We start from the raw sequence: 57,671 nt of genomic DNA on the forward strand, positions 1-57,671 counted from the left end.
GATTTGAAAAAAAGAACATATATTCAAAGTTTTGACTTTAACTTATCTCGGTACATGACAAAAAATCCTGTCATGCCCGCGCAGGCGGGCAACCATCCATCAAAATAAACCGATGACAAGGTCAAGCCACTGAAGATTGTTTTGCTCAATGAGATTAATTTTCCATTGACGGTTCCATTTCTTGATAAGTTTTCTCTGGTTATAGCTTCATAAACATCAACGTGAATTTCATAGTAATCCAAATGATGAACATAATACCTATGGGTGAATCTTTCAGCCAAGTCTTCCTTGTGTTACCAAAATTGCAGGTCAGCGAGCTATCTCAATTTACCTCAGTGTCGAATGCAAAATGGTTGCCCGCCTGCGCGGGCATGACAGTTTTTTTTTAGGAAGTCTAATGGGATTACAGAAGGGTTTCATAGAAAGATGAAGTTAATACCAAGAAGAGCTTATGACTTTCGTAACTTTGAAAATTACAGAACTTGTTTTAGGGGGGGGGCTGTGCTGTTAGGTCTGAGTTCCCCCGTAATTGGGAAAGACCCTGATTATATGATGTCATTTGAACCGTAAAACCAGTTGGTTAAAATGGCGTCCCCAAGGGGATTCGAACCCCTGTTACCGCCGTGAAAGGGCAGTGTCCTAGGCCTCTAGACGATGGGGACCTGGAACTTATATTATAACTTTACTACTAACAACTACACAACACCAAATAATGGCGTCCCCAAGGGGATTCGAACCCCTGTTACCGCCGTGAAAGGGCAGTGTCCTAGGCCTCTAGACGATGGGGACCCTGAACTATTTTACCATCAACATACCAAGATGTTGATGGTGGAGCTAGGCGGGATCGAACCGCCGACCTCTTGCATGCCATGCAAGCGCTCTCCCAGCTGAGCTATAGCCCCAAAATAAGGTTCGCAGTTTAAAGAGCTACCTCAAAACTGTCAAGCGTTTTTTAGTATTTCTGCATTTTTTAATAAGTACTGCAAATTTAAAACATTTATTTGTTCATTATAATGCATTCTTATCATAATGCATTCTTTTGAATTTAAAAGCGCAAAGAATCGATTAAGATTCATACAGTCAAAATTGAGCTGCTTTGAAACTGAGCTTTTTCTTCAATTTCTTGATGAATGAGTAACCGTTGCGCTAAATGATCCGGTGTAAAAATCTTGTTTCCCAAGTCAATTAGTTGCTCACTGCTAAATGCAACCTCAGTTTTGATTGTAGCTTTTTCATCCCGCATCAGATCCTGTCCAAAAAACTCGTTCCAGGAAACAGTATCTCCATAAACACAAAACATTGGCCCCCAGAAATCTATAATAAATTCAGGATCGGTATGAACTCTAATGTAGGTATGACTGCTGTCAGAATATAATGTTTCTAACGACAACTCCAAATCAAATTCCAAAGCCATAAAATAAGCGCCAACTATAGAAAAAATCTCACATGTTCCTGTTCCATAAAGGTACCCTGTCTTCAATAATGCCTCATAATATTGCTCTGGGGATGTTGTCATGGATTGTGGCGGAATCTCAAATATTGGATAATGCGACACGATCAGGGGGATTGCTTTTAACCCAGTATTTTCAGAATTGTCTTTGAAAAAATGATTACGCGTTGCCAATTCCTTTTGTTCGAAATACCTGGTTCGTGCTCTTATGGCAACCTCACTATTACACGCACCAAAAATAAGTACTTCATCAACTTTCAACTTAATCCGTTCAAACACCTCAGATATTAAATCAAGTTTTTCATTTTTGTTGGAACAAGTTTTTAGTAGTGTATTAAGAGAAGGCATAATATATCGAATCAAGTCACTGATTTCATTTATTATTGATGATGTATTGTAGCACGTCATGCCGCTTCAAATGCAACCAGTTTATTGGTGCAACTCGGAATAAAATGTTAAATATTTGCCTGTTTTTTTTGAATGATACATCGCTTTATCGGCATAAGCGATGAGTTTATCAAATCGTGTTGCTTCAGTCGGAAACAAACTGACGCCAATGCTCAGTTTAGGAATAAAAAGCTCATTCTTAATGATTATTCCACTCTCAAGTTCTTGCTGTACTCTCGTACAATATCCTTCTACATGATCATTTTTAGTAATATCGGATAAAATAACGACAAACTCATCACCACCAATACGAGCAACGGTATCATTACTTCGAGCGCATTTTTTTAAGATCTGAGCAACAAAAATTAAAACCGAATCACCAACCAAGTGGCCATGCTCATCATTGATCTCTTTAAAATAGTCCATATCAATAAATAGCAATGCCACTTGTTTATTTTTAAAACGTACTTCGGTGCTTCGGCGTTTGTAGTCATTTTGAATGGTATGAAATCGGTCTTCTAATAAAGTACGATTGCATAATTTGGTTAATGGATCATGCAGAGCAAGATTTATTTTCATTTCGTTTTCTTGAACAAGAAATGAAATATCAGAAAAGATACCTATATAAAAAATATGTTTTTTTGAATTCACTATCTTGGTAATCGTTAAAAGTTCAGGAACTACAGTACCCGACTTACGCCGATTCCAGATCTCCCCCTGCCAACGACCGTATTTGTTTAAAGCGCCCCACATATCCTGATAAAACTGTTTATCATGCCGGCCAGAGTGAAACATTCCGGGATTATTTCCTAGTACTTCATGAGCTTCATATCCCGTTATGGAGGTAAAGGCGCGATTAACATAAAGAATCTGCGAGCGTTCATTAGTTACAGTTATTCCATTAGTGATTTCTTCAAAAACTCCTTTTAGGCCTTCTTCACCCAACTCAATTAATTCAGGTAAGGAAGAATATTGATGTAATGAAGCAGTCACACAAAATCCTTAGAGTGGAATATTTAGATTAAGTATAACGTACTCCCTTTGAAACGAAATACAATTGAATAGAAAATTAACTTTGGCAGTAACTTTTTCCTTAAAGTAGCACTATCATTAAAAATAATAAAAGAAGGATTTTCTTAAAAAGGAGTTGGTCCGCATGACTGAAGAAATCACAACTCGCTCCTGGTGGAGTCGAATTAAGGATGCTTTTGTAGGAATTTTGCTTGGAATAGGGCTAATTATTGGCGCTATCGTGCTTATTTTCTGGAATGAGCGACATAGTTTACACACAGCCCAATCCCTTGAGCAAGCCCATAAAATCCTCATATCAGTACCTGCATCTCCGATTAATAATCAAAACAATTTGAAAGTAGTGTATTTAAGTGGTTTAGCAACAACACATGATCAATTGAAGGATACGTTACTGGATGTAACTGTTAATGCGATCAACCTCTATCGACAAGTAGAGATGTATCAATGGGAAGAAAAAACCGAAACTAAAACTGAATCCCAAATGGGTGGCTCAGAAAAACAAACGAAAACCTATTCATATAACAAAATATGGTCGAGTAATCTAATTAACAGCGCACAATTTAAAAACCCCCAAGGACATCAAAATCCTGAATCCATGCCCTTCCAATCGTTCAAGCAATATGCCAAATCAGTTACGTTGGGAGATTTCATCCTACCAGAAGAATTGATCCACCAAATTAATATAAATGAACCGGTTGATTTATCCAGGGTCAATAAAGAGTCCCTAAAATCACATTATAATAAACCTGTTCAGCTACTCAATAACGAATTGTATTTAGGGGAAAATCCTGATACCCCGCAACCAGGTGATATCCGCATTAATCTGACTGCTGCCTATCCACAAACGGTCAGTATTATAGCCCAACAAAACGGAACTACGCTCCAGGCTTATCAAGCTCCTGCGGGTGAATCAGTTTTTCTTCTTACAACAGGACAGCACTCATCCGATCAGATGATTGAAGAAGCCCAATCCCAAAATAAAATGATAGCCTGGATTTTGCGTCTGGTGAGTTTCATCATGTTAATCGCTGGCTGTTCCTTAATCCTCAATCCGCTGGTTGTTCTGGCGGACGTTCTGCCATTCATGGGCAGTATCATTGGCTTTGGTACCGGCTTGATCGCCTTTATCTGTGGATTGAGTCTTTGGGGCATTACAACCGCTATAGCCTGGTTTGCTACCAGGCCATTAGTTTCGGTTGGGTTAATTATTGCTTTGCTGGCGATAGGGTATCTGTTGATAAAAATAAGAAACAATAAAGTGCATCCACAGAACCTAAAGTAGGTCACCAATTATTTGATTTTTACTTGTTGTTCAGGTTGATCCTCTGGTTTTTCAGCATCCTTTACAGTGCTCTGATGTTTGGCTTTGAAATCCTGACTTTTCTCAGCAGTGCTTTGTACTGAACTGGCCAATGACTTTATCTCACTCGAAGCCGCACTCACAACGTTTGCTGAACGGGTTTTATTAAAGAAAAACCAATCACCTGTCGTAGCCAGATTGATGGTATTGGCAATCAAAAATAATCCGGTTACATGCAATATGGTGTTCGCAATGATTTTCATTGCTTTACGCATAGTGCCTCTATCAATATTCAGAGCTTTATCAGCAAACTCTTTTTCTGCGTTATTAACACCCACCAGAAACGATTTTTTATCGTCATCGGTTGGTTTGGGGTTACTCAAATAATCGAAGCTTTTAGTAAAGAGTTCCTTTCTATAATCCTGTGAATGATGGTGTATCAATTGAGATTTTTCGGAGCGCTGATACCCCTCCCCTCTAGTGACATGGGATAAATACTCAATGACATCATGAGTCTTATTAACAATTTGAGTGAATTTTTTTCCTGCGTCACTATCCTGACGCACTAAATTCATCTGTTCTCTTTTTTGATCATCAGTCAACGTATCGACTTTGTAAATAGCTACAACAGCACTTGCTTGATCATCTGATAATTGAGCACCATCGTCATTTAACAGCTGCTTAGCGAATTGCTGGATCATTTCCAAATACACAGGATCTTTGGGAACAGTTGCCAAATCAAGACCAAAAACCTTTTGAGAAAACTCTTTGGGTGTAAAATAATTATCAGCTCGGCGATAATACTCTTTCAAATCTTCAAGGCTATAATGTCTGGATACATTTGAATAGCCGGCTTTATGGAATTGATTGCTAATGTGTGTATCAACAATTGAACTTGAGAACCATTCCAAATGAGATTGATGGGGTACTATAAAAGTATCGGCTCGGGTAGTTGCAGGAAATTTTGCAACCATTTGTTGGAAAAACGCATTATGAACCACTCCATTTTCCAAATTATGGGAGGCCAAAAAAGTAGTAGCGGATCGAATATTCTTACACTTGGTCAAATCATGATGTTTAGAATAAAGAGAACCTGGCACAAATTCAGCAATTTGTCCTGGAACCGGCTGATTGGCAATAATGTCCATCGGTATATTCAGATCATCGAGTTTTTTTGCCGCAGCAAAGGTCGTGACAGCACCTCGACTAAATCCTTGTAAGCCAATATCGGTAATTTTCGGATTCCTATAGTGAGTTGGGCCTTCTATACGACAAATACCATCCCCAATCAAGGCATTCAATTTGTCGAGATCTATAGTTTGATTTTCTTTATCAAATGCTTGTCTTATTGAGTTCGAGACAATATCCAGATCAGGATTTAGAAACCCGTTACCAACATTCTCATGATCGCAACCTCGCATGTAGACGCGTATAACATTGGGATCAAATGGAGTAGAAGATTCTACGCCACTCGCGTAGCCATCGCCTGGATCACCAGTTCCAGCAAAACAAAAAACTATTTTAGTCATGATTCATCCTCTGCCCATCAGCGCATGAAATGCTCAATATAACTTCATTTTAGATCATATTTGGTCCCTCAAAATTAAGAAAAACTTAATCAATACGTTCTTTACGCAATATTTACACTGTTTAAAATTTAATTTTGCTCTGGTTTTCTTTGACTTAACTGACTGCTGATACACATTCAGCACATAAACTGTCCTTTGTTGGTATCACATACGACTAAGGTATTAACAAAAGTTACAGGAAGGATTACTATTCATAAAATGAGTTTGCATCAGGATTTCATCAGGTAAGTATGAATAATATTAAACGCGGTATCAGTAATTTGATTTTCATGGGAAGATGGTTGCAACTTCCCCTATATTTTGGCCTTATTCTTATATTAGCTGCTTATGTTTATCGGTTTATTGGCGAGCTATTTGAATTAATTATTCATCTAAATGGTTTTGATGACACTCAAATCATGCTGGGTGTCCTGGATTTGATAGATGTAGTAATGATAGCAAACCTCCTGATTATGGTGGTTATGGGAGGATATGAAACCTTTGTATCACATCTGCAACTCGATTCTCATCCTGATCAACCCGAATGGCTGGATCATCTGGATGCTGGAGCAATGAAAATTAAATTAGCCCTGTCTCTGATAGGTATATCATCCATTCATTTATTACGGACATTTATTGACCCGACCAAACTTGGTAATTTTTCAGTAATGTGGCAAGTGCTAATCCATATTACCTTAATCATTTCTGCTTTAGCTATTGCCTATACCAATCGATTGTTAAACCAATCAAAAGTAACCGAGTCTTAAGCGACTTAATCCAGCTCCTTGAGTTCACAAGATGTTTTGATTCACGCAAAAAATCAATGAAATCAAGGAGTAATAAAAAAGAATTATTCGATTAAATAAAACAATGACTGCCTTAAATTTATCCGATAGAATCAAAAGAATTAACCAGTCCAGGATTTGACTGCAATTCCACGTGGTCACTATAAAATATAAGGATAGCGAATATGACAGACACTCCGGTTAGTAATGATAAAAACGTTGATATAGAATTGGATTCTACTCTTAATGCCGCCCCTTCCAATAATGAAGCCGAAATCATTCATTCCTCTGATGACACGATACGCGATACCCAGGAATCCTATTCGAAAATAGAAGACATTTTTGAGCAATCATCTGCCATCATAGATGCTGAAAAAATAAACAAATCTCTAAAGGAATTGGAAAAAAATCATACCAATGTTGCCGAAATTAAAAACCTGATTAATTCAATAATCGATAATATGGCAAAAAATCAAAGCATGCTGACACGAGCAGCGCTTATCTGGGGAAAAGTACCTCTCTGGCAAAAAATTGGCTTGGGTACTGTTCTGATCGCTCCGACGCTGATTTTAGGTATTGCACTACAAATCTATATGCTTATCACTCTCAGCGCCTTGACCCTTATTGCGTTTGTACCAAGCAGTATTATTTTAGATAATCATTACCAGCGTGATGAACAAATTACCGATCTTTTGAAAGACAGCATGAAAGGTTTGGCTGACTCTTTGGTCAATGTCATCGAGACCATGGATCACCTGGGTCTTCAATTAGCCGGTGAAATAGGGAAATTGCAAAAGGAAAATGAACGACTAAGCCTGGCCATTACTAATTTATCAGCCAAGGTAGCAGATCTAACGAGTCAAGCGGAGAAACTCAAGGTAACAGAACAAGAACTAAGAGCCATACAACAGAGCCTGGAGCAAACCGATCAGGAGCTCAAGCTCAGCCTGGAGGAAAAAACCAGGAGGCATGAGGAAATTAAAACAGAATTAGCAGAAGTGGCTCAGGCTTTTGAAAAGAATCAACAGGAGTTAAGTCAAAAAACATTGGAGTTAAAACAAGTACAGCTTGAAATGGGGCAACAATTGCAAAATATTAATACAGTTGCTTTATCCTTACAAAGAGTCGTTGAAACTTATGCCGATCAATCAATAAAAAGCGAAGACGAAAGACTGCTCTTTCAATCCAAGTTAAATGAGTTTGTAACGAACAGAGAAAAAAGTTTTGAAGATGTAACGCAACGAATTGAGAACAGGAATCATGAATTACTTCTCGCCCAGGAACAATTTGCTCACATCCATCAACAATATCAAGATCTATTAAAAAGACAAGGGAATGAAATAAAACGTATAGAGCAAGCAATTCCAGCACAAAAATCTTCTCAACCAGCGTCATCAAAACCGAAACATGACGGGGCTGAAGAAACAGATATGAAACACGCTACTCATATTAGCAAATTTGGACTGCATGGAGGGCAGAGAAAGCATCGTCGCTCTCATCACCAACATAAAGAACCCGCTTCAGTAGCAGACACAGCAGTAGGAAATGGGAGATAGTGCCACCGTCATGGATCCCGCGGTCATAGCCGCGGGAATTCGGTTGAGAAGGGAGCTAATTATCAATACAATCAAAATAATCGATAAAGACTATTCCAGAAAGGTTGACTCACACAGTAATTTTGCTTTGCATGCTCATGATGAATCTGATGTTCTTTTTTGTAATGATTTAAAATCACAAATCGATCGCTATCCACATGATGGATCATATGATGAATGGTAATATACCAAAAATAGCCAAAAGCTATTCCTCCTACAAATGCACAGCCTAATTGATATCCTAATAAATACAAAAAGATTAAATGAAAAATTAATAACAAAATTGCAGTCACATAGGGAGGAGAAGAAACATAGGCTTGAGGAAATTTATGATGAATTAAATGCATCCTCTTAATGCTCTTAAGTCGTCCGTGGTATATGAATCGATGAAATCCATATTCAAGCACTCCCCCATATACAAAAAATCCGATAAAAAAACTTAAGAATACAAAGAAATCAAATTGCGAATACTCATATATGTAAAAAGCATCAGCGAACCCAACTAATGGCAACAGAAAAAAATCCCCGTAGTAGTTAAACAGATCCTGCTTGCTAACTTCCATTTGCTCACTGTTTAAATTATTCATTTGAGTGATAACCTATGCAGTTACCCTTTAGACGTCATTAACCAAAGTATAGGCTGAATTGAAACACAAATCATTCATTTGAAAAGTTTTTTATATCAATCCCGAATTCAGCATAGAGAGTTATCCAATTTTATTTAGAACATGTCGACTTGACTTCTCTTAATAAACAGATAGGGGTTTTTCATTCAAGAAGGGAATGCTAGACTGAATTTATCAAGACATGAACCAACTAAGAAACAAGAACACTTATATGAACAAAAGACTCAGTCCTTTAGGTTTATTATGGATATCCTTTACCAGTATTATCGGTTCCGGATGGTTGTTCGGTACCTTATACTCCGCACAGTTTGCTGGGCCTGCTGCGATTTTTGCTTGGCCAATTGCAGGTTTTTTACTGCTAATTCTTTCTTTATCCTATGCTGAAATTGGTACCATGTTCCCTCAGTCTGATGCGCTTGCAAGCCTTCCCCTTTATACTCACGGAAGATTAACCAGCGTCATGATAAGTGGTCTGGGATGGATTTCCCTTGCCATAATTCCTGTTATCGAAACACAAGGATTAGTCCAATATGCCAGCAATTACATACCTGGCCTGGTTATTCCCTTTGGCACTCATTACCACAATACACCCGTTGGATCCCTGATTAATATCGTGTTGTTACTGTGTTTCGTTTTCTTTAATTATTTTGGCCTTAACGTATTTGCCCGGATAAATGCAGGTTTTACATTCTGGAAACTATTCATCCCCTCTATTACTATAATAGCGTTGGTCTATACAAACTATCACGCTGAAAATTTTACTCAATATGGAGGGTTCATGCCCTATGGTTGGGAAGGTGTGATGGGAGCAATGTCAAGTGGTGGGGTTCTCTTCTCTCTTTTAGGGTTTCGTCAAATCATTATTATGATGGGAGAAATAGATCAACCTGGAAAGTACGTTCCCCTGGTTATTTTCGCATCCATCGTGCTAACCACCTTACTTTATACTGGTTTACAGTGGGCATTTATTGGCAGTTTGGATGGACAGTCCCTTACCCGGGGTTGGGCAAAGCTATCTTTTGCTGGCGATGCAGGACCTTTCGCAGCTTTGGTAACTCTTGCCGGATTAACATGGCTAAGTGTTTTACTCTATTTTGATGCATTTTTATCACCATTTTCAACCGGGCTAGTATACAGCACCACCGCAGCGCATATGTTAGCCAGTATGGGAACTACCGGGGCAGCGCCCTCGATTACTTCCAGAATCAATAAGTACCAGGTTCCCTGGGTCAGCCTGATTATCAATTTCCTCCTCGCAGCCGTCATGTCGTTTTTACTGCATGGCTGGCAGGAAATCTCTGCTTTTCTAGTAGCAGTACTCATGATTAGTTACGCTGTTGGTCCTATCAGTCTGGTTTGTTTACGTCAACAATTACCGTCTTACCCAAGGCCCTTTCGCCTTAGATTCAGTGGATTAATTGGAATAGCCGGTTTTTATATTTGTACTGTTGGAGTGTATTGGTCCGGTGTCGGCAGTATTCAAAAACTATTGGCACTAACTTGCCTTTGTTTGTTTTTTTATCTGTTTTATTCACGCGTCGTTAAAAAATCACCTCATGAACTGGATTTTCGACACGCAATCTGGCTTTTGCTTTATCTCGTGGGTTTGGGGCTGTTTTCACATTATGGAAATTACGGAGGCACGCATCAAATCCCCCTATATTGGGATTTATTATATCTTCTGATTTTTAGTATGGGTGTTCTTTTCCTTTGTTTTATATCAAGAAAGCCCAATACTCATACATCGATGATGATTACCCCAAAAAACCACCCAGAACGCGTTGACAGTTTGGATGTCGACTGCAAACCTCATCTGTAACTGAGTCTCGGCCTGGAGGCTTAGGATGCAGAATTGGAGCATTCACTCTTGGCCTCCAGAATTTCTTTCTGCAAATCCGCAATTTTATCGAGATATAAGGTTATCCTGGTCTCCTTATCTCGTTCACATAGCGCTTTTTCTTCAGGCATCAACCTAAGTAACAATTGAATGTACTCATCAGACACGGACTCTGTTTCAGGCGAATAAGTAGTATGCAACGTTCCTCTCATCACCAGATTGATCAATTGGGGATTGATATGGTTTTGTCCTGACAAAGAATGGTGTACTAATGCTGACCGTGCTTGCCGGGATGCAGACTGTTTCAGCTCCGTCAATGCACTTCTCATCATTTTAAGAAAAACAGTCAAACCAGTAATTGGATTCAGCGAACCGAGCGAGGTTTTAGCTATCAGTTCCAACGATTTTTGCCTGCACATACTCTCGAGAACATCATCCAGTTTATTAACGAAAGGAGGTAATTCTACTGTTGAGTTCAGACTATCCATTAAATGTGTTCCTGAAAGCAAGCTTTTATTTTTTCCTACAAGTGGAATAGTCTGGTAAATGGTTTCATCGACTAATGATGGTGTAAAACTACTATGGCAAGCCTGAGTTAAATTGAAATCTCTCCCCTCTTTGAGTACAGTCCGCCCTCTTCCATGCTGCAGACTGGTGTGACCAATTGTTGGGATGATACCTGTTCGATAATAGGCAATTATAGTATAAAAAAAGAGATCAACCCGACGATTAGCGTGTTCGATAATGCTGTCTCGTGACAAGACCAACAAGGCATTTCGATCATTCTGCCTTTTTTCCAATTCAAAACTGGAATAAGGCAATGCAAGTGCGGCACTGTAATTGTCACTGTAACTGGAGCGCACTCGTTTTCTGTGATAAAACAGTTTATGTTCTTCAGATTTTAACTGGCTAAAACCTTTGGAACCAGGATTTTTAGTGTGATGATTATTTGCATCAAGGGTATTATCGCTCTCTATTTTAATCGTTTCTTTCGTCTTGGGTATGATCGTGGAAGGATGATTTGTCGTTGAGCAATTTAGAGATTTTGCAGGAATAGTTGAAGAATTATCAGGGTTTGTCCTTTTTAAAGCCATTCGACCAATCGTAAATCGTCCCATCATTGCTCTCTCCTTGAATCGCCATTATGTCTCATAAGAGTACTATGAGCATAAGAGTCCTGTATCCTTAAAAAGACTCAATTGCTTCAATCAGGAATTAGCATAAAAGACTTACCAATTCTTGATTATTTTTGGCAAAATGTCTTACTTTATTACAGTACCTATTTATCTTAAAAACTTCAATCATTAATTTCTCTCTATGGTTAAAACTACTGCAGATTCAATCAATGATTGGAAGCAAAGAAAGACACGCTAACTCAAAATAAATCAATACTTGTCTCAGCATAGACTGGCTTTTGTTCTTTATGTAAGTACGAAGTTTAATCAAAATGACTATAGCGAAGATATTTTGAGCAATGCAGAATTGTGCTCAATGAATGTATGGATTCTCGCCCTTCCAATTAACGTATCGGATTACTTTAGAGTCTGGATGCAAATTGCGGTTCAACCTCGTCAATATCTGATGTTTCTTCAATATCTAAACCCTCTGAAGATTTTGCAGCTTCCTGAGTATGTTGATCCTTGACTTCTGAATGAGCTTCACTCTTAAGTCGAGCCAGCTCTGACTTGAGTGAACTGACTGTACTCGATTGATTATCAGCAGTAACTTCAGCTGTCAGTGACTCTAAAGTATCCAGATCGGCTTGCTCATTGAATTCTGAACTGTCATTTTCAGAATTAAGTTGAGCCAGCTCTGGCTCGTGTAAACTGACTGTACTCGATTGATTATCATCAGCAACTTCAGCCGTTAATGGATCTAAAGCATCCAGAGCGCCTTGCTCATTAAGTTCTGAACTGTCATTTTCAGAATTAAGTTGAGCCAGCTCTGAATGATACAAATCGACTTTATTCGATTTCTTTTCGCCAACAAATTGCCCGGCGATGCCCACTGTAGCTTTTGCCAGGTTATCTATAGCAGTAACTGCTTTAGTTATCAGGAGCGCTGTTTTCGATAAAACGCCTGAATTAACAGCTTGCCCTATAACCCCACTCACTCCAGCCATAAGCATACTGGTGCCCAATAAAAGAGTGGTGATTATTTCAGCCGGGGTTGGAGCAGCCCCAAATCGAATCATATTATAAATCATTGTGCCGACCTTTTTCAGGGCCAATGGTAGGCCAATTGCCATAGATATAGCGCTTGCCCCCAGAGCTATAGGGACCATCACCGGAGCCAAGGGTGGGATTAAAGAAAGCGCAGTTGCTCCAATTGCTATAAGTGATGCAGTTAAAGCGATTTTTGATCCAATACGCTCACAATTATTTACAAAATTGGAATAACTTCTCGATGGTTTATTAGCATATTTAAAATTAAAATCATTCGCTTGATAATAAAAATCCTTGGTTTTTGCCAAATTATCCAATAATTTCGCTTTACTCTCGTCCTGCAACGAAGACTCTTTGATGGTGCGTTTAAGCTCACTCAACTCATCATTAAATGCTTTTCTTCTTGTTAAAGCCTCCAGCTTGGATGACTCGGTCTGAATGCCTTCTTTTTGCACCAATTCTCTTAATCGTTCAATTTTAGGCGTAATAGAATCCTCCTCGTCGGAAGGAATTTCTACCGTTGATTGATTTAAAAAATGAAGACTGGCTGATTGAGAAAACAGAATTTGACCGAAAAGAATAATACTTTCAAGTTGTTGTTTTTTTAATTCTTTATTTTCAGGGCTTTCATCACTCGATTTAATTTCATCTTTAAGAATATCAATATACCCTTTATGCACTGGATCAAAATCAAAATGAGTTGATGGTGTAGAAATGCGCAAAGGCTCAGCCATGAATTCCGGACCAAACAGTAGATATTCAGTTTGAGCAAACTCATTATCCGGCATTAATTGCCTGAGTTGCTCTCTGACTATTTGTGAAATGGACTCATAATCGCCCCTGTATAAGGTAACTCTCATAGAATAGTTCAAAGGTTAAACATCCTTAACTAAAGCATAGCATATGCCTTATCAATATCTAGGATGCACTAAAACAGGAACCGGTGCGTTTATCGCTGTCAATCAAACGATTCAAAAGATCTTGAGGTAAATTCAGCCCATCTTCTCCAAGCATTTCATACAGAGAAGTTAATTCATCCTTGTCATAATCCTGTATCACCATTTGAAATAACTCTAACTGCCTTGGTTTACGGGATGTTCCACGGCTTCTATAAGGAATAAAAAATTCAGGATGCGCTTCTAATAAAAGTTGTACTTTATCCAGTTGTTTAATTTTCAGAGCATACAAAACAACATCCAAATCATGGTCTTCTATATAATCGTATAATTCGTTAAAGTGAGAGCCACTGGAACTCTTGATGGTATTCAATACTTTTTTAAAGTCTTTAGTTGAAAGAGTTTCAATAGCCTTATGTAAAAATGTTCTATCAGCTCGGTCATGCACACATAAATTTGCGTTATTTTTTATTAATGAAATCATTATTTTTAAATAATTATTTTTACTCGCGTGTTCCGAACTATATCCTGACAAGGCAAAAAACAATGGGCAATTACCCGAATGATTTTGCTGTTGATCAACATTTGCTCCATGGCGTATTAACCAGTCCACATTCTCTGACTGCCCCAAATAGCACGCCATCATTAAAGAAGTAAAGGTATCACTTTCTTTAAAATCGACAATTTGATGAGATGGATTCACTTTGAGTATGGGCAAATCGACTTCATATCGATTCATCTCTTGAAGACGTCTGAGTGACTGATTAGCCAATACGGCCGCAGCGATCTGGTTGATAGCAAACTGATCATCTTTTTTAAACTGGAATGCTTCACAATGATCAGGTGCAGTCCATAAATCATAACATGCCTTATTTTGCTCATAGAATTCACAAGCAGAAAGCCACCCATCACCCGGATTAAGAAAATAATAGATTTTGGATGCATTTTCATTGTAGGTATTATAATTTACTAATATTTGTTGCCCCTCACGAATGTCTTTTATTGCAACAACCTCAACTACTTTTACACCTTTACTCACGGTTTCCCTAAACTCAACGTTATCCTGACTATCAGAAAAATTAATATATCGAGTAAAATTGCCTTTCCTTGCTGCATCAATAATTCGACGTCCTATATTCATGGCATAGCTGTTATCTGCATCGGGATGCGTATTTAAATAACGTTCAAATTCAGCGGTACTTGCATACTCTTCACCCATGTAGAAGCCAATACGAGTACCTTTATCAATATCGGTAGTGGCAAAAAGACCTCGCCCCCCCATATCTTTAAGCAAATCAACAACCCTCACGGCAAAGGAATCTGACAAATCTACAGGAGAAGGAATATATTCATCCACATCCATGTTATCAATTCCCACAGTATTCATAATATGTTGTATTCTTGAGGATTTTATATCGGCCCTTGTACCTGATTTGATTTCGATAGCTTTTATTTTTTTAGGAGAAGAAAACAGCGTTACCCCCTCCAGTTGAGATGAGGCTTTTCTTTTCCCTGATTGTATCGCTTTAGTTTTTACCTCGTACTTGTCACTCTTTAAAGAAAGCTGGAAATCAGCAAATTTCTTAGGTTTTTTTTGAGTTCTTTTGGATAATTTTGGATTTGAGCGTGGCATAACTAAACCGTAATAAAAAAACGAAAAGTAGCAAAGTGTATCATGTAGATTATATTTTGTCCATATTGAATTCATACAACCCACACAGCATCCCAATATGGGCATAAAATGCAGGTCGGGATAAGACAAAGTCTCAGAGAAAAAAAACGGGACTACCTTCCTTGAACAGGATCAGCACTAGCTAAAAAAACACCAATTGTTAAATTCAATTCGCTCTAATGAATCAAATGTTTTAACATGCTACAAAATTTAAATTTGATACACAACATGAGTAATTGAACAACCATTAACAGATTTTTTTTATCTCTTAGGGTTGTTTAACATTTTTAAATTTGCTTTAATTCGCAACGTGCGTTTAAACACCACTATGGAAAAAAAGTAGGCTTGACGGATTCAACTCACCCAATCAGGCTGGATGACTGCAAGTTAGAAACTATGGAAAACGGATTATGTCTAACGATCTGGCTATTTATTTAAGCAAACAATTACTTTGGCATACACTGCTTATAGCAGCACCCATCATTTTCGTTGCCCTGATTAGCGGCTTAATCATTTCAATTCTTCAAGTTGTCACTCAAATCCAGGACTCTACTTTAAGTTTTATACCCAAAATATTAGCGGTAGTACTGATGCTCATGCTCTGCGGAGAATGGATGTTGCATACTCTGATTGAGTTTGCCCAAGGAATTTTTATCAGCATACCGGGAATAATCAAGTCATGACAATCTCTACAGCCTGGTTAATCCAACTCATGTTCATCACGATTCGTCTTGGCACTGTCTTATTGTTTGCCCCTGTTCAGGCAATACATCAACTTCCGTTAAAAGTAAGACTGCTCTTTGTATTTGCTTGCAGTGCTCTAGTAAGCTGTAGCCTGTCAGCACATGTACCGCTTGATAACCTGCACATTTTATTGGGTGGCATCGCTGAATTCGCCAATGGATTAATACTCGCAACGGGCCTGTTTGCAGCTTTTACCGTATTTCAAATCGCGGGACAATTAATAGATAACGAGACCGGACTCAACTCTCTAGCGATATTTAATCCAGCTGAACACAGTCAGGAACCTTTATCCAGTCGATTATTAACCATGCTGGCCGTGTTATTCTTCTTTGGTCTCGATGGTCATCTATGGCTGTTCAAAGGATTGTCATACTCCTTTGTCATCATTCCACCTGGAGCCATTGCTCTATTTGCAGGTTTCATCCCCATTATCAAACAATTTGGCTTTATGTTTAGTGTGGGCTTTATGATAGCCAGCCCAATTATCCTGGCTTTATTGGCGCTGGATCTGTTTGGTGGACTGCTCACCCGAAACATACCCCAAATAAGCAGCTATTTCCTGATCCTGCCTCTTAAGATTTGTCTCGGTTTATTTTTGCTGTCCATGATGCTCGGCAGTATGTACCCTATTTCGAATAGGGTGTTTGAACGATGTTTTCAAACCTGGCAGGACATCATGTCATGAGTGAAAAAACCGAAAAACCCACACCTTACAAATTACAAAAGGCCAAGGAAAAAGGACAGGCTAGCAAAAGTATTGAATTAACGACGTGTACTGCTCTGCTTGTCATGATTGGCATGATCAGTGCCTTATGGCCAAAGCAATTATATGAAATTAAATCCATGCTTCGACATATACTTCATTTTGCAACGCATCTTCAATTCAATTCTGACAACATCATGCATCTTCAGCAGTTCATACTGTCTCAACTGCTAAGCTTATGGTTGCCTTTTGCTTTGGCAAGCGGATTAACCATTATCCTGTGCACCCTGGCTCAGACAGGTATCATCTGGTCTACAGTCCCCTTAATCCCGGATTTTAAACGTCTCAATCTGATCCAAGGCTTCAAAAAGTTGTTCTCAATCAAAACAGCTGTTGACGCAATAAAGAACTCCTTCAAATTAGGATTGGCCTTCCTTCTTCTTTTTTTAATTATCAAGGCTCAATTAACCAATATTCTCCACTTAATAATCAGCAAACCCTCTCAGGATCCTGAATTAATGATGGGATTTTTGTTAAAACTCAGTGTGCAATTACTCATACTGCTTTTAATCATTGCTCTGTTTGACACCTTTTTTACCCGTTGGAAATTCAAAAAAGACAATCGGATGAGCAAGCAAGAAATCAAGGATGAATACAAACAAAGGGAAGGCGATCCTAAAATCAAAAACAAGATACGACAGTTACAGCAGCAACTGCGCCAAAAAACGGCCTCATTAAAAGAAGTAAAAAATGCTGATGTTGTGATAACCAATCCCACCCATATCGCTATTGCGCTTCAATATGAACGAGGCTCCATGCCTGCGCCCAAAGTAGTTTGTAAGGCACAAGGAGAGATGGTCAAGGAAGTAAAAAAACTGGCAAAAAAGTACAACGTACCCACAATAGAAAACAAAGCCCTGGCTCGTCTGTTGTTCCAAACTGTAGAGCTGAATCAGTGGATTTCCAGAGATTTATATCCCTCAGTAGCCAATATCTTCAGAGAGATCTATGCGTTGGGAGGAACACATGACCAGTAAATCAAATTTTTTAAATAGCAGCAGTGAACTGATCATGATAGCTTTGGCTACAGGAATTTTGTTCATCCTGTTCATCCCTATTCCTGCAGCATTATTGGATCTTCTCCTAATTGTCAATTTCAGTTGGGCACTAACCATTTTATTGCTGACTTTTTACACCGATAAACCATTAAGCTTTTCAACATTTCCAGCTCTTTTGCTCATATCGACGCTATTTCGGTTGGCACTCAATATTTCAGCCACCCGCCTGATTTTATCAGATGGTGATGCCGGAAAAGTCATTCAAGCCATGGGACATTATGTGATTCATGGCAATTATGTAATGGGGCTGGTTGTTTTCCTAATCCTCATCATCGTCCAGTTCATTGTTGTCACAAATGGCGCTCAGCGTGTTGCAGAAGTAGCTGCGCGATTTACCTTAGACAGCATGCCTGGAAAACAAATGAGCATCGATGCTGATTTGAATATGGGCAGTATTTCGCAGAGCGAAGCAAAAAGCCGTCGATCACAAATTGAAAAGGAAGCTAACTTTTATGGTGCTATGGATGGAGCGAGTAAATTTGTCAAAGGCGATGCCATAGCAGGAATCCTGATTATTCTTGTAGACATCATTGGCGGATTTGCCATAGGTCTTATCCAGCGGGGATTGAGTTTTTCTGAATCAATTCAAACCTACACACTTCTGACTGTGGGTGATGGGCTTGTAACTCAAATTCCAGCGCTGATTATTTCAACAGCAACAGGAATTATCGTCACTCGTGCCGCTACAGATGCTCAATTAGGTAGTGAAGTTGCGAAACAAATCGGTTCCTATCCCAAAAGTTTAATTATGGTTTGTTTGAGTTTAACCGGCCTTTTGTTTGTAAAAGGAATTCCGGCTGTTCCAGTGATGTTTATTTTAAGCCTGTTTGCCGGAAGCACCTGGTTTGCCCTTAAAGCGAAAAAAGAGGAGAGCTTTGAAGAGGCAGAAGAGAATCTTTATGAAAAAATTCGCATCCATCCTGTTGCAATCAATCTGAATAAAGAACTGTATAGCCAATTAATTCACTGCGAGAACCACCTGCTCGACTCCATTCAAGTCATTAGAGAACGAATTGCTTTTGATTTGGGTTTTGTGATTCCTGAAGTTAAAATCAAAACAGATAAAAAACTTGGATTTCCCTTATATTCCATTTGCATCCAGGGCAATAACGACGGAACAAATCCTCTGCATCTGGATAAAACCTTAGCCATTGTTTCAACACGCACCAAGACCGATCAATTACCTTCAGGAATTGAAGTACGCGATCCCAGCTATGGTCTCCCGGCCATTTGGATTGATCCTCAAAACAAGCAAGACGCCCTGGATAACGGATTCACCTTATGTGAACCGCTTATGGTATTGACAACCCATCTCAATGAAACCATCAATACTCACATTGCAGAACTATTAACTCGAGAAGAAACAGAGCAATTATTAGTTCAACCAGGAGTTAAAGCTCTAAGTGAAGAACTCATCCCCTCTCTTTTACCCTTGGGCCATGTTCAACGCATCCTGCAAAACCTGCTTAAAGAAAAAGTATCTATTCGTTATTTAACTCAAATACTGGAACTTCTTTTAGAACATGCAAAAAAAATACCCGATCCCGTTCAACTGACTGAATTGGTGCGTTCAGGTTTGGCCGTACCCATTTGTCAAAAGCTGCTTGTTAATCAAGAGAGTTTGCATGTGCTGACGCTGGAGTCCAGCCTCGAACAAAAACTCAATCAAAACATCCTCAATAAAGAATATTTTTCATTGGAACCCGGCTTAACTGAACGTCTGATTACCTCATTGGCAAATCAGGTAGAGCAGATGCTAGGTGAGCGGAAACGCCCCATCCTGCTTTGCTCATCGCAATTAAGGCGGCATTTAAAACAATTAACTCAAAGAGTAATTCCTCATTTAACGGTACTGGCGATGAATGAAATTCCAGTCAATGTTCAAGTGGAATCCTTTGGGGTTGTAAAATAAGGAATTAAGATGTTGGATGCTATAACCGCAACACAATTCGCAATGGAATTTGATCAATTAAAACTGCAGTCAATCAGTCAAAATGTTGCGAATATGAATACCCCTGGATTTAAAAGACAGCTGGTAGAAAGTACTGGTTTTGATGAGCAGCTTGAACCTCAAATCAATAATGCACTACACAACATACAAAGAACGCAAATAAGCATCCAGGGGACCTTAAGTCAAACTCATAACCCTAACGATTTAGCCTTGACTGGGGACAGTTATTTCCAGGTTCAAAGCGATCATGGGATCTTCTATACGCGGCGTGGCGATTTTCAAATCAATAATCAGGGTGAATTATGTACTGCTACGGGTGAAACGGTACAAGGAAAGGCAGGCACTATTAAGGTTGACGACAACAGTTTTACTGTTGATACCCAGGGCGCTCTGTATATTGATCATCATAAAGTAGATCAGCTCAATATAGTCCGCTTCAACCAAGCCCAATTACTGGATTACGTTGGTAATGGGCTCTATCAAACCAATGAGTCACCCAATCCAATTGATGGTTCTACACGTGTATTACAAGGCTTCGTTGAGCAATCCAACATAAAATCCATTGACGAGATGATGGACATGATAAAAACCTCTCGTCACTTTGAAGCCAGCCAACGAGTGATGCGAACAGCAGATAATCTGCTATCAACTGCAATTAATCAGTTAGGAGAAGGAAATGTCTGACGCACTTTCAATTGCCGCAAGTGGTCTTAAATCCGAAGAGTTTTATATTGATAAAATTGCCAATGATTTGGCTAATCTCAATACCGCTAATTACAAAGCTACTAAAATAACGTTTGAAGACGTACTGTATCAGAATATCAATGGCGAACACTCACTATTCAGTAATCAAGCATCCATAAAACTGGGGTTGGGAACTGCTGTTTATAAGTCAGGAAAAGATTTTTCTACCGGTCCATTAAAATCCACGAATAACTGGAACGATGTAGCAATTAATGGAGTTGGTTTTTATCAAATCCTTAATGTTGATGGTACGATTGCTTATACACGTAATTCTACCCTGAGTATTGATTCTGACCGCTATCTTACAACACAGGATGGATTGCGATTAGCAGATAACATTCAGATTCCTGATGATTTCACAAAAATCACCATACAAGCTAATGGTGATGTCGAGGTCATGTTGAGTGACGAAACTGAACCTCAATTACTCGGCACCATTCAACTGGCCAAATTTATCAACCCAGAAACATTAAACCCGGTTGGTGCTGGAATTTACCTGCCAACCGATGAATCCGGAGATCCGTTGATAGACAATCCCGGCAGTAGCGGGCTTGGAGCCTTGGCGCAAAACCAAATTGAAGGCTCGAATGTCGACATGGTGAACTCGCTGATGCAATTAACTATGGCGCAGCGAGTCTACCAATTAAATGCGAAAGCCGTACAAATTGCTGATGAACTGGAAAAATTGACTAATGAAATTCGTGATTAAGCTCATGCTTCCTTTTGCATTAATGGTACCAGCGCATGCTAAAACCCTGATAAGGTTTCAAAAGCAGATTACCGCTCATGCTTGCTATTTGGGTGATCTGATTAATGTCAGTAGTGATAGAAGTGAGTTAATGAAACTACCATTGGACAGTCATCCAAAACCAGGGGAAACAATCAGCAGAAAACAAATCGTTGATTGGGTAATTCAAAAAACTGGTCCTTTAGACTATCAATGGAAAGGAAAAAGCACCGCCCAGGTTCAACAAGTGGTTCGGGCTACAGGAAATGAACTACGTCGTAAAGCTCAAACTGAATTAGAACATCAATTAAGTAAAAGATACGATACCATTACACTAAGTCCCAAGGGATTAGTTAAAGACAGTGAGTTTCCTTTATCTGAATTTCATGTAGAACTACCTGAAACATACCCGCCAGCAAAACAAATCGCTGTTCGTCTGATACATGGCAAATACTCTATCCCTGTCTGGTTCAAGATTAGTGCCTATCAATCAGTGCTGGTGGCCAAACGCCCGATCACTAATCGAACCCAATTGCAACAAACGGATTTCATTTTAAAAAAACGAGATGTCGCTGGTTTAAAAGACAAACCGCTAACCACACTACCTCAAGCGATTTGGCTAAAAAAATCAATTAATAAAAATCATATTGTAACATTCAGTGATGTAGCCCCTACACCACAAATTATCAAAGGACAATGGGTTCAGGTCACTGTATTCAATCGAGGCATCTCCTTATTATCCAGAGCGATAGCAGAACAAGATGGATATACCGGTCAGTTGGTTCGCATGAAAAATCCCCTGTCCAATAAATACTTTGTAGCGAGAGTTATCGCATCGCATCAAGCCGAGATTTCATCATGAACAAGTTAATCATTCTGTTACTCACTGCGCTTTTTTCACCACAAATGAGCTGGGCTATCAATTTATTCAATGAAGAAATCTATCGCCCTTTAATTGCTGATCGGGTCGCTTCATTACCCGGAGACATACTGACTGTCATTGTTTTGGAAACCTCGAATGCCCAAACCAGCGCTGACCTATCTTCTGGAAAAGAGATAAAATCAGCTTTGGAAGTTGGATACAACAAAAACAATCATGAAGTAGAGTTTGGTCTGAAAGGAAAAGGGAAAACAGCAGCCAAAACAGGACGTAATGGTAAAATTAAAGCCTCGTTAACGGTGCAAATCAAGCAAATATTCCCGAACAATACCTATCTTGTAGAGGGCATGCAAACCATTACCATTAATGGTGAACAACAGCACATCCTCCTAAGCGGCATAGTCCGGCCTGAAGATATCAGCCCGCAAAATACTCTATTATCAACTCGTTTGGCAGACGCTCATATCACCTATGCAGGAAATGGTTCGGTTTCAGACTCTCAGACTCGTAATTATTTCTATAAAGTTCTCTCATTTGTAGGGCTAGTCTAATGAATAAATTAATCTCCCTGCTCCTGTTCATTAGCTCAATAACCCTGCAACACAATGTCTATTCCGCTGTTCAGTTGAAATCACTGGCGCGTCTTTCGGGATTACAGGAGAACCCAATTAGCGGTTATGGACTGGTCATAGGATTAGCCGGATCAGGCGATTCCCGACGGAACAAAGACACAACTCAGGCAATCTCCAATTTGTTACGGACTTTTGGCGTCAATATCAATCCGAGTGAGATTAACAGCAGAAATACTGCCACGGTTATAATTACTGCCAATCTTCCATCTTTCGCTCATCAAGGCGATAAAATTGACATCAATGTCGCTTCACTGGGGGATGCGAAAAGTCTGCTGGGCGGCACCCTTTTGGTAACACCGCTTAAAGGAGCGGATAATCGCGTTTATGCACTGGCTCAAGGCCCAATTTCTATAGGCGGATTTAAATACGATCTCTATGGCAATGTGATTCAAAAAAATCATCCGACTACTGGCTTGATTCCCGGTGGGGCTATAGTTGAAAAAACGCTGTACAATGACGTTGTCGATAAAACAGGAGACCTGCATTTAATTTTAAACCATCCTGACTTTACTACTGCAGATCATATCGAAGCCGCCATCAACAAAAAATTTGGTAAAAATACTGCCCTGGCACGTTCTGCTCAAGATATTGAAATTCATCCTCCCCTGCCCTACAGAAAGCGTTTTATTCGTTTTGTGAGTCAATTGGAACACATTGAGATCACTCCCGATCACTTACCTACTGTTGTAGTCAATGAACGAACAGGGGTAGTTGTAGCCGGAGCCGATGTAAAAATTGACGCCGTCACTATATCGCATGGCAATTTGCAAATAGCCATTGCTACTGATTTTAACGTTTCTCAACCCACTCTGATCCAAAACATGGGCAGACAGGTTCGCACAACCGTGACGCCATCAACCAACATCAATGTGAAAGAGGCTTCTGCAAATACAGTAGAACTGAATCAGGGGGCTACTGTAGCAGACTTGATTGCGGCATTAACCAAAGTTCAGACGTCAACCCGAGACATCATTGCAATCTTGGAAAGTCTGCAACGGGCTGGAGCATTGCATGCTGAACTGGTCATTCAATAAGGAAGATACTATGAACACAGACTCAACTATAGAACTGGTCAGCATGGCACTGGACGCATCTTTGATGCGGCAAACAGCCATAGCGAATAATATTGCCAATAGCAACAGCACGAATTATCAGACTATGGAAGTCAATTTTGAACAGCAATTAAATGAAACCCACTTCATTGGCAGTTCAGAAGAACTGTCCACTATCAAGCCTTATTATCAATTGAGCGATCACCCATCCTCTATTGATGAACAAATGGCATTAAACGTCCAGAACATGACTCATTATCGTGCCTTAATCAAAGGCTTAAATCAAAAATTCTCAATTATGAAACTGGCATTACAAGGAACTAACTCATAATGAATTACGCTCAAATTTATGCGATTGCCACACAGGGTATGAATGCAGAAAAACTTCGTGTTGATGTAGTCGCCAATAACATCGCGAACCAGCACTCATTAAAAACTACGGATGGATCCTTGTTTCAAGCCAGTCAGGTTGTCACCACGGCAAAACCGTTCTCTGCCTTATTAGAAGGAGATGAAACCGGGATTGATTCTGTGGACATCATTTCAAAAGAAATACCTCCCAACAAGGTATATCAACCTTCTCACCCGGCGGCAGACAAACAAGGCTATGTCACCTACCCAGGCATAAGCACCATTGATGAAATGACCACGCTATTACGCGCTTCACGTGCTTATGAAGCGAACATCAAGATCATCAACACAGCTCACAGCCTTTATTTACAAGCCCTAACTATTGGAGAAGAACGATGAACATTGCCTCGGTGAACAACCTGTTTTTAAACACAATGACTCCGTCAATAGAACGTACTGAACAGCCCAAAACAACGTTCTCCACCTTGATGGAGGAAAAAATTACTGAAACCAATAATCAGCTCAATGCAGCAGATGAAGCGTTGACTCAGTTAGCCAGTGGTCATGCAGAAAATCTGCATCAAACCATGATCACCCTGGAGCAAGCCAAATTGTCCTTCCAGTATTTAGAACAGATTAGAAACCGCTTGATGACTGCCTATCAAGAATTATTAAGAGAGCAAATCTAAAGTGAATTATCTACAACAAATACAATTTTGGTTCAATAATTTATCAATACAGCGCAAACTGAGTTTAACCTTTTCCCTGATGCTGATTCTTGTCGTTACATCCTGTGCAGGATGGTGGCTGTTATCGCCAAGTTATGAAGTGCTTTTTAATCACTTAGAGGAAGAGGATGCCAATAAAATTGTAAGCCAACTGGAACAAGCACATATCAATTACCAGTTAAAAAATGACGGCAAAGACATTTTCATTGATAAAAATCTGGTTGCCAAAACCCGCCTTAAAATTATGGGCAGTGGGATGCAATTGGCTGGCAGCGTTGGTTTTGAGCTCTTTGATAAAAGTGACTTCGGAATGACCGATTTCTCGCAAAAAATCAATTATCAACGTGCCTTACAAGGTGAGTTGGAACGAACCATCTCCAGCCTGGAGGAGATTCGACAAGCCAGGGTTCATTTGGTTATTCCTGAACATCATCTTTTTGATAATACCCGCAATCAGCCTAAAGCAGCAGTGACTCTGCAATTAAAACACAATCTGACCACCAAACAAGTTCAAAGCATACAGCAATTGATTTCGGCAAGCATTGATCATTTGACGACTCAAAATGTAATCGTGGTCGATCAAAACGGCAATACACTCTCTCAAGTAGAGACAGACGAATCAACCAGTCATTTCAAAACCAAGAAAACTATTGAACGTTATCTAAACGATAAAGTAACGCAAATTCTTCATAAAATTTTTGCCAACCGACAGGTTATGGTGAAAATTGATGCGGCCATTAACTATGATGAGTTACAAAGGGAATTAATTAAACCTCAAACTCAGGGATTAATTACTCATGAAAAAGAAATAACTCACTCCTCCCCTGGCAAAACTGATAAAGACAAACGCAATCAGGACGTCACTCGTGAAAAATCCTACCAATTAGGGAGCGAAAAAGAATTATTCAAGAAAGCCAGCGGAACAATAGAGCGCCTGACTATCAGTGTGATTGTGCCCCACAATACGCCCTCCCACATTTTGGAGCAGATACGAAGACTTGTAAAAACCACTGTGGGTTTCAATGAACAACGTGGGGATGTGATTAACGTTGAAGCGTTGATCGAACCAACCGATGCCCAAAGCATGGAACCACCAGCCCTGCCGCCCACAATCGCTCCCCCAGCTCTGGAGGAACAATCTCGTTTGCATGTCCCACTGTATTTTTGGGTGATATGCCTGGTTGTGAGTAGCGCATCCGTTTTGATGATTAGAAAAGCTCGGCACAAAAAGCGCGAACTTTTATTGCTCGAATTAACACAATGGTTGTCTCACCATGAATAATCAATTCAAAAAAATATTATTAAAAATAGCTGCCCTGTGTAAATCCGATCAACAATGGATCCTGAATCAACTCACAGAGAAGCAACAACAGCAGTTTGAGTTAATGCAAGGAACGCCATTACTCACTCAAGCGCACAGATTCAGGAAGTTAACACATCAGGAATCAGTCCAGGTACCTCAGAAATCCAGACTTCCTGCATTGTGTCATGATCTGATGGAACAGGATTTATTATACATCGCCATCATCCTGGAACAGGGGCAATTTGCCTGGAGCGATCAATTCATCGAATCACTTCAAGAGGGTGAGGCAATTCATCATTTACTCAATGACCAGGTCAAAACGCTAAAAGCAGATACTAAAGCGCGCCTGTTTCAGCACTGGCAAATCCAACTTGAATTTGATGATCAACTGGGGATGCATTATGGCTAAAATAATACACCAGGCTTTGATCAGTCATGAAACAGTCGCTATTGGCTTGAAACCTGAAATCATTCCTGATGAAAGTGATCAGCAGTCTCTAGTGACTCTCCAGAGCAATGAAACTGATTTGGAAGAACTGCAAGCCCAAGCGTATCAACGGGGTTTTATATCGGGACAAACCGAGGGAAAGTTACATGCAGAACAACAAATGGCTCAATCAAAACAAGCCCTGGAGATACTGTTATCAACAATTCCTCAAGCCATAGAGCACAATCGACTGGAATTGCACAATGAAATTGCAGATATTATTTTATTAATTACCCAGGAATACTTCATCGAGCAACAACAAAAGCCAGAAGCGCTCCATCAACGAATCAACCAAATATTAAGCCAGTTAAATAACAATCAAAGCATCGAATTACACCTGCATCCTGAAGAAATAAAAACAATGCACCAGTTCAATATCAAATTGGAAACAGCCCATCTTAAGGGGTTATTAATAAAAGCAGATCCTGCTCTTGCCCCTGGAGGCTGTGTCATAAAAACGGAGCACGGAGTTTTTGATGCCAGTCTGGAAACACGTCTTGAACGATTAAAAGAAATGCTCTCTCAAATGAAACATGGGAGGCACCATGCACTCCTGGATTAACCAACTCCAAGCTGTAGAGCGATTAGGGGAAATTGACCAATGTGTTGGCTTAAAGCTGGTAGCCAACGGACCACCCCACGCCTTTATTGGCGAGGTCTGTGACCTGTTAGATCAGAATCAGAAACTGATTTCGAAAGCAGAAGTAGTTGGTTTTGCAGAAGGTAAAGTATACCTGATGCCCTTTGATACGGCCCCAATCCGTATGGGATATCGAGTGAGAGCAACAGGTAGTTCAGTAACAATTAATGCATCCTCATCTCTGCTTGGGCATGTGGTCGATGCGTTTGCTGCTCCCATCGACCAACCGGTTTCATGTTCAGTAACCAAAAACATGTCGACTCACAACAAAAAAATTAATCCCTTTATCCGTAAACCCATTACGGAACGTCTTTTCACAGGAGTTCATGCTATAGACAGTTTGCTTCCTCTAGGAAAAGGGCAACGAATCGGTGTGTTTTCCGGCAGTGGTGTTGGCAAAACAACCTTGATGGCTCAGATTGCACAACAGAGCACCAGCGACATCAACATTATTGCTTTAATTGGTGAACGCGGAAGAGAAGTGAATGAGTTTATTAACAACCATTTGAGCGAGTCCAACCTGAATAAAACAATTCTGGTAGTCGCCTGCAGTGATGAACCCGCATTGATAAGGCGTCAGGCAGCATATACCGCAACAGCCCTTGCGGAATATTTTTGCCAACAGGGAAAAAATGTCCTGTTATTTATGGATTCAATTACTCGCTTTGCCATGGCACAAAGAGAAATTGGCTTAAGTTTGGGAGAGCCTCCAACTGCTCGTGGTTATACACCAAGTGTTTTTTCGATGTTGCCAGGATTAATAGAACGAACAGGCAACTTTCAGAATCAAGGAAGTATCAGTGCCCTATACACCGTTCTGGTCGAAGGTGATGATTTTAACGAACCATTGGCAGATCATATGCGCGCCTTATTGGATGGTCATATCGTTCTCAAACGGGAGTTAGCCCAACGAGGACATTACCCGGCTATCTCGATACTGCATAGCATTTCACGTTTGGCCAATCAACTCTTGTCAGAGGAGGATCAAAAAGTAGTTAAACACGTGATTTCTACTCTGAGTCTTTATCAACAAAACAAGGATCTGATTGAGCTTGGTGCTTACAAACCAGGTACCAACCCCTTATTGGATCACGCAGTTAACCGCATCGACTCTATTAATAAGATATTAACCCAGGATGAGGATCATCATTTATCGTTCAGTGAACTCATCCAACGCTTTAAGGAGATTCTGCAATGAGTCAAACTCTAACGGCTCTAATGACCCGATTAACCTGGCAAAATAATGAGCTAAGCATCCATCTGCAGGCGGCAGAAGATGAATCGCGAATCGTGATGCAACAAATCCTGGAGTTGGAACACACCATAAATCAATCGTGCATTACATCCATGAGCATCAATCCAGAGTTGGAAATCAATAAATTAAATTTTCTTACCCAGCAACAAGAAAAGAAAGACGAATTAGTAATGATTTTAAAAAATCATCAAGCCCTGGAGGCCAAGCTAAAGGATAAATTGCTCCGCATCAAAACAGAAATCAAAATGCTGGAGCAATACATGGAGCGAGAACAAGATGCTAGCAGACAGCACCAAATAAAATCACAGGAAGGCGCTCTTGAAGAATGGGTGCTTCAAAACAGGAAGTCCGTATGAAAATAAGTAATGACTCAGTATTAACATGGAATCAAAACGTTCAGAAGAATCAAACGACTGAGTCTGGTTTTGACGATTGGTTAAAAACTCCAACCAAACAAAACAGTGGAGATGAGTTTTATTGGCAACATCAAAGTCAATTGCAGCAGTCCTGTTTAAAGTTTGAAAATCATTCGGAGCACGTGCAACATGAAGAAACGAGTCTAAAAACCAGTGAAATAGACAATGTAATCGCCACACTCTATTCAGCCCCTAATAATGTTGATGCTCCGATGCAGTCAACGATGGATCACTCTAAACCGTCCGCCCTTCATCTTCCTAGACTGCAATCTACAGAATTCATGAGAACCATAGCTGCCCTGGAGCAGAATTGTTCACAAACGCTTGCTCCAGAACCTAATTCTTATTCAGGCAGATCAGCACCAGATAAAAGTACATCGGAACAACCCAATTCAGTTGACTACACAACCCATAACACAGGTCAATTTAAAAATTATCACCTTTACATTCAAAACGATCAGGTTGAGTTATCTCTACATGCCGAAGATCTGAATAAAGAGGAACAATTGGAACTGAAACAGATGATAAAGCTCAATTTAAAAAATAAAGGTCTTTCTTTAAAACAGTTACTGATTAATGGAGTACAACATGACTGAACCCGTGAGTGCCTCCGGAGTGAGCCAGGCAGATTACCTAAAACTCTTCATGCAGGAATTAACCTATCAGGATCCATTAAAGCCGGTTGATAACCGTGAGTTTATGGCTCAAATGGCACAATTCTCAGCCTTACAGGAAGCAAGAACAACCAATGATCATTTAACTCAACTACTGGGTATGACCAGTGGAACCCAAAGTCTCGGTTTATTAGGTAAAAAAGTACGAGTAAAGGACATTGAAGGTGAGGGTCAAGTCACCAAAATCGAATTTATTAAGGACTCACCTCCTCTGGTCACTGTAGCCATGAGTAACGGGGACATTCCCAAAATCGAACTGGGCCAAATAACTGAAGTCAGGGAGCGATAATGAGCAACACGTACTATACAAGTTTGTCCGGTATGATTGCCGCCAGCTATGGCTTACAAAATACATCCAACAATGTCGCAAACATGCAAAGTCCGGGGTTTAAACGCAATGATGTTTTTTATTCCTCTTTAGGTAATGGCAATGGTGAAGAAGGACTGGGATCAGGAGTCTGTGTTGGCGGGCATGGAACCAATTTTAGCGCTGGAAATTATCTCGAAACAAGTAATCCTTCTGATTTAGCCATAATTGGGCAAGGTTTTTTCGTCCTCAGGCTTAAAAGCGGTGAGCTGCGTTATACTCGTGATGGTGAATTTGAATTCAACAACGATGGCATCTTAATCGACAAACACAGTGGTGGTGAAGTCCAGGGATATAATAATGCCGGTAACCTGGTACCCATTCATGGTAAAGGGCCAAAAAATTCTGAAGGCAAAGCCAGCCATGAAATTTTTTTAAAAGGACAATTCATCTTACTGGAAAAAACAGAGACCGAACAAAAAAATGATCCCAGTCCACTTAAAAACAATTATAAAAATATTACCTTTTCCATTGCGAAAATTTATGACAAACAGGGTAAGGCACATCAAGTACAACTCGAGTTCGAATCGACTCGTGTGCCCGTTAACCAAAGTACTGGCGCAATAGATGATAAGGGTACAAGCTGGGATTTAGTCAGAGTGACCTACGATGATGCAGATATTGATCTTGGTTTAAGTAATCAAAAAATCATCTTCAATGGCCTTTCTCAGGGAGCCAATCTCGAAAACGGTTCCATTCAATTTAAAATCAATGGCGATCAAGAGATAAAACTGCAATTTGGCAGTTACAAAGATGGTTCTGATAGCTCTGTTCAACTCAAGGAATCAAAACTAAATCCCGAAGGCACTAAAATTGAAGCCTATCAAAACGATGGATACGGTGAAGGAAAACAAATCAGTTTTTCATTTGATGAAAACGGACAGATTTCCTATCACTACGATAATGGTCAAGCCATCCAGGGCATATATGTTGGCCTGGCTCGTTTTGATGATTTGGAACACACGCTGGTTCAGACCCATGACAACTTGTTTCAAGTAAAAAATGATCGAGGAACCCATTTAGGCCGCGCGAATAAAAACGGATTTGGCAGCATTAAAGCGAAACAACTGGAATCGTCCAATGTCGACTCCACAACTGAATTTGCCAATATCGTCATTTTACAACGCATGTTTCAAGCCTGTTCTCAAATCATGGATATCGATAAACAACTGCTAGAGGAGCTGGAGTCACGATGACGAAACCCTTTCGATTAATTAATTCATTTGAGCTTCAGGAACTTTCCCGACAGTTACTTGGCGTAATAAACGATTGGAACACTCGGTACAGTCTGAATCCGGTGACTATGGAGCTTCATTTACCGCCCAAAGAGTGCTCACCCTTTGAGGGCTATTTGATTCAAGACAATGCGAGCACTTTGGCTTGTATTGACGTTCATTATTTGAGCACTTTAAATCAGGCTTTATTTGGTAAAGACAGCCCTTGTTTTAATTCAGTAAGTGAAGAACTGTTTTCCGTTCTAATCCAACAAATCCTGAAAGTAGATGCATGCACCGTGGATACTAAAACCTGCTCGGTTAATAAGTGGTTTTACCGAGGCTCAACAAGCTTGTTGCTCCGATTAACCTGTAATGCAAACCAATTTACCCTGGTTCTTCATCCTGACTGGGTTTATCAGATCCTTCCAAAATGGAACAGCAGAAGCACTAAGCCCATTGCCCTCGAAGAAGCATTATCGGATCAACAAATAAAGTTCACTCTTGAGTTAGATCCCATTACCCTGCCATTGCATCAACTCATGAGCTTATCATCGGGAGATGTCATTGCAACAGATCATCCTACCTGCACGCCGGTGTCGTTAACACACAATCATCAATTGATTGCCCGTGCAGAATTGGGCAAATCCGCAGAATATAAATCAATAAGTTTAAAAGGAGCATCATGAATACAACGGTTAAAAAAGTAGTACTGGCGGAACACCATCCTCAACCAGAAACTCAAGCAATACATCACAATTATCTGGGGCTGATAGAACATGTTGAAGTTCAATGCACCATCCGAATCGGCACTCTCAAATTAACAATAGCCCAATTAAAAGAACTGAAATCCGGCCAGATAGTCCATTTAGAGCAAAAAACCAACGAGCCAGTCGAGGTGCTTGTTAATGATAAAGTCATTGCTAAAGGCGAGCTAATGAGCCATGAAGACAAATTCGCTGTCCAGATTACAGAGGTGCTGTGTTGATGAAACGATTGTTCGTGTTTCTATTCATTTCCTGGATGCATCCTGTATCAGCAAACCAGACACTGAACTTTAAAAAGGAGCTGGTAACGAACACGCATTGGTCTCCTTATGTGGTGGTGCTTTTTGTGTTGATCGCGGTTTTGATAACTCTGGTGCACTATTCAAAAAAATCAAAAAGTACGAGTTCCCAATGCAAAGTCATTGAACAATTATCGGTATTCAACAAAACCAAAGTTTTTATTATAGATTATCAAGGGAAACAGTTTTTATTGGCAGATAATCAAAACGCTTTGACTATTCTTCCCTTGCAGGACATTGAATGACATCATGAAAAATCACTCACAACCCAGTATTGGGGAAACATCCCCTTCCAGGCTAAACGTTCGTTCTGAGAGCATCCCAAAGTCAAATGCAGCCAGAGGATTCGTTCTCATCGTTTCTCTTCTATTATTGTTCGTTCCAATAAATAGCGCTTTGGCAAATACTCAATTAGGTCCCATTCAATTCGATCACGATAATCTATCTCCTGCCTTGCAAGCATTCGCGCTTCTGACTGTCTTAAGCCTCGCACCCAGCATTCTCATTATGCTCTCTTCATTTACTCGAATTGTCGTTGTTTTATCGATGCTGCGCAACGCCCTAGGATTGCAACAAACGCCCCCCAACACGGTCATTATCAGCCTGTCCCTGTTTTTAACTCTGTTCACCATGATGCCCGTAGCCAAAACAATTTATACCGAGGCCTACCAACCCTATGAGGCAAAACAGATCGATACCAAAACTGCACTGAGCAGTGCGGCCAAACCTTTAAAACAATTTATGATTAAACAGACCAGAGAAAAAGACATGCAGGTTATTTTGCAACTGGCAAAGGAACCCTTACCCGATTCAGCAGATGAAATCAAACTGTATCATCTGATTCCGGCCTTCATATTAAGCGAATTACAAACAGCTTTTCAAATAGGTTTTATGATTTTTCTGCCATTTTTACTTGTTGATTTAATTGTATCCGGTATTCTTATGACCATGGGCATGATGATGATGCCGCCTATGAGTATCTCCTTGCCAATAAAAATTTTACTGTTCATTCTCATCGATGGTTGGGACTTAATCACTCAGGCTTTAGTGGGTAGTTTTACAGGATATTAGTAAGGATAATCACGATGAATAAAGAGAGAATACAGGCTCTAATTAATTCTGATTTGGACGAATCGGAAATAGCAAAGGAATTAATAAATTGGTTTATCATCGAGCCTGATTTGATTCATTCACGTTATATATTGGATAGAACAGTCTTCCATCTATTAGTCATTAAAAATAAACCACTGGTTCTGAACGAGCTATTAGAAGATACTTCCTGGAACATACTACAGACTAAGCCCTGGCTTGAAATTGCGGCCACCCCTGACAGAAATGGCTTTACTCTATTCCATTACACGGCACAAAGTGATGAAATTGCCAGTGCAACAATGGATGTCCTGTTTAAATTTTTACCCAAGCATGTTAATGTTCCAAATAATCTGGGTAACACCCCTCTGCATGAAGCAGTAATAGCGCAAAAGCTATGGGCAGTAAAAAAGCTGGTAGACAACAAATGCGACCGATCCGTAAAAAATAATCATAAAAAAACTGCCCTTGAACTGCCAGAAATCAACCCGAAATTACGATTGGCTCTTTTGGCTATTGATCTGAGTAAATTAAAATCCCTGGATCTAAGATTTCGATCTCCAGCTTCAAGCCATGGAGAGGCAAGCCCGTCAAGCCTGGGCAGCTTACGTGAATCCTGTCCATTGCTTTCAACCGGACGTTCCTCTGATGCGTCGTCATCGACATCAAGAAGTATTGAACCCTTACATTCATCATTAAGATATTCAGACCAGGGAATGTCAGAATCCGATACTTCTGATTTCGATCTTGATCACGAAGCAGAAGTAGATGGAATTGAGGTTATTGGGAATAAAAAAGTTTTTCAACTCTTAAAAAATCTGGTGATTAACTATCAAACCAATAAACGTTCCGTCATCTCTGCATCATTACTCTATGAATTCAATGAACTCTGCACGAAGAGTTTATTGTCCGATGACTTTGTGCTCAGTCAAGAACCATTTTTTCAAAATCCAGAAAACAGTGAACTAATCCATAACATAATCAGCGGGATGTATCTTCGTGTTGATGCACTGTACTCTCGTATTCAAAATAAAACATCTACATTAAACAATGACTTTCTTTACATGCTTGCACCACATATTTCAATTGCCGACTCGAATCCACTGTGTCCACCTGAATTTAACTCAGAGACAAAAGAAAGCCAGGCATTGGAAAACTTATGGCTACTTACTGCATGCCAAACATCTCACACCTCAACACGAAAATTTGATTTTACGATGATAACTCATCGTGCTATTGGGATCCTCAGTTCACTTTCTCTACTTCAGCTATTAATTCATTTAAGGTCGTTATATCCCTATTTTGATAAAGACCAGAAAATAGTAGCAAACTTCATAGTAACGCAATTGATTTATTACAAAGCAATTGACGCGGTGAAACCAAAAACAAAAACGGCGATACAACTTCGATTTTTAGCGAAATTAAATACTGATGAAGAGAAGGGCTTGGGACAACTCGGAGTAGATATCAACAATCATCTCTTTAAAATCAATGACTTATGCTCCACTTACCTCAAACGTCCTTTATTGCGTAATTATTATATTTTAAACCAGGGTATAAGTTCACCTGATATCATTAAATTTAATCCATCATTTGATACTATAGTAGATCAAGCGCTCTCAAAAACCCGTGCCAAAAGAGATGAAGAAGTACAAATCATCGCCCATGAACTGAGAATGTTCACCGTTTCTTTTTATCAAAAGGTGTCTATAACAGAGTTTCATAATAAAAACTGGGAAAAAATGGATCTCTGTCCTAATAGCGAGAAGGAAGAACATCATTGTGACAGCAATTGTGTCACTGTAGGAAAAAGCACTCTGGCACCTAATATTATTGAATTTACTGAGAATTTCAACAAATTAAGTAATTACTTCGTCGTAAAAATATTAGATCAGCCCATAAAAAATTTAAAAAACGCACTACAGCTTCTTATTGAAATAGGTCAAGCGTTATGCCCATTAAATGATGAACAATACCCTGACATCAATCATTTAATGGTAATTAGCAGTATAATTAACAATACCAATATCTCTCGACTCGTCAATTTTGCTAGAGACTTATCAGCTGAAGATAATGCCTATCTCCAGGAAATTGATACCATAACCTCTGGAACTAAAAATTATTTGATGATGCGCAATGTGTATTCACAATTTAGAACGACACTACCGTTCCTGGGATTAATAAAAAGAGATATAACCTTTGCACACGATGGCAATGCCCATTCAGAACCATTAGTGCGCGCTGAGGCATTTGGTGAACTATTAAAAAACCTGTTGTCTATTAAAATATTAATCAATTTTGAACGAACTCATTTCCGAACTGATTTTCCTGTATTTTTAAAAGCATATCAATGTCTTGATGAGGATAATGTCCTCAGAGCCTCATTAAGAAAAAAACCAAGAAAAAATGATGTCATCCATTGGGAACATTCCATTGAAAATATGAGTTGTAATTTAAATACGTTGATTAAGGACTATTTATCCAATGATATAATTCCATCAGTTATCACCTCTAAAAAAACATACAAACCCAAACATTTACCCTCATTTTTAATAAATTCAATCAAATCACTGATTAAAACATTTAAAAGAGAATTTGACCCAAGTCACCCTGAGCACAATGACAATTTATTCATATTGCTCAGCATTTTAAGCAAATTATCGATTGCCATTCCTGAGTTGTTCAGAGTAAATCAATTTTATTACAAGGAAGATGAGTTAACTGTAATGAAAAGTGTTCATTTACTGCTAGTAAAACTGAATGAATTAAAAAAATCAATACAACCATCAATGCCCTTATTACTGGAACAGAAAGACAAAAAAAATCCTGATGATAACGATACAGAATTAGGCAAAACCTCGAAAAAAAGAAGAAGCTCTCATTTTTTACCGGGATACAGCATATTTAAATCAGGAATTGAACGTCAGGATATTGCTGTAGCAGGATGCAGTTCTGATGCATGCTCGGCAACAGAACAGGTATTAAAGTGAACAAATTGCAGGCTAGATTAAGCCTGCCAGCCAAAAGAATAAAAAACTCTCCCACCAACCAAACGAATAGAAGCGTACTTTATCGTGTTACCAGGCGCAAAGGTTGGTGGAAAACCAATCATGTCGAGACCATTTATTCAAGCCTCAGCTGGATATATCACGGAATTTTCGTGATTCCCATACCATATTTCCTCCTCGCTTAAAGTCGTCTCGATAAATTCAACGGGTACACCCTGCTCGGCGATCATGGCAACTTTAAAACCGGAAAAGGGTTCATAAGGCTGCAAAATCACCTCTTTTCCTTGAATTGCCAACTCCAGATTATCCACTTTAAAGGCTATATGAGGCTTGGATTGAATCAAAGGATGCAAAGGGCAGCCCTCTTCAAAGCGATGGTATTGAACCCTGAATTCACTGTCTTGACCGCCACTGGTATGCATTTTAAACGTAGAACTGTATTGTTCACCTTCCCTAATCTCCGAAGTTGGAATTCCGGTATGATGGTATTCGTATTTGATTGTACGAACAGTCATAATGCGCTCCTGTATTAATTCAATACAGTCATTGTATTATTTAACACCCCAAGATGTAAATTGATAAAAAATTCATATATTATGAACTTAAAGTTCACAATTAAAAGCGTCATGCATTTTTATAATCCATTAAACTAAAAAACACGCTTAAGAAGGACTGAAAGATGTTGGATTTTAAAAAAGAGGTCATTGCTGCGGAACAACGTATCCGCACCTCCATTCGTGAGACACCATTGGAGCATTCATTATCCATTAGTAAACTCACCCAAACACAGTGTTATCTGAAATGTGAAAACCTGCAATACACCGGATCGTTCAAAGTAAGAGGCGCACTCAACACGTTGTTGTCTTTAACTCCAGATCAAAAAAGCCAGGGGGTGGTCACCGCATCATCTGGAAATCATGGTGCAGCCGTCGCTTTTGGAATCAAAAAATTAAACATCCCGGGCTTAATTTTTGTGCCGGAACATGTGTCCCCTACCAAAGCAGACAATATTCGCCAGTATGATGCACAACTCAAACTTTATGGAACAGATTGTGTACAAGCTGAATTTCACGCCATAGAATACGCCACACTTCATCAAAAAACATACATTTCACCTTACAATAATGCGCAAGTTATTGCAGGCCAAGGCACTCTGGGGCTTGAACTGTTAAGACAATTAAATCAAATCGATGTGATTCTGGTGCCTGTTGGCGGAGGAGGATTGATTTCAGGAATTGCAGGTTTTATAAAAGCCGTATCACCCCGGACAAAAGTGATTGGCTGCTTGCCGGAACATTCACCAGTAATGGCTGAATCCATAAAAGCTGGAACGATTATCGAAATGAACAGCTTACCCACCCTTTCGGACGCAACTGCTGGTGGTATAGAAACTGGCGCCATGACTTTTAATTTATGTCAGCGTTATGTTGATGACTGGATTCTGGTTTCTGAACAGGAGATAAGTAACGCCATCATAACTCTGCTGCAAACACATCATATGCTGGTGGAAGGTGCCTCAGGAGTCGCTCTGGCCGCACTGATTAAAAATGCAGAACACTTTTCCAGCCAAAATGTGGTTGTTGTATTAAGCGGGGCTAATATCGGTCTTGATACTTTAAAAACAATTTTAATTTAATCCTGAAAGAGAAGCTGACCTGACACCTAAACAGGAATCACTTTATTTATTTAATTCTATAGGTATACTATGTGTAAAGTTTAAGCTAATTGGCCTATAAACAGAGCTTAATTTAAATTAGGACTCAATATTTATTTAATTTAAAACAGAATGGGCCTGGTGCTGATTTTCTGCAACCCTATGATAATAAATGATGTATTTACAACTAAACGAAAAACATTTCCGACGAAATCGCAGTAGAGACAGAGAATTTGGGGATATATTCAACAAAACCTCCAGAGGTTTAAACAGTTTAATGCCTCTGATTATCACCATGTTTTTTACCCCGGCCTTAATTACCACAACCCTCTTTTCAAAAGAAATTATTCTTATCCTGGCCAATCTATCTCTCAGTTTGGGCTATCTGACTAACTTTGCCTACAGAATTTATAAAAATCAGGTAAGTAAATCCGAACTATTTGTATCCTTTATTTCCTTGATAGCATTCCTGACTCTGGCTTATGTTCTTTGCCCCCCTATTGCGACCCTCACGTTTATCTCTGCTCTTACAGCAATTAATATGATGGCTGTGGCAGTGAATCTGTTTTTCTTGATCAAACACGTGATTGTCCCCCCCTGTAAAAAACTCATCGAAAATGTTGCCCAATTTTTAGGTTTTGATATTGCAGGACGATATTATTCCAAACCACCATTAACTCTTGAAAACGATCGTTTTATTATCGATCATTTACTCAGAACCACCTACAAACATGACAGTTACTCCCCTGAGTTTGAGCCTGAAGAGCTGGAACGCTTTAACAACATGCTCACTAAATTGAGCCAGTATATCGACAAATACGATGAATCCCTGCTGGGTTATATTAATAACCAGGCCGTTATTGCTGATCTGGAAGATCAAATAGCCAAGTTAACAACTCAGGGCAATCCCGATGCAGGCTATACATTCCTTCGTAAAAAAATTGGATTCAAAACTACAAAAATACATCTTCTGGAAGAGGCCAGAGCAAAATTATTATCCGAACTCGAATCACCTAAAGACACTAAATTAATGTTCCGATTTTTTAAAGGTGTGGAGGAAACGGATTATGTATCGAACCCTCAGCCTGTTCTAAGAGAAGGTTTAGAATCCCTGCAAAATGAAATTCAAAGGCAGCAGGATAAGATAGCGTCTCTAAACGCCTGTTTGCCTAGCCCAGGCATTCAGTAAAATAAAATGTAACATAATCAACTGGCTTAGCTAACGCTAGTAATGACTTACTTTGATGCAATAAATACATTGTGTTCCTATAACCAGGAAAAATCGAGGACCGATTAGATTGGTTATTGCCTCATAATATAATACAGCCTGAAGACTAACCATGTGAATCAAATTAACCCAACAAGATTGCCTGTGATATAATCAGATTAAAAATATGATTTGTTATGTATTTAATCGTCAGTTAAGGTGGATTTGTTAAAATCCAAAAAATCTGTAACCGTATCGAGTGGAATCATGCCGAAAAAGCGCAAATTAAAGAACTCATTATGCACCCTGAGCAAAACCGAGAATGGCTATGCCATTCATCCACCTGCCCATAAAGGTTTGGTCATTAGTGGTGGGGGAGCAAAAGGACTGGCTTACGCAGGTATGTTTCAGGCAATGCATGAACGAGGAATACTCAAACATCTGACTCATGTTGGCGGTGCCTCTGCCGGAGCAATGACAGCGAGTTTTCTGGCCATAGGTATAAGCACTGAAGACATATTAAAAATATCTACTCAACTCGATCTGACCAAGCTTTTAGACAGCAAAGGGATGTTTTCTCGAGCCGAAGGGACTCGTGTACGTAATATTCTTGAATTGTTTTATATCGTACAAATAAAACAACATTTGAATGCTATACCCGAGCCAGAATCGGAGGAAGAGCACTTTCAGTACAGAATATTAAAGGCCAAAATCAATCTGTACGAGCATGCTTTAAGCAGCCAAAACATTAAAATGGATACCATTGAGGACATCCTGCAATTTGCGAAATCAAAGACTAATCTCAAAAATCTGGATAAAGCATTTACCCAGCTACCCAAATCACATAAAAATGATTCTGAACATGGAATTGAAAATCCAAGAATTACATTTAATGACGTGTCTCGTTTAAGAGCAATCATGCCAGAAGATCAAAAACATCTGATCAAGCATTTGTCCGTGGTCACAACCAATCAATCCCGAAAAGTCATTGAAACGTATAATGAAGACAATGAGGCTGATGCATCGATTGCAGAAATTGTGCAACAATCAGGGGCTCATCCAGTTCTGTTCAGACCAGCTAAAAATGCAAAGGGAGAACTTATTGCTGATGGGGGTATATTAAACAACATGCCCACAAAAGCGCTGGAAAATTCCGGATTAAAAGCTGAAGAAATTTTATGTACTAAAGCAGAGGCGGGGCACAAATTTTTAGCACGGCTTAAACGAGTGAAACACCACGGATTAGAGGCTGTTTCTGATTTTTATAGTTTTATCGATTCAATAATCCTGGAACTATTGGGAGGTAAACTTTTTGCCGGACAGGTAAAAGTTCTTAATCGAGAAAAAATTTTCTACCATCTGGGTAATATGCTTTATCTCAATACAGGTAAAATTACGACAGTTACCACATCCCCCTCCCAGCAACAAAGAGAACAGGCGATTGAAACTGCATACCAACAAACCCTTGAATTTATTGACAATCAAATTAAAACTTTCGACAACGCATTAATTGCCATGCTGTATCTGGGTATTGATAATCTGGATCAGGCCTTGATTAATCAAGATACCGATGAAGAGCTCTTCAGGACCGCGGCTCTGGCCAAAGAAATATCCTTATTACAGAATGAAGTAGTTAATGAATTAAATGTAGGCCAATATCAGAGTGCCATTGAACTCATTACTCAAATTGAAGAAACCATACAACAAAAAGCGCAGTTGAATGAAATCCAACAGGACCATGCCTTGTCTCTTTGTCTGAAACAGATTAATTATTTCAGTGAAGGCAAACTTGAGCAATACATTATTAGTAAAGTAAGAAACGAAGAAGAAGGTCCTCAAGTACATTGGTTTATTCGCTTATTAAAGCTCTTATGGAAACCTGTAGAATGGGTGCTTTCACTGTGTTCTCAAACACAGTCAAATAAAACTCAGACGGATACTCAAGCAGTTGAAGAAGAACAACACCAACCCAAGGTATCGACACCTCTTCGGATACTGAGTTTTCTATCCTACAAGGAACCCAGTCACTCCAATGCACTTCCGGATGAGTCGATAAATGACGATGATGAGGCATACTTTACCAGTCAACCTGATTAACCCAGGTGTCCAACCAGCCAAACCCGATGCTTTTCAACAATCCATGAACGCCTCATGGATTGTTGAAGAGTTAAACCTGCTTTAATTTGTTCATAGCAACTAGAGGCTGTTAACATTTCATTATGTTCAAGCCTACTTTCCGCGACTTGTTCGCGGAATTGATAGCTCTCGCCCAAAGCAAGAATATATTGCACCTGTAATGATTAAATTGGATCCCGCGAACAAGTCGAGAGACGTCGAAACTTGAATTGTCAACAGCCCCTAAAGAATGTATCACGGCTGTCCCATTAAAAATGTGACGTCTTTCCGAGCGTAGCGAGGAATCTCCTGCAAGGTTGCACGATCCCATTAAAATGCGGCCATTAAAATCATATCAGTCGAGATGATATAAAAATCCAGGTACATCTTCTGATGACATCATTAAATTCCTTGTAAAAACCAAGAGTTTAAAAGGTAATGATAATTAATGCATTAATTCAGATTGTGCCAATTTGCAGGAGATTCCTCGCTACGCTCGGAAAGACGTCACATTTTTAATGGGACAGCCTTGAAGAATGTATCTATAATTTTTAGCCCGTCATTTGCTTATAAAGAAGCTGAAAAAGCCCTTATGACAAACATTTGACCTTAAATCGTACTAAAAAAAATCAAATGCGTAAAATAGTTGCGAATAGCCTAGAGTCAATGTTATGTTGAATATAAGGGATTTAGAAGTGGAGTTGATAATGGAATCATGGATTGATTTAATTGGCTATATTGCTTCTTCTTTAGTATTTGCTACCTTTTATGTCAAAAGGATTTTGACGTTACGACTTATCGCGATCTGCAGCAATATTGCGTTCATACTGTATGCATTTGAATGTCATTTATACCCTATTTTCATCCTGCATTCATTATTATTACCGCTTAATCTCTATCGAATTTTAGAATTAATTCGCACTGAATACGGTTACTCTCTGTTTCGGCGAATTGATATGAAAGTACTTAGATAATATCGCTTTTTTCAATTCAATAATAATACGTCAGGTGTGCAAAAATGATATATTGGAAATTTTTGATCAGCTTAACCTTAATTGGGTGTTCCGCTATGGTACGGGCTGAATTGTATCAACCGCAATGCCCTCAGGAAATAAAAACAACTGAGCGGATTAATGAGATACCCAAAGGATGGGAAACCATCAAAGGCATAGAGCATAATTATTGGAGCAACATCTCCTTTTATTCAGATCATCCAGATAAAATGGCGAGCTTAAAACCGGATTTTGCCAATCAAAAAAAAGCAAAATGGGTGTTTTCACCTCAGGAATTGATTTACCTCGTGTGTCATTACAATAAAAGCAGCATTGAACTTACCCAGCCATTACCCCCAAAAACCACTCAATGCACGCTTACTTACAATCCCAATCTAATGGGCGACCGTGGTTTTCTTCCAGAAAAAATAGAGTGCATGAAGCAATCCTGAGGGTTTGTATCAATACAAGTTGGAACAATTCCCTGATAAGATACCCCCTCGTGGATAATATTTTTGCCTTTTTAGCCTGTTAGATTTATAGTATCCGACATTTTCTGACCAAGTATAGCCTCTCTTATAAAGGATTCGTCAATGGATACTCAAACAGTACATGATAAATTAAATCGGCACCTGAATTTTTTAGCTCAAGATCAAGAAAACCTAGCTTTATTAATTGAAATCAGTGATATGTACATAGAGTTGGGCGATCTGGATTCCGCTCACCACTATCTGAAAAAAGCCAGTGCAATAAACCGCGAAGCCTGTTTGGGTCATCAGGGTTTGCTGCATTTAAATCAAGGGCAATTGTCAGAGGCTAAAGAATGCTTTATTGAAGCATTAACGCATATGGATACACCCGCTCTTCGCTATAACCTGGGCTTTACCCACTTTGTTACTTACGATCTGGATAATGCATGGGACATCTTATCACCGATACTGGAAGGCGAACACTATCCTGAAGCAGAGTTACTAATGGCACGTATTCTTCACCGGCAAGACTCACTGGAAGAATCCATCAGCCTTGTAGAGCATGTACTGGAACATAATCCAGAAGATTCAGAAGCCTTGGGGCTGCTGTCACTCCTTAATTTTGACTTAAATCAGGAAGAGGCAGCGTTACAAGCCTGCACCCAGGCTCTGCAACTAAATCCTGATAATTATGATGCAAAACTGGTGCATCTGTTACTGCGGCTCATGACTCAGGAAACAAGTGTTGAAGAAATTGAAGAATTATTACAGATTAGCCCGCAGGACAGTCGATTATGGTTTGCCTTGGGTAATACCTACATGGTTCAGGGAGATATGGAAGCAGCAGAGCAGACATTAAAAAAAGCCATTGAAATTTATCCTGATTTCTACGATTGCCATATTGCCCTGGCGTGGTGTCAGCTTCTGAATGATCGCATCAAAGAGGCGCATGAAACCTATCAAAATGCGGCTCAACTTGTCGATGAACTGGCTGATGCCTGGGGTGGACTAGCTTTGATACACGCCCTGACAGAAGACTTGCAGCAAGCCGAGCTGTTGATCAATAAAGCCAATGAATTAAACCCCAACTGTTTTTTAACAGAGCTTGCAGAGTCCATTTACTTTAATCATAAAAACCCACAAAAAGCGAAGGAGCTTTTAGTACGCGCATTAAAAAACAATGAATTACCCATCAGTAAAAAGCTTGCCTTAATTCTTGAGGAAACTCAAAGTACCCAACAAATCCATTAGAGTCTGTTGACAATTCATGTTTCGACGTCCCGCGACTTGTTCGCGGGATCCAATTCACTCTTTATAGGCCAATATATTCTTGTTTTGCGCACGATCTATCGATTCCGCGAACAAGTCGCGGAAAGTAGGCTTGAACATAATGAAAGGTCAACAGCCCCTAATCTGAACAGATTAACTTACTTCCAAACAAGAGCATCCCGCTCTTGTTTGGAGCCTTTCAGTCATTCTCTTCTTTGGCACGACAATACGTCTCATCTATCATCAACAAAGTAGCCAATGACAAAGCCAACGATAAGGGTAAAATGGCCAAAGCGGCATGATATCCATGCAAGCTAAAATGATGCATGCCGTTCAACATGGTACCATCCCAGCTCCAATCAAGAAGCAATCCGACCACGGGTTCAAATAATGCTTCAAACACTGAATTAAAAGTATTCATAATACCTAAAACAGTAGCAACTAATATTAAGGGAAATAATTCCCGAATCATGGCAAAACTGGTAAAAAATCCACTGGCACAAAAGCCAAAGAAAAACAGAAGAATGCTTAAGGTTAGGACGTATAAATGGGGACTGTAAAGAACAACCAGGAGACTAATTAAAGCCAGTCCAGTGCCAATAAACAATATAGGCTTTCTGCGCTGAATCCAGTCAGATAACCACCCCCAGAATGGTGCGCCTGCTGCAAAACCGATAAAAATAAAGGAAATAGCAAGAGCTGCATCAGTTTTTGTAAGAAGATACGCTTTTTCCAGGAACGGGACGCCCCATAATCCCCCAAATACCGAAACAGGGGCAAATGCCAATCCGCTGTACAAAGAAAGTGCCCATGCCTGTCTGTTGGTAATGATTCGTCGCAAAAGGTGACTGACTTTTTCCTGTTGTTTTACTGTATCTTGCTGTTTGGATGGCTTATCCCGCAATACCAGAAAATAAATGATTCCAAGAAGAATACCCAAAATACTCACTACTTTAAGAGCAGCACGCCATCCTATATTCTGGACCAGCAAGGATAATGGCATTTGACCACCAACAGCACCTAACATGGCTGCTGTCATAAACATACCAGAAACTAAAGCAAATCGCTTGGGGGTAAACCATAAAGCGGCTATTTTAAAACAGGACACAGCTGCAAAAGCAGCACCTGCGCCCATTAGCGCTCTACTAACACAGGCTAACCAGAGTGAATCTGTCTGAGAGAAAATAAAAGTACTGATACTGCATAAAAATATTGCTGCTGTAGTCAATAATCGAGGACTGTATCGATCCAGCATTACCCCTACCGGAATCTGCATAACCAAATATGAGTAAAAATAAAAGGCCGAGAGATTACCAAGACCAGTCGCATTCACTTGAAAGGCATTCATTAGGTCACCGGTCATCACACTCGGTGATACCTGAAGTAAATACTTATAAAAGAAAAAACTTGCAGCTATGGTCCAGATAATCCAGGGATATGCTTTTGCAAGCCAATGATGTTTACTTTGAACAGTGTTCACTATAATAACTCCTGACTCTGATTGAACAGATTTGGGTAATTCCACCAGTTTTAATCGCTGCTGGCACAAAATTAAGCTCTGAACCAAAGAAGAAATTCTGTTTAAAATTGATTCAAATCTTTGATTAAGAATTTTTTATCTGCCTGGATCTTCGCCCTGAGGCGGGGCAGATAGTTTAGGAGATAAGCCGACTCAGAGCTGAGAAATGGGTAAAGCTGACCACCACCACGACAACAAGTGATAAAAGATTAAAAGAATAAAACGACATCCCCGCAGTCAGACTAAAGGGTCTTTGACTTTTGGAACTAACATGTGTCGGGAGTCGATTATTGCTCATAGTTAAGAATACAGTTCGTTATAATCACGCCTATATGCTAACTTTTTAAGCAATATTTTGTCAATATATCCTTTAAAATTAATCATTGAGTCATGTGTTTAGGAAAAAAATTCTTAAAGGCAAAAAGCGAAATAATCTGCTCCTGAACCAAGCTTCAATTAACTTGCAGAACGTTGGGAATAGATAAAAGAATTGTCATCAGACCTGAGTTATTAAAAGGGTAATGATATTTATGTTCGCTATTCATTTAATATTTGACTTCTGTGAACTGAAATAATACAATGAGTCTCGCTTTTTTACTATGGTGATCCTGATGTTTGAATTATTTTATAATACTGCATTAAACGCTAAGAGTCCTGAAGAATTAAGCAATAACCTCTATTTAATAAGTCTGGATGCCATAGACCCCAATCCCCCATTCCTTTCCGTCGCAGGTAAACTGGCAGCAAAAAATAAAACTCGCGCAGTGGAACACATGCGTCAATGTGGAGCGAACGTCCATTCCATTGCAGCCGGATTTGCCATTGCAGGAAATGATCAATTCGTAGACTATTATTTGAATGAATTTAATGCGGATAAGAACCACATAGCTTACGGTTATGCTTTTGTTGGAAATCATAAAAAAGTAGATGAATATTTAACCCTCCATAACGCCAGTATTCACTTTGTACTACAGGGTTTTGCCTTAGCCAATAATCATAAAAAAGTGAACGAATATTTAGCCAATTATCGTCCCAATCTTATGCAAAAAAATGTAGTGTATGAAAGTGCAGAAGAAAAAAAGACTCAGCTCGAACAGCGCAGATCATTCTACCAAAGCCTGTTGACCTGTATTGCAGAGTCCTATGCTTTAACGGGCAATCTGAGCAAAGTCGAAGAATATCAATCCAGAGGCGCATCAACTGATGATATTGCCAGAGCCTTTGCTCTTGCAGGTAATCATGCAAAAGTTGAAGAATATAGAGTCCAATATGGAGCCGATGTTTTTAATATTGCTCTCGGATATAAGGTAATGGGACGAAATACCCCTTCGTTTTATCGTGCCTTACTTGCCCTGAATACTCATGGTGAAGCAGGAAAAATCGTCATAGATGCAATGATGCGCTTAAAACAAGGCCAGGATCAATTTTGGAATCCGTATTGGATGAATAGCGGTGAAAAATTAAAAGAGATCATTGATGCTGTAGAAACCCTGCCTCAGGATACAAGCCTGAGTGATGCCATAAAGGATGAACATTCCAGAATTTATAAAGCTCTGAACATGCATCGAATAACCCCACTTACCTTTTTAGGACGATTAGGTTTTTACCACACCAAATCAGTTCAGACTGCTGGTGAGGAAATAACCAAAACACTGCCCTCTGAGACCATGCAACAACCGTAAATTCACTCCAAGGTGTAGTGACAGGCGATAAAAGAGTATCAATATCCCGCAACGTGTTTGCGGGATATCAAGTTTCCTTGTAATTGGCGACTATAATTCCTTTAGCACGATCGGACAGAGACCCGCAAACAGGTTAAACGGGGTCAAAACCGTAATGAGCTACAGGTACTGAAGTGATCTTCGAACATCCTGAATATGCCTGGGCATCAACATCCAACAAGACATTCATGCCTGTTGGGTGTTGAGAACCCAAACTACTGGTTATTAAAGAGAAGTGTATCTGTTTGTGTAGGAAACATCATCATCACTGGAGTCAATGTCCATAGCCTCAGTTTCACCAAAAAATCCCAAAGTAGATGCGGTTGATGTGGACTCAGGAACACTTGAAGCGGCTTCAGAATGAGTGGGTTCATTATTCACAGCAGAAGGTCTATATCCCAAAAATGCTGGAGTTTGGGTTGCCTCAAACAGTTCAGGTCGTATCAGTCCGCTCTGATCAAATCCATACCCATCCAATAATGTGAAAAGTTTATCAGCACTATCGGCTGGTAAATTATTACTAAATGCAAGAGTTGCTTTTTGTACAAAAACAAGAGCCGCCTCTCTGATTTCGGGGCCAAATCGCCAATGGCCGTCCACAAATCCCATTCGATGACTGAGATAGCGCCCTGTTTCTTCAACGTAATAAGATAAAGTAATCAATCCAGGCACAGAGCTTTCTCTTAGCAACCATACCGCTTTTGTTGGCAGGAGGTTCGCACCGCGTTGTTCCAGTTTAGCATATCCCATATCTTCGTTTATCTGTCCGGAAAAAATAACTGATGGTTCTTCTGGTGATGAAATCACAATGTTCTCCTAAAAATGCTGCCTATGTTAATTCCATTGAATTTGCTAAAACACCACGGAACATAAAACAGAATCATCTAGACTGTGTTTATTAAGAATAAACCGGGAACAACAAATTCAACCTGATTAATTTTAACACACTTACTGTTCAAATAAAAACATTCAAAGGATCAAGTCGCCGTTGCAAACGAAATGAAGTAATCCCTTCCAACATATTAACGAAGAATCGATCTGCTTCGCTAATCCTCACAATGACAGTTTTTATACAAAAAATTAATGGGTTCACAGAACTAAAGCCCAATAATAAAAAATAGAATTGAACTCAATTCAATGTTAGATTGTTTTATACATAGATTAAGTTATGGTTTACTGTGATGAAAAAGGACTTTCTACAAATCGTATCAAATACTTTATTCATGGTTTTATCTATAAGCCTGCTATTAAACAGCACAAAAAGCTCAGCTTTACCTTTTAACATTACCCCCAAAATGGGCACTCAACTACCCACCGTTGTGCCATTAGGAAAAATAGTTACCGCTTATTATACAGTGACCAATAATATAGTCGCAGAACGAAATAATAACTTTGTCAAATACTTACCACCCAACGTAACCCAGATCACCACTAATGCAACCTATCCAGACACCTGTGGCAGCGTGTTCAATCTGACAGGAAAAGGAAAGGCAGGAAGCAGTTGCACCTTGCAACTAAGCATTTCAGGAGCAGTGAACAGTACTGATCCGGATCCGCATCATCATCTGTTTGTCTGTTTTCCTGGTGGAGTTAGCTGTGCAGGAACCCAGTATTCATTGAATGTAACTCAAGACTTGTCTCCTTTTAAAACAGCTTATATCACCAATTACAATGACGGTTCCGTTTCTCGATGTCCTATACAGACTGACGGCAGCTTTAGTAGATGTACTATTGCCGGAACGGGATTAGGTCAACCTGCTGGAATCAGCTTCAACAAGGACTTTACCTCTGTCTATATAACTCTTCCAACGTCATCAGCGGTTGTATTGTGTGCTATCAAAAATGATGGGACATTCGGAGCCTGTAATCTCGCAAGCGGAAATTTCATTGTGCCATCAGGAATCACCATTAATCCTGCAGGTACCCTTCTTTATATTACTGATGTAGCCACTTCTTCAGTGTCCTATTGTACTATTGAAGCTAATGGAACCATTCCATTATGTACCGGTACGGGCCCATTATTTGGAACTCCTTTAGGGATCACCATAAATCCGCAAGGCACTTACGCCTATATCGCAGATCCCTCATCAAGCGTAGTTTATTCCTGCCCAATCCAGGCCAACGGGAATTTAATAAATTGCATTGCAAATGCCGATACAACGATCACTCTTCCTTATGCTGTAGCGATCAATCCCAATAATACCATCGCCTACATTGCCAATGCCGACAACTCAGTCGCTTATTGTGCAATCAATACCAATGGTACTCTAAGCATGTGCCAAGCAACAGGCAATGACTTTAATTTCCCAGTTGGAATTGCATTAAACCCTGAAGGCACCACAGCATACATAACGAATGAAAATGGGAATACAGTTTCAGCCTGCCCGATAAAAAATAATGGCAGCTTTGGCACCTGTATTGCGACAGGAAATAATTTGCTTAATCCAATTGGAATAGCACTTTATTAAATCGATTAATGAAGACCTCTGCATCATTGCACAGAGCAATTAGAGGCACGAACTATGTTGTCAGATCCACTATAAAATACAGCCAAGGAACAAAAAAACATGGATTCAGTAATTGCAGAAGAAAATAAATCCAAAACACCTGTGTGGATTTTTTGCCTGGTGACAGTATCCGTTGGAATCGCGTCAGGATTGCTGGGAATGACTTTAGCTTTATTACTTCATTACATTCAACATATCGCTTATGGTTACAGTCCCTTACATATTATTAGTAATGAAAGTTTTTTGGAGGGTGTCCAAGCCTCTTCACCAGAACGGCGCATTACCATTTTAGTCTTATGTGGACTTATCGCGGGTTTGGGATGGGCAGCAGTGTATCAATTGGGAAAACCCTTAGTCAGTATTGCCGAAGCGATAAAAACTAACAAAACCATGCCCATGCTCAGCACCACATTTCATGCGCTTCTCCAAATCGTCACCATCGCGCTGGGTTCACCCTTGGGCAGAGAGGTAGCACCGAGAGAGGCGAGCGCCGTTTTTGCGACCTGGATATCCACTAAAGCAGGGTTAAGCATCAAAGAAACAAAAATTATGTTGGCTTGTGGCGCAGGAGCGGGTTTGGCTGCCGTGTATAATGTCCCTTTGGGTGGTGCTGTATTTGTTCTGGAAGTATTGCTGTGCACACTGAGCTGGTCTATCGTTCTTCCAGCTCTTGCCACTTCAGCAATAGCGGTAGTTGTATCCTGGTGGGGATTAGGCAATGAACCGCTTTACCACATCCCTGAGTTGACAATTAGTTACTCATTGGTGATTTGGTCTATTGGAGCAGGCCCGCTTTTGGGATTTGCTGCCTTCTGGTTTATCTACTTTGCAACAGTGCAACGAAGTAAATCTCAGCGTAACTGGATGATGATCATTACCTGTCTGATTAACTTTACCCTGATTGGTGCTCTGTCCGTTTACTTTCCAGAATTGTTAGGAAATGGAAAGAGTCCGGCTGAACTGGAGTTTTCCAGTCAGGTGAGTATTGGTTTAAGCGCAACATTACTCCTTTTACGCAGCCTCATCGTATGGTCAAGCCTGAGAGTTGGCGCCCAGGGAGGTCTGTTAACTCCATCACTTGCCAATGGAGCCTTGCTTGGTGCGATACTGGGCGGGCTCTGGAATATGATTTGGCCGACCATTTCATTTGAAGCCTTCGCGCTTGTCGGTGCAGCGGCCTTTCTTGGATCGGCTCAAAAAATGCCGGTTACTGCAATAATCCTGATTTTTGAATTAACACGTATCGATTTAAGCCTACTCATCCCCATACTCTTTGCCGTATCAGGCTCTGTGGCTATGTTTCATTGGTGTAAAAACTATTTTCTTGATGAATCTGATTAACCGAGTGTTGGGTGTTCTGACTACGACGTTCCTCGACCTGCTCCTAACCGCCCCTTATCGTTTATTCGTCATCTCGCAAAAGCAAAGATGACGGATAAAAAGTGAGGAAGGGGCAGAAACTTTTGGCAAGCCTTGGGGAATTATTAGATGAATGCCCCAAAAACCCTGTTCAAATATTGAGTAAAACATTTAATTCGCTTTTATTGTACACAATATCCGCCAGGGTATATTGATTTAATACAGACATAAAAGCATTCCGAGCCTCATAAAGAATATTTTTAAGCTTGCATACAGGCGCAATGCAACAATTTGCTTTGTCCTTATTAAAACAAGGAACCAAGTCAAAATTGGATTCAAGGTTTACTATCAGGGAACCCAGATTAATTTCCTGGGGATTTGCTGCGAGAATAATTCCTCCATTTTTACCTCGAATAGTTTTAATCAGCCCCATTTTGGATAGGTTATGAATTATCTTAATCATGTGATTTCCAGAGATAGAATAAGCCTCCGTAATGTCTTTAATAGTACATATGTCTTTTTTTAGAGCGATATAAATCAAAGCTCTTAAAGAGTAATCTGTGAATTGTGTTAATTGCATATCAATATTCCCATGATTATTTATTGACTCGCATGAGTTCTTTTTATAAGATGCATTTAAAATACACCTTCAATTTATGGAGTCTGAATTATGCCCTCATCATTATATGAACGTCTAGGTGGTCAAGCTGCTGTTAATACCGCTGTGGATATTTTCTATCGAAAAGTACTCACCGATCAACGTGTCAATCATTTTTTTGACGGGGTTGATATGGAACAACAAATTAACAAGCAAAAAGGCTTTTTGACCATGGTCTTTGGTGGACCTAATCATTATACCGGAAAAAGCATGAGAGATGGTCACCGCCATTTGGTGCAAAAAGGATTAAACGACTCCCATGTTGACGTAATTATTGAGCTTTTAGGCGCTACTCTTACAGAGCTTGGCGTCGATGAACACGACATACAAGAAGTCGCTGCGATTGCAAACAGTGTTCGTTCGGACGTTCTGGATCGCTAACTATGAATACAGTAACTTATAAGAATCGTCTCTATTCCGTATCAGAGCAAGAAAACATTTTAAGCTGCCTTTTACGTCATGGGATCCCCTATCCGAACTCATGTCAGGCTGGAATTTGTCAGTCCTGCCTGATTAAAGCGACAGATGGAACAATAAACCCAACCTGGCAAGAAGGCTTGCCAGAGCCACTAAAGAAACAAGGGTATTTTTTGGCATGTCTGGCAAAACCTGAATCGGACATCCAACTTGTATCACCGGATACCTCAGAATGTGATGTAACAGCCCAAATTATTGGCATTGAACGACTTAATTACAATGTATTACAAATTAAGCTGCACGTTGAAAATCCCGATGATTGGCTCCCCGGTCAATATCTTAATTTAATCAATCCTGATGAAATAACTCGAAGTTATTCCATTGCGAATATCCCCGAAGACGAAGGTTATATTGAACTGCACGTAAAGCTGGTTCCCAATGGCGGCATGAGTCAATGGCTACAAGAAACTGCACAAATTGGAACATCAGTAACCCTTAGAGGTCCTTTTGGAACATGCTATTATTACAACCCGGATAAAGCCTCATATGATATATTGTTGGCCGGAACAGGAACGGGATTAGCGCCTCTTGTCGGCATTATAAAAAGCGCCCTTAGCCAAGGACATAAAGGAAACATTACTTTAATACATGGAGGGCTGACTGATAATGACATTTATTACCGTGATGAGCTCGAGACTCTGGCCGCTCTATTTAACCAGGTCTATTACAAACCATGCGTTCTGAAAAGTCAGGGCCGTTTTCCTGAGGCATCAATTGATCAGCAGGTGTTAAGCTGCATCAATAACCCTGATGGACTGCGTGCCTATATTTGTGGACCTAAAGAAACAACCAATAAACTCAAAACGACGATTTTTCTTGCAGGAGTCCCTTCAAAATTTATTTTTAGTGATGCATTTCTATAAATTTATTCTCAAGGTTATTTGACATTTCATCTATTGCCCCCACTTCCCGCGTTTTATGCGCGGGTTCTATAAGGTTATCACTAAAATGAACCTGCTTTTAATGAGACCTTTTCCAGATCAACTATATCTCAGTCAAGTAGATACTGGTTGATCTCAACCAGGACTTTATCGTCGATTTAGAAGCTTGAGAAACCATGATCCTGTTTGCGAGCAAACAGGATCATGGATCAGCGCATAAAGCTCAGAACGTAGGCTAAGGGATCCATTCTCAACAGCCCCAGGATGATGAGATCGCGTTTTCTTACTACAACCAGTCCTAAATCAGGCTCAACCTGATCAAAAAAAGATCATTTACTGCTATAATTAGAGTAAGTAATTTAGAAATGGAAGTCCATCATGTCTAAAGACCCATCTCCTGGCAAACCGGTGACATCGAAAAAGGAACTGTACTGTTGTATCTCCGAGCACAGCATCAATGCCATGAGAGTTCGAAAAGCCGGGGATCCCCAGTCAAATTATCTTGATGAAATTAAATTAATTTCCAAGTCCTGTGTTGACCTCTTGAGAGATCATGCTGAAAAGCTTCAATCAGTCATTGCTCATATAGAAATGTCCTTATACGGGCACTATAAAGAAGAACTTAAAAAATTGGATGGAGAAATCGTTACTTTGTTTAACCGAAGAAAAAGAGCTCAACCCAATACCCCTTACGGTGAGAAAGAAATTTTAGAATTAACCGTACAAATAAATAATCTGGAACGCCGTAAATCTTTTTCTATTGCCGATTACATTGAAGCAATCGTATGCGATACGTTAAAACAAGTCATTAATACCCATGGTACAGAAATACTTAACAACTTTAATCCCGAAGAATATGAATACCATGGTGAAATTTCATTTATCAGATCATCAGTTCTCAAGCCCTGACATAAAAACTTACCCGACATATTAATCAACTTAAACCTGGCCTGTCCTTCTTGTTATTCGACGTGTTAAAGATTCCTTAAGGTTAGTTGACTATACTGTTATTGACCATTATGTTTTTTAGAGGTGCAGACATGCCTTTGGATGGACGTTATCAACCAAGTGATTTACGAAAAGTCATCAGTACTAATTTGACTCCGCAAGCCATCAGACCGATTGCCGGCGGCATTGATGCCCCGAGCTATTACACCAATGACCACGCGATAGTGCTCGATGCAGCGACTGACACGGTTAATCCACGAGCACAACAATTGCAAACCATTAAGGAAGCATTTGAGACCCTCAGTAACCTGCCTGAAGCAGAGAAACAGAAACCAATAATCTTACCTGTTACGGAAGAACAAAAAATATTAGGTCTATTCCCTCGCAATCATTGGGTCACCTTGCATTATGATCCTCAAACAAATAAAGCTACTGTACTGGATTCAAGACCCTGGATAGTCTCTTTTTTATATCCAAGCTCAGCAATGAACGAATTATTAATTGAAGGGTTAAGCACAATCTACGGTGCAAAAAAAGCCCAGGGAACTCGATTTGAAATACGGTATCAAGGCGTTCAGAATAATGATACCCACTGCGGTGCATGGACGAGCAGAAATATCATGGATCTTGCTGGAGTAAATCCCACGGGAACTCCCACTACAATTGAGCAACAAACTACAGCCTATAGTGAAGATAATGAACCTAATGTCATTGAATACAATATAGAGCTTGTCGCGCATGGATCTTCAAATATTGATGTCCATTCACAACCAGTAAAGCCCAGCCTATGGCAAAGATTTTTAAATTTTATTGGCTTTAACACCGCCAATGAAGAAGTCACTCATTCTAATATTTCCCAACCCGAATCATCGAGTTGGTCTAAAATAGACCAGATACTCAGTGACACCGCAACCCACTCGACCCACTCAGCTGCGCAGACGTTTGATGACTGGGACATGATGGATGAGGATGAATTACAAAATACGAACTCTCAAGTCCAAAGCGTATCGGCTGTAAATGATAATAATCTCCAAAATGATGCAAACTCATTAGATACACATTCGCCATCTATGTAGCCATGATTCTCTAACCTCTTGAATTTATTTCAAATCGGCTCACCATTGAGCCCGATCTGAAATAATGAAACCGCTGCACCTTTATTAAATTCTTCTCTTCTTTAGCACCCTGTATAAGACAGAATCACCCCCTTGACCTGTTGAATTTATAAGATGACCAAGAGTCTATTCACAGAGATATCCACAGAAAATGTGGATAACAAATCCAGACAACATTAAAATATAAGTACGAATAACCCATATACAGCAAGGAATTGGCTATAAAATTGGTTTTTAGGCTGAGAGAATTAGAAAAAAATCAGAAAAAATATCCACAAGAAGAGAACAGCTGATTTGGATATCAGGGTTAACATGTTAACAACAAAAAAATTAAAAAAACAGTCTTGACTGACATTATTTTGCTAATTTATTTCGAGTAACAATCATTTTTTTAATCACTACGAACAGTTGAAAGCATTCTGTAATTATTTTTCAATGTGATGTATTGATAAAAGTCATTTTTTATAAATTTATGACAAATGATGCACTGCGTTAATATCCTCTTAATGTTCAAAATTTATAATACTCCAAACCATCAATCTGAATGATATGTCTATGTCCAACAATGAGCAGGATTTACAAAAGGAAATTATTCGCCAAATCAAAGATTCTCGTTGGAGTGTCAAAGGATATTTTAATGAGCTTTTCAAACAATTATTACCCTCCGAATTGTTGCAAAACAACCGTCTCGCAGTTTTTGATGAATTGATTACTGATAATTTACCTCAGGTATTATCAAAGCAATTTAGTCATGATGGCTATGTGATCCTGTTTTATGCGCACAAAACCCATACCAATATAGTGAGTCCATTTAACGGTGACATGAATCCTTCGCATACCTCCCTTCTTTTATGTAAAGTAGAAACGGGCAGGATTAGTCAAGTATTAAACATCGATGGCTATCACAATCTTGGTTTTATCGACATCATGGGCGAACGCCCTGGCGCGAGGGCCAATCCTTATATTAGATATCGCCTGATTATCGATGCCCTCGATGCCCTTCATCCCGAAATCAAACCATTGCAAAGTCCATCCTGGAACAATTTGAATTGTCCTCTTTATGCATTCGCTTTTGCTAAAGCTGTCTTAAATGCATTTTCAATGAATCAATCGGTTCTTGATGACGTGTTTATCGAACAAGACGTATCCCAAACTGCTTTATTAAACTTGAAAAATCGTATTCTGCAAGAGCTTGATGGAATTTACGTCACTTATGCAAATGGACATTATTATCGAAATTCAGAAGCGGCAATGTCATTTCACACCACCACTAGAGAAAGACTTGCCCAAACAGTACAAGCTCGTTTTGAACAACATCATGCAAGAAATGATGAGTTGAGTGCTAAAACTCAACCGATTGAAGAAAAACCTTCTGTATCGGTAACGTCTTCATCTCTATTCAAACCGAATCCAGACAAAGCGTCTCAAGCCATTAAGAAACTTACAGAACTCTGTACTGCCTATCAAAATCATCTGTACCATGAACTGCAAAAACGGACAGGAAAAGAATCAGATGAAATTGCTGATCTTGTTAATACTCATGTTACTGGTGCTGCACAATCAAAAACCCTTGATGGCCTTATAAAGAAGTGCCTCATTGTTAACAGCATGGTTCATGTATTACAAAATCAGGAAGAAGTTAATGGATGGAAACGCATCAATTTAATGAAGGAGATACTGACTCCGGCAAACAAAACCATTCTCGCAGAGCATCGTTCTATAGGAGGAAGGTTTTTGCAATCTGTTTTAAATGTATTAACTGCTCTATGCTCTGTCTTATCAGTTCAAGAATGGAACTATAAAGCACAAGGTGGAGCCTTACTCGATCAGATCGAGGCAGCAACGCCAAAGTGCTGAACAGGGATATAGACAGCGGAGCAATCACGAAATCTTCTTTAGCACCATGTGTAAGACCTAATCAACCCATAAAACTACTGAGTCAACAAGATGACTAAGAGTCTATTCACAGAGATATCCACAGAAAATGTGGATAAGTAATGATTTTAAGCAACAATAAAAAAAATAAGATAATCCATATGTGGCAAGGAGTTATAAAAATTTGGGAGTCAACGCTAGAAGAACAATCTGTGTACTAAGGAAAAGTTATCCACAAGGTAAGAATGAACTTATGGATATTAGATGGTGTATCTTAACAATAAAAAAATTAAAAAAACAGTCTTGACTGGCACGATTTTTGAAAAAAACCAATTTAAATTGATACATTAAAATCACTCTGAGATTTAATAGACGACATGCAATCAATCAAGGCACTGTGCTCTGAATGAGTATCTTTTTCGTGCGGTGATTTCCATTTGAG

At 39.5% G+C, this 57,671-nt stretch carries 55 protein-coding genes, 3 tRNA genes and 1 pseudogene (1 of these 59 running past the window's edge); 44 read left to right on the forward strand and 15 right to left on the reverse strand.

The window, feature by feature from the left end:
- Positions 1-384: 384 nt before the first annotated feature.
- Positions 385-480 (forward strand): annotated as a pseudogene (locus G543_RS18675) (transposase); the annotation flags it as partial.
- Between the two features lie 106 nt (positions 481-586).
- Here the strand turns inward: G543_RS18675 and G543_RS0106770 are convergent.
- The 5 genes from G543_RS0106770 to G543_RS0106795 form a co-directional block, all read right to left on the reverse strand.
- Positions 587-662: transfer RNA gene (locus G543_RS0106770), tRNA-Glu, on the reverse strand.
- A 51-nt stretch (positions 663-713) separates the two neighbouring features.
- Positions 714-789: transfer RNA gene (locus tag G543_RS0106775), tRNA-Glu, on the reverse strand.
- A 37-nt stretch (positions 790-826) separates the two neighbouring features.
- A tRNA-Ala gene (locus G543_RS0106780) sits at positions 827-902 on the reverse strand.
- A 170-nt stretch (positions 903-1,072) separates the two neighbouring features.
- On the reverse strand, positions 1,073-1,858 hold the full coding sequence (locus tag G543_RS0106790) for a hypothetical protein (RefSeq protein WP_133141377.1): 786 nt from the start codon (positions 1,856-1,858) through the stop codon (positions 1,073-1,075).
- A 21-nt stretch (positions 1,859-1,879) separates the two neighbouring features.
- Complete coding sequence (locus G543_RS0106795; protein WP_028383856.1) at positions 1,880-2,830, reverse strand: GGDEF domain-containing protein; 951 nt, start codon at positions 2,828-2,830, stop codon at positions 1,880-1,882.
- A 163-nt stretch (positions 2,831-2,993) separates the two neighbouring features.
- Between G543_RS0106795 and G543_RS0106800 the strand changes: the two genes are divergently transcribed.
- Entirely contained in the window at positions 2,994-4,151 is a 1,158-nt protein-coding gene (locus G543_RS0106800; protein ID WP_028383857.1) for a TMEM43 family protein, read from the forward strand.
- Positions 4,152-4,159: 8 nt separating this feature from the next.
- On the opposite strand, the gene G543_RS0106805 is transcribed toward G543_RS0106800, so the two are convergent.
- Positions 4,160-5,698, reverse strand: a complete 1,539-nt coding sequence (locus G543_RS0106805) for a hypothetical protein (protein WP_028383858.1) — start codon at positions 5,696-5,698, stop codon at positions 4,160-4,162.
- A 290-nt stretch (positions 5,699-5,988) separates the two neighbouring features.
- Here G543_RS0106805 and G543_RS0106810 point away from each other — a divergent pair, with 290 nt between their 5' ends.
- The gene (locus G543_RS0106810; protein ID WP_028383859.1) at positions 5,989-6,504 is read left to right on the forward strand and encodes a TIGR00645 family protein; all 516 of its coding nucleotides are present in this window, start codon (positions 5,989-5,991) and stop codon (positions 6,502-6,504) included.
- Between the two features lie 203 nt (positions 6,505-6,707).
- Positions 6,708-8,078 (forward strand): LegC2/C7 family Dot/Icm T4SS effector, encoded by a 1,371-nt coding sequence (locus G543_RS17315; protein ID WP_051190622.1) that lies wholly within the window; start codon positions 6,708-6,710, stop codon positions 8,076-8,078.
- Between the two features lie 71 nt (positions 8,079-8,149).
- Here G543_RS17315 and G543_RS0106820 read toward each other — a convergent pair whose 3' ends face one another.
- Positions 8,150-8,704, reverse strand: a complete 555-nt coding sequence (locus tag G543_RS0106820; protein WP_028383860.1) for a sterol desaturase family protein — start codon at positions 8,702-8,704, stop codon at positions 8,150-8,152.
- Between the two features lie 250 nt (positions 8,705-8,954).
- Here G543_RS0106820 and G543_RS17320 point away from each other — a divergent pair, with 250 nt between their 5' ends.
- Complete coding sequence (locus G543_RS17320) at positions 8,955-10,562, forward strand: APC family permease (RefSeq protein ID WP_065236038.1); 1,608 nt, start codon at positions 8,955-8,957, stop codon at positions 10,560-10,562.
- 20 nt (positions 10,563-10,582) lie between these two features.
- Here the strand turns inward: G543_RS17320 and G543_RS0106830 are convergent, their stop codons facing one another.
- From G543_RS0106830 to ankI, 3 genes are all read right to left on the reverse strand, one after another.
- Positions 10,583-11,701, reverse strand: a complete 1,119-nt coding sequence (locus G543_RS0106830; RefSeq protein WP_028383861.1) for a hypothetical protein — start codon at positions 11,699-11,701, stop codon at positions 10,583-10,585.
- A 416-nt stretch (positions 11,702-12,117) separates the two neighbouring features.
- Positions 12,118-13,617 (reverse strand): hypothetical protein, encoded by a 1,500-nt coding sequence (locus G543_RS17325; RefSeq protein WP_133141376.1) that lies wholly within the window; start codon positions 13,615-13,617, stop codon positions 12,118-12,120.
- A gap of 46 nt (positions 13,618-13,663) precedes the next feature.
- On the reverse strand, positions 13,664-15,274 hold the full coding sequence (gene ankI, locus G543_RS17330) for a Dot/Icm T4SS effector AnkI/LegAS4 (RefSeq protein ID WP_051190624.1): 1,611 nt from the start codon (positions 15,272-15,274) through the stop codon (positions 13,664-13,666).
- A gap of 449 nt (positions 15,275-15,723) precedes the next feature.
- Between ankI and fliQ the strand changes: the two genes are divergently transcribed.
- The 25 genes from fliQ to G543_RS17355 are packed head-to-tail and all read left to right on the forward strand — an operon-like array spanning position 15,724 to position 36,444.
- Complete coding sequence (gene fliQ, locus G543_RS0106845) at positions 15,724-15,996, forward strand: flagellar biosynthesis protein FliQ (RefSeq protein WP_028383862.1); 273 nt, start codon at positions 15,724-15,726, stop codon at positions 15,994-15,996.
- Complete coding sequence (locus G543_RS0106850; protein ID WP_028383863.1) at positions 15,993-16,742, forward strand: flagellar biosynthetic protein FliR; 750 nt, start codon at positions 15,993-15,995, stop codon at positions 16,740-16,742. The genes fliQ and G543_RS0106850 overlap by 4 nt, the downstream gene beginning before the upstream one ends.
- Complete coding sequence (locus G543_RS0106855) at positions 16,739-17,797, forward strand: EscU/YscU/HrcU family type III secretion system export apparatus switch protein (protein ID WP_028383864.1); 1,059 nt, start codon at positions 16,739-16,741, stop codon at positions 17,795-17,797. Before G543_RS0106850 ends, G543_RS0106855 begins: the two co-directional genes overlap by 4 nt.
- Positions 17,787-19,790 (forward strand): flagellar biosynthesis protein FlhA, encoded by a 2,004-nt coding sequence (locus tag G543_RS0106860; RefSeq protein ID WP_028383865.1) that lies wholly within the window; start codon positions 17,787-17,789, stop codon positions 19,788-19,790. The genes G543_RS0106855 and G543_RS0106860 overlap by 11 nt, the downstream gene beginning before the upstream one ends.
- A 9-nt stretch (positions 19,791-19,799) precedes the next feature.
- Complete coding sequence (locus tag G543_RS0106865) at positions 19,800-20,513, forward strand: flagellar hook-basal body protein (RefSeq protein ID WP_028383866.1); 714 nt, start codon at positions 19,800-19,802, stop codon at positions 20,511-20,513.
- Complete coding sequence (locus G543_RS0106870; RefSeq protein ID WP_028383867.1) at positions 20,506-21,282, forward strand: flagellar hook-basal body protein; 777 nt, start codon at positions 20,506-20,508, stop codon at positions 21,280-21,282. Before G543_RS0106865 ends, G543_RS0106870 begins: the two co-directional genes overlap by 8 nt.
- On the forward strand, positions 21,266-22,162 hold the full coding sequence (gene flgA / locus G543_RS0106875; protein WP_028383868.1) for a flagellar basal body P-ring formation chaperone FlgA: 897 nt from the start codon (positions 21,266-21,268) through the stop codon (positions 22,160-22,162). The genes G543_RS0106870 and flgA overlap by 17 nt, the downstream gene beginning before the upstream one ends.
- On the forward strand, positions 22,159-22,731 hold the full coding sequence (locus G543_RS0106880; RefSeq protein WP_028383869.1) for a flagellar basal body L-ring protein FlgH: 573 nt from the start codon (positions 22,159-22,161) through the stop codon (positions 22,729-22,731). The genes flgA and G543_RS0106880 overlap by 4 nt, the downstream gene beginning before the upstream one ends.
- Positions 22,731-23,846: a flagellar basal body P-ring protein FlgI gene (locus tag G543_RS0106885; RefSeq protein ID WP_028383870.1), complete on the forward strand. Its 1,116-nt coding sequence runs from the start codon at positions 22,731-22,733 to the stop codon at positions 23,844-23,846. Before G543_RS0106880 ends, G543_RS0106885 begins: the two co-directional genes overlap by 1 nt.
- A 10-nt stretch (positions 23,847-23,856) precedes the next feature.
- Complete coding sequence (locus tag G543_RS17335) at positions 23,857-24,195, forward strand: flagellar basal body rod protein FlgB (protein ID WP_133141374.1); 339 nt, start codon at positions 23,857-23,859, stop codon at positions 24,193-24,195.
- Positions 24,195-24,614 (forward strand): flagellar basal body rod protein FlgC, encoded by a 420-nt coding sequence (gene flgC, locus G543_RS0106895; protein ID WP_028383871.1) that lies wholly within the window; start codon positions 24,195-24,197, stop codon positions 24,612-24,614. Before G543_RS17335 ends, flgC begins: the two co-directional genes overlap by 1 nt.
- Positions 24,611-24,904 carry a flagellar hook-basal body complex protein FliE gene (gene fliE, locus G543_RS17340; RefSeq protein WP_051190625.1) on the forward strand — a complete coding sequence of 98 codons (294 nt, stop codon included), beginning with the start codon at positions 24,611-24,613 and terminating at the stop codon, positions 24,902-24,904. The genes flgC and fliE overlap by 4 nt, the downstream gene beginning before the upstream one ends.
- 1 nt (position 24,905) lies before the next feature.
- Complete coding sequence (fliF, locus tag G543_RS18365) at positions 24,906-26,225, forward strand: flagellar basal-body MS-ring/collar protein FliF (RefSeq protein ID WP_028383872.1); 1,320 nt, start codon at positions 24,906-24,908, stop codon at positions 26,223-26,225.
- Positions 26,218-26,655, forward strand: a complete 438-nt coding sequence (locus G543_RS0106910) for a hypothetical protein (RefSeq protein WP_028383873.1) — start codon at positions 26,218-26,220, stop codon at positions 26,653-26,655. Before fliF ends, G543_RS0106910 begins: the two co-directional genes overlap by 8 nt.
- The gene (locus G543_RS0106915; protein ID WP_028383874.1) at positions 26,648-27,295 is read left to right on the forward strand and encodes a FliH/SctL family protein; all 648 of its coding nucleotides are present in this window, start codon (positions 26,648-26,650) and stop codon (positions 27,293-27,295) included. Before G543_RS0106910 ends, G543_RS0106915 begins: the two co-directional genes overlap by 8 nt.
- Positions 27,279-28,571 (forward strand): FliI/YscN family ATPase, encoded by a 1,293-nt coding sequence (locus tag G543_RS0106920; protein ID WP_028383875.1) that lies wholly within the window; start codon positions 27,279-27,281, stop codon positions 28,569-28,571. The genes G543_RS0106915 and G543_RS0106920 overlap by 17 nt, the downstream gene beginning before the upstream one ends.
- Positions 28,568-28,984, forward strand: a complete 417-nt coding sequence (locus G543_RS0106925) for a hypothetical protein (protein ID WP_028383876.1) — start codon at positions 28,568-28,570, stop codon at positions 28,982-28,984. The genes G543_RS0106920 and G543_RS0106925 overlap by 4 nt, the downstream gene beginning before the upstream one ends.
- Complete coding sequence (locus G543_RS0106930; RefSeq protein WP_028383877.1) at positions 28,981-29,640, forward strand: hypothetical protein; 660 nt, start codon at positions 28,981-28,983, stop codon at positions 29,638-29,640. Before G543_RS0106925 ends, G543_RS0106930 begins: the two co-directional genes overlap by 4 nt.
- Entirely contained in the window at positions 29,633-30,007 is a 375-nt protein-coding gene (locus tag G543_RS0106935) for a flagellar hook assembly protein FlgD (protein WP_051190627.1), read from the forward strand. The genes G543_RS0106930 and G543_RS0106935 overlap by 8 nt, the downstream gene beginning before the upstream one ends.
- Complete coding sequence (locus G543_RS0106940) at positions 30,007-31,281, forward strand: flagellar hook-basal body complex protein (protein ID WP_028383879.1); 1,275 nt, start codon at positions 30,007-30,009, stop codon at positions 31,279-31,281. The genes G543_RS0106935 and G543_RS0106940 overlap by 1 nt, the downstream gene beginning before the upstream one ends.
- Positions 31,278-31,988 carry a FliM/FliN family flagellar motor switch protein gene (locus G543_RS0106945; RefSeq protein ID WP_028383880.1) on the forward strand — a complete coding sequence of 237 codons (711 nt, stop codon included), beginning with the start codon at positions 31,278-31,280 and terminating at the stop codon, positions 31,986-31,988. The genes G543_RS0106940 and G543_RS0106945 overlap by 4 nt, the downstream gene beginning before the upstream one ends.
- Complete coding sequence (locus G543_RS17350; RefSeq protein ID WP_051190628.1) at positions 31,985-32,287, forward strand: FliM/FliN family flagellar motor switch protein; 303 nt, start codon at positions 31,985-31,987, stop codon at positions 32,285-32,287. The genes G543_RS0106945 and G543_RS17350 overlap by 4 nt, the downstream gene beginning before the upstream one ends.
- Complete coding sequence (locus tag G543_RS0106955; protein ID WP_028383881.1) at positions 32,287-32,610, forward strand: flagellar biosynthetic protein FliO; 324 nt, start codon at positions 32,287-32,289, stop codon at positions 32,608-32,610. Before G543_RS17350 ends, G543_RS0106955 begins: the two co-directional genes overlap by 1 nt.
- Before the next feature lie 4 nt (positions 32,611-32,614).
- The gene (fliP, locus tag G543_RS0106960) at positions 32,615-33,436 is read left to right on the forward strand and encodes a flagellar type III secretion system pore protein FliP (RefSeq protein WP_081675642.1); all 822 of its coding nucleotides are present in this window, start codon (positions 32,615-32,617) and stop codon (positions 33,434-33,436) included.
- 14 nt (positions 33,437-33,450) lie between these two features.
- Positions 33,451-36,444: a RasGEF domain-containing protein gene (locus tag G543_RS17355; RefSeq protein WP_051190629.1), complete on the forward strand. Its 2,994-nt coding sequence runs from the start codon at positions 33,451-33,453 to the stop codon at positions 36,442-36,444.
- A 137-nt stretch (positions 36,445-36,581) separates the two neighbouring features.
- Here G543_RS17355 and G543_RS0106970 read toward each other — a convergent pair whose 3' ends face one another.
- On the reverse strand, positions 36,582-36,977 hold the full coding sequence (locus G543_RS0106970; RefSeq protein WP_035921656.1) for a hypothetical protein: 396 nt from the start codon (positions 36,975-36,977) through the stop codon (positions 36,582-36,584).
- 164 nt (positions 36,978-37,141) lie between these two features.
- Here G543_RS0106970 and G543_RS0106975 point away from each other — a divergent pair, with 164 nt between their 5' ends.
- The 6 genes from G543_RS0106975 to G543_RS0107005 all read left to right on the forward strand — a co-directional run bounded on the left by G543_RS0106975 (position 37,142) and on the right by G543_RS0107005 (position 44,151).
- Positions 37,142-38,098 carry a threonine/serine dehydratase gene (locus G543_RS0106975; protein ID WP_028383884.1) on the forward strand — a complete coding sequence of 319 codons (957 nt, stop codon included), beginning with the start codon at positions 37,142-37,144 and terminating at the stop codon, positions 38,096-38,098.
- A gap of 190 nt (positions 38,099-38,288) precedes the next feature.
- Positions 38,289-39,305 (forward strand): hypothetical protein, encoded by a 1,017-nt coding sequence (locus tag G543_RS0106980; protein ID WP_028383885.1) that lies wholly within the window; start codon positions 38,289-38,291, stop codon positions 39,303-39,305.
- A gap of 285 nt (positions 39,306-39,590) precedes the next feature.
- On the forward strand, positions 39,591-41,420 hold the full coding sequence (locus G543_RS17360) for a patatin-like phospholipase family protein (RefSeq protein WP_133141373.1): 1,830 nt from the start codon (positions 39,591-39,593) through the stop codon (positions 41,418-41,420).
- Between the two features lie 725 nt (positions 41,421-42,145).
- Positions 42,146-42,412 carry a hypothetical protein gene (locus G543_RS0106995; protein ID WP_028383887.1) on the forward strand — a complete coding sequence of 89 codons (267 nt, stop codon included), beginning with the start codon at positions 42,146-42,148 and terminating at the stop codon, positions 42,410-42,412.
- Positions 42,413-42,456: 44 nt separating this feature from the next.
- The gene (locus G543_RS0107000; protein ID WP_028383888.1) at positions 42,457-42,882 is read left to right on the forward strand and encodes an STY0301 family protein; all 426 of its coding nucleotides are present in this window, start codon (positions 42,457-42,459) and stop codon (positions 42,880-42,882) included.
- Between the two features lie 141 nt (positions 42,883-43,023).
- Positions 43,024-44,151: a tetratricopeptide repeat protein gene (locus G543_RS0107005; RefSeq protein ID WP_028383889.1), complete on the forward strand. Its 1,128-nt coding sequence runs from the start codon at positions 43,024-43,026 to the stop codon at positions 44,149-44,151.
- A gap of 217 nt (positions 44,152-44,368) precedes the next feature.
- Here G543_RS0107005 and G543_RS0107010 read toward each other — a convergent pair whose 3' ends face one another.
- Positions 44,369-45,649, reverse strand: a complete 1,281-nt coding sequence (locus G543_RS0107010; RefSeq protein WP_028383890.1) for an MFS transporter — start codon at positions 45,647-45,649, stop codon at positions 44,369-44,371.
- A gap of 650 nt (positions 45,650-46,299) precedes the next feature.
- Between G543_RS0107010 and G543_RS0107015 the strand changes: the two genes are divergently transcribed.
- Positions 46,300-47,370, forward strand: coding sequence for a hypothetical protein (locus G543_RS0107015; protein WP_028383891.1), 1,071 nt, complete (start codon positions 46,300-46,302; stop codon positions 47,368-47,370).
- A gap of 264 nt (positions 47,371-47,634) precedes the next feature.
- On the opposite strand, the gene G543_RS17365 is transcribed toward G543_RS0107015, so the two are convergent.
- On the reverse strand, positions 47,635-48,216 hold the full coding sequence (locus tag G543_RS17365) for a hypothetical protein (RefSeq protein WP_051190631.1): 582 nt from the start codon (positions 48,214-48,216) through the stop codon (positions 47,635-47,637).
- Between the two features lie 374 nt (positions 48,217-48,590).
- On the opposite strand from G543_RS17365, the gene G543_RS0107025 reads away from it, so the two are divergent.
- Both G543_RS0107025 and G543_RS0107030 read left to right on the forward strand, forming a co-directional pair.
- A complete protein-coding gene (locus G543_RS0107025) occupies positions 48,591-49,877 on the forward strand; it encodes an NHL repeat-containing protein (protein ID WP_035921659.1) in 1,287 nt (428 codons plus the stop codon).
- A gap of 99 nt (positions 49,878-49,976) precedes the next feature.
- Entirely contained in the window at positions 49,977-51,257 is a 1,281-nt protein-coding gene (locus G543_RS0107030) for a chloride channel protein (protein WP_081675643.1), read from the forward strand.
- A 169-nt stretch (positions 51,258-51,426) separates the two neighbouring features.
- Here G543_RS0107030 and G543_RS0107035 read toward each other — a convergent pair whose 3' ends face one another.
- On the reverse strand, positions 51,427-51,855 hold the full coding sequence (locus tag G543_RS0107035; RefSeq protein WP_028383894.1) for an Rrf2 family transcriptional regulator: 429 nt from the start codon (positions 51,853-51,855) through the stop codon (positions 51,427-51,429).
- Between the two features lie 90 nt (positions 51,856-51,945).
- Here G543_RS0107035 and G543_RS0107040 point away from each other — a divergent pair, with 90 nt between their 5' ends.
- The 5 genes from G543_RS0107040 to G543_RS0107060 all read left to right on the forward strand — a co-directional run bounded on the left by G543_RS0107040 (position 51,946) and on the right by G543_RS0107060 (position 57,211).
- Complete coding sequence (locus G543_RS0107040) at positions 51,946-52,314, forward strand: group I truncated hemoglobin (protein ID WP_028383895.1); 369 nt, start codon at positions 51,946-51,948, stop codon at positions 52,312-52,314.
- A 2-nt stretch (positions 52,315-52,316) separates the two neighbouring features.
- Entirely contained in the window at positions 52,317-53,273 is a 957-nt protein-coding gene (locus G543_RS0107045) for an FAD-binding oxidoreductase (RefSeq protein ID WP_028383896.1), read from the forward strand.
- Between the two features lie 396 nt (positions 53,274-53,669).
- A complete protein-coding gene (locus G543_RS0107050; protein ID WP_028383897.1) occupies positions 53,670-54,200 on the forward strand; it encodes a hypothetical protein in 531 nt (176 codons plus the stop codon).
- A 110-nt stretch (positions 54,201-54,310) separates the two neighbouring features.
- Entirely contained in the window at positions 54,311-55,315 is a 1,005-nt protein-coding gene (locus G543_RS0107055) for a hypothetical protein (protein WP_028383898.1), read from the forward strand.
- Positions 55,316-55,909: 594 nt separating this feature from the next.
- Positions 55,910-57,211: a hypothetical protein gene (locus G543_RS0107060; protein ID WP_028383899.1), complete on the forward strand. Its 1,302-nt coding sequence runs from the start codon at positions 55,910-55,912 to the stop codon at positions 57,209-57,211.
- A 401-nt stretch (positions 57,212-57,612) separates the two neighbouring features.
- Here the strand turns inward: G543_RS0107060 and G543_RS0107070 are convergent, their stop codons facing one another.
- Positions 57,613-57,671, reverse strand: partial view of a 3'-5' exonuclease gene (locus tag G543_RS0107070; RefSeq protein ID WP_028383900.1) — the end only. The gene runs 841 nt beyond the window's last position; the window shows 59 of its 900 coding nt (coding positions 842-900); its start codon lies off the right edge, out of view; the stop codon is at positions 57,613-57,615.

It is taken from the genome of Legionella moravica DSM 19234 (assembly GCF_000423305.1).
Classification (GTDB): domain Bacteria; phylum Pseudomonadota; class Gammaproteobacteria; order Legionellales; family Legionellaceae; genus Legionella; species Legionella moravica.

Coding starts and splice junctions, on each gene's coding strand:
- G543_RS17355 (WP_051190629.1), top strand. CDS start 33,451: ATGAATAAAGAGAGAATACAGGCTCTAATTAATTCTGATTTGGACGAA.
- G543_RS17320 (WP_065236038.1), top strand. CDS start 8,955: ATGAACAAAAGACTCAGTCCTTTAGGTTTATTATGGATATCCTTTACC.
- G543_RS0106855 (WP_028383864.1), top strand. CDS start 16,739: ATGAGTGAAAAAACCGAAAAACCCACACCTTACAAATTACAAAAGGCC.
- G543_RS0106865 (WP_028383866.1), top strand. CDS start 19,800: ATGTTGGATGCTATAACCGCAACACAATTCGCAATGGAATTTGATCAA.
- fliE (WP_051190625.1), top strand. CDS start 24,611: ATGAACATTGCCTCGGTGAACAACCTGTTTTTAAACACAATGACTCCG.
- G543_RS0107030 (WP_081675643.1), top strand. CDS start 49,977: ATGGATTCAGTAATTGCAGAAGAAAATAAATCCAAAACACCTGTGTGG.
- G543_RS0106820 (WP_028383860.1), bottom strand. CDS start 8,704: ATGAATAATTTAAACAGTGAGCAAATGGAAGTTAGCAAGCAGGATCTG.
- G543_RS0107040 (WP_028383895.1), top strand. CDS start 51,946: ATGCCCTCATCATTATATGAACGTCTAGGTGGTCAAGCTGCTGTTAAT.
- G543_RS0107005 (WP_028383889.1), top strand. CDS start 43,024: ATGGATACTCAAACAGTACATGATAAATTAAATCGGCACCTGAATTTT.
- G543_RS0106790 (WP_133141377.1), bottom strand. CDS start 1,858: ATGACGTGCTACAATACATCATCAATAATAAATGAAATCAGTGACTTG.
- G543_RS0107015 (WP_028383891.1), top strand. CDS start 46,300: ATGTTTGAATTATTTTATAATACTGCATTAAACGCTAAGAGTCCTGAA.
- flgC (WP_028383871.1), top strand. CDS start 24,195: ATGAATTACGCTCAAATTTATGCGATTGCCACACAGGGTATGAATGCA.
- G543_RS0106975 (WP_028383884.1), top strand. CDS start 37,142: ATGTTGGATTTTAAAAAAGAGGTCATTGCTGCGGAACAACGTATCCGC.
- G543_RS0107025 (WP_035921659.1), top strand. CDS start 48,591: ATGAAAAAGGACTTTCTACAAATCGTATCAAATACTTTATTCATGGTT.
- G543_RS0106935 (WP_051190627.1), top strand. CDS start 29,633: ATGACTGAACCCGTGAGTGCCTCCGGAGTGAGCCAGGCAGATTACCTA.
- G543_RS0106995 (WP_028383887.1), top strand. CDS start 42,146: ATGGAATCATGGATTGATTTAATTGGCTATATTGCTTCTTCTTTAGTA.
- G543_RS0106805 (WP_028383858.1), bottom strand. CDS start 5,698: ATGACTAAAATAGTTTTTTGTTTTGCTGGAACTGGTGATCCAGGCGAT.
- G543_RS0106940 (WP_028383879.1), top strand. CDS start 30,007: ATGAGCAACACGTACTATACAAGTTTGTCCGGTATGATTGCCGCCAGC.
- fliP (WP_081675642.1), top strand. CDS start 32,615: ATGAAAAATCACTCACAACCCAGTATTGGGGAAACATCCCCTTCCAGG.
- G543_RS0106860 (WP_028383865.1), top strand. CDS start 17,787: ATGACCAGTAAATCAAATTTTTTAAATAGCAGCAGTGAACTGATCATG.
- G543_RS0106885 (WP_028383870.1), top strand. CDS start 22,731: ATGAATAAATTAATCTCCCTGCTCCTGTTCATTAGCTCAATAACCCTG.
- G543_RS0106880 (WP_028383869.1), top strand. CDS start 22,159: ATGAACAAGTTAATCATTCTGTTACTCACTGCGCTTTTTTCACCACAA.
- G543_RS17315 (WP_051190622.1), top strand. CDS start 6,708: ATGACAGACACTCCGGTTAGTAATGATAAAAACGTTGATATAGAATTG.
- G543_RS0106870 (WP_028383867.1), top strand. CDS start 20,506: ATGTCTGACGCACTTTCAATTGCCGCAAGTGGTCTTAAATCCGAAGAG.
- ankI (WP_051190624.1), bottom strand. CDS start 15,274: ATGCCACGCTCAAATCCAAAATTATCCAAAAGAACTCAAAAAAAACCT.
- G543_RS0107045 (WP_028383896.1), top strand. CDS start 52,317: ATGAATACAGTAACTTATAAGAATCGTCTCTATTCCGTATCAGAGCAA.
- G543_RS0106915 (WP_028383874.1), top strand. CDS start 26,648: ATGGCTAAAATAATACACCAGGCTTTGATCAGTCATGAAACAGTCGCT.
- G543_RS0106945 (WP_028383880.1), top strand. CDS start 31,278: ATGACGAAACCCTTTCGATTAATTAATTCATTTGAGCTTCAGGAACTT.
- G543_RS0107035 (WP_028383894.1), bottom strand. CDS start 51,855: ATGCAATTAACACAATTCACAGATTACTCTTTAAGAGCTTTGATTTAT.
- G543_RS0106980 (WP_028383885.1), top strand. CDS start 38,289: ATGATGTATTTACAACTAAACGAAAAACATTTCCGACGAAATCGCAGT.
- G543_RS0107050 (WP_028383897.1), top strand. CDS start 53,670: ATGTCTAAAGACCCATCTCCTGGCAAACCGGTGACATCGAAAAAGGAA.
- G543_RS0106920 (WP_028383875.1), top strand. CDS start 27,279: ATGCACTCCTGGATTAACCAACTCCAAGCTGTAGAGCGATTAGGGGAA.
- G543_RS0107000 (WP_028383888.1), top strand. CDS start 42,457: ATGATATATTGGAAATTTTTGATCAGCTTAACCTTAATTGGGTGTTCC.
- G543_RS0106955 (WP_028383881.1), top strand. CDS start 32,287: ATGAAACGATTGTTCGTGTTTCTATTCATTTCCTGGATGCATCCTGTA.
- fliQ (WP_028383862.1), top strand. CDS start 15,724: ATGTCTAACGATCTGGCTATTTATTTAAGCAAACAATTACTTTGGCAT.
- G543_RS0106850 (WP_028383863.1), top strand. CDS start 15,993: ATGACAATCTCTACAGCCTGGTTAATCCAACTCATGTTCATCACGATT.
- G543_RS17335 (WP_133141374.1), top strand. CDS start 23,857: ATGAACACAGACTCAACTATAGAACTGGTCAGCATGGCACTGGACGCA.
- G543_RS0106970 (WP_035921656.1), bottom strand. CDS start 36,977: ATGACTGTTCGTACAATCAAATACGAATACCATCATACCGGAATTCCA.
- G543_RS17360 (WP_133141373.1), top strand. CDS start 39,591: ATGCCGAAAAAGCGCAAATTAAAGAACTCATTATGCACCCTGAGCAAA.
- G543_RS0106910 (WP_028383873.1), top strand. CDS start 26,218: ATGAATAATCAATTCAAAAAAATATTATTAAAAATAGCTGCCCTGTGT.
- G543_RS0106925 (WP_028383876.1), top strand. CDS start 28,568: ATGAGTCAAACTCTAACGGCTCTAATGACCCGATTAACCTGGCAAAAT.
- G543_RS0106830 (WP_028383861.1), bottom strand. CDS start 11,701: ATGATGGGACGATTTACGATTGGTCGAATGGCTTTAAAAAGGACAAAC.
- G543_RS0106800 (WP_028383857.1), top strand. CDS start 2,994: ATGACTGAAGAAATCACAACTCGCTCCTGGTGGAGTCGAATTAAGGAT.
- G543_RS0106810 (WP_028383859.1), top strand. CDS start 5,989: ATGAATAATATTAAACGCGGTATCAGTAATTTGATTTTCATGGGAAGA.
- G543_RS0107060 (WP_028383899.1), top strand. CDS start 55,910: ATGTCCAACAATGAGCAGGATTTACAAAAGGAAATTATTCGCCAAATC.
- flgA (WP_028383868.1), top strand. CDS start 21,266: ATGAAATTCGTGATTAAGCTCATGCTTCCTTTTGCATTAATGGTACCA.
- G543_RS0107055 (WP_028383898.1), top strand. CDS start 54,311: ATGTTTTTTAGAGGTGCAGACATGCCTTTGGATGGACGTTATCAACCA.
- G543_RS0106930 (WP_028383877.1), top strand. CDS start 28,981: ATGAAAATAAGTAATGACTCAGTATTAACATGGAATCAAAACGTTCAG.
- G543_RS17350 (WP_051190628.1), top strand. CDS start 31,985: ATGAATACAACGGTTAAAAAAGTAGTACTGGCGGAACACCATCCTCAA.